Origin of the sequence: Subtercola boreus, from assembly GCF_003399625.1 — a bacterium.
Taxonomy (GTDB): Bacteria; Actinomycetota; Actinomycetes; order Actinomycetales; family Microbacteriaceae; genus Subtercola; species Subtercola boreus_C.
Genome location: NZ_NBXA01000053.1, coordinates 1 through 57,671, shown reverse-complemented (window position 1 = coordinate 57,671; position 57,671 = coordinate 1). Strand labels below are relative to the sequence as shown.

The 57,671-nt window shown below is 62.3% G+C and carries 52 protein-coding genes and 1 pseudogene (1 of these 53 running past the window's edge); 28 read left to right on the top strand and 25 right to left on the bottom strand.

What is annotated here, in order from left to right:
- The 7 genes from B7R21_RS18965 to B7R21_RS18935 all read left to right on the top strand — a co-directional run.
- Positions 1–902: the 3' portion of a polysaccharide deacetylase family protein gene (locus B7R21_RS18965; protein ID WP_116284817.1), read on the top strand. It extends 82 nt beyond the left edge of the window; the window shows 902 of its 984 coding nt (coding positions 83–984); its start codon lies beyond the left edge, outside the window; its stop codon occupies positions 900–902.
- Positions 889–2,694 carry an oligopeptide/dipeptide ABC transporter ATP-binding protein gene (locus B7R21_RS18960; protein ID WP_116284816.1) on the top strand — a complete coding sequence of 602 codons (1,806 nt, stop codon included), beginning with the start codon at positions 889–891 and terminating at the stop codon, positions 2,692–2,694. The genes B7R21_RS18965 and B7R21_RS18960 overlap by 14 nt, the downstream gene beginning before the upstream one ends.
- Complete coding sequence (locus B7R21_RS18955; protein WP_116284815.1) at positions 2,691–3,557, top strand: ABC transporter permease; 867 nt, start codon at positions 2,691–2,693, stop codon at positions 3,555–3,557. The genes B7R21_RS18960 and B7R21_RS18955 overlap by 4 nt, the downstream gene beginning before the upstream one ends.
- Before the next feature lie 10 nt (positions 3,558–3,567).
- Positions 3,568–4,554, top strand: coding sequence for an ABC transporter permease (locus tag B7R21_RS18950; RefSeq protein ID WP_116284814.1), 987 nt, complete (start codon positions 3,568–3,570; stop codon positions 4,552–4,554).
- 107 nt (positions 4,555–4,661) lie between these two features.
- The gene (locus B7R21_RS18945; RefSeq protein ID WP_172592288.1) at positions 4,662–6,188 is read left to right on the top strand and encodes an ABC transporter substrate-binding protein; all 1,527 of its coding nucleotides are present in this window, start codon (positions 4,662–4,664) and stop codon (positions 6,186–6,188) included.
- A gap of 40 nt (positions 6,189–6,228) precedes the next feature.
- A complete protein-coding gene (locus B7R21_RS18940) occupies positions 6,229–6,948 on the top strand; it encodes a GntR family transcriptional regulator (RefSeq protein ID WP_216364320.1) in 720 nt (239 codons plus the stop codon).
- A complete protein-coding gene (locus tag B7R21_RS18935; RefSeq protein ID WP_367379421.1) occupies positions 6,945–8,363 on the top strand; it encodes an MFS transporter in 1,419 nt (472 codons plus the stop codon). The genes B7R21_RS18940 and B7R21_RS18935 overlap by 4 nt, the downstream gene beginning before the upstream one ends.
- A gap of 12 nt (positions 8,364–8,375) precedes the next feature.
- On the opposite strand, the pseudogene B7R21_RS18930 reads toward B7R21_RS18935, so the two are convergent.
- Positions 8,376–8,747 (bottom strand): annotated as a pseudogene (locus B7R21_RS18930) (DUF1622 domain-containing protein).
- 359 nt (positions 8,748–9,106) lie between these two features.
- On the opposite strand from B7R21_RS18930, the gene B7R21_RS18925 reads away from it, so the two are divergent.
- Together B7R21_RS18925 and B7R21_RS20910 are read left to right on the top strand one after the other, a co-directional pair.
- On the top strand, positions 9,107–9,769 hold the full coding sequence (locus B7R21_RS18925) for a recombinase family protein (protein ID WP_116284810.1): 663 nt from the start codon (positions 9,107–9,109) through the stop codon (positions 9,767–9,769).
- The gene (locus B7R21_RS20910) at positions 9,766–9,888 is read left to right on the top strand and encodes a hypothetical protein (protein ID WP_301182569.1); all 123 of its coding nucleotides are present in this window, start codon (positions 9,766–9,768) and stop codon (positions 9,886–9,888) included. The genes B7R21_RS18925 and B7R21_RS20910 overlap by 4 nt, the downstream gene beginning before the upstream one ends.
- A 255-nt stretch (positions 9,889–10,143) precedes the next feature.
- Here B7R21_RS20910 and B7R21_RS18920 read toward each other — a convergent pair whose 3' ends face one another.
- Entirely contained in the window at positions 10,144–11,334 is a 1,191-nt protein-coding gene (locus B7R21_RS18920) for a permease (protein WP_116284809.1), read from the bottom strand.
- A gap of 311 nt (positions 11,335–11,645) precedes the next feature.
- On the bottom strand, positions 11,646–12,698 hold the full coding sequence (locus B7R21_RS18915) for an acetate/propionate family kinase (protein ID WP_172592287.1): 1,053 nt from the start codon (positions 12,696–12,698) through the stop codon (positions 11,646–11,648).
- 343 nt (positions 12,699–13,041) lie between these two features.
- Here B7R21_RS18915 and B7R21_RS18910 point away from each other — a divergent pair, with 343 nt between their 5' ends.
- Entirely contained in the window at positions 13,042–16,266 is a 3,225-nt protein-coding gene (locus B7R21_RS18910; RefSeq protein WP_216364319.1) for a beta-phosphoglucomutase family hydrolase, read from the top strand.
- 6 nt (positions 16,267–16,272) lie between these two features.
- On the opposite strand, the gene B7R21_RS18905 is transcribed toward B7R21_RS18910, so the two are convergent.
- The 5 genes from B7R21_RS18905 to B7R21_RS18885 all read right to left on the bottom strand — a co-directional run bounded on the left by B7R21_RS18905 (position 16,273) and on the right by B7R21_RS18885 (position 23,274).
- A complete protein-coding gene (locus tag B7R21_RS18905) occupies positions 16,273–18,798 on the bottom strand; it encodes a plasma-membrane proton-efflux P-type ATPase (RefSeq protein WP_216364318.1) in 2,526 nt (841 codons plus the stop codon).
- Positions 18,753–19,346 (bottom strand): histidine phosphatase family protein, encoded by a 594-nt coding sequence (locus B7R21_RS18900; RefSeq protein ID WP_216364317.1) that lies wholly within the window; start codon positions 19,344–19,346, stop codon positions 18,753–18,755. The genes B7R21_RS18905 and B7R21_RS18900 overlap by 46 nt, the downstream gene beginning before the upstream one ends.
- Positions 19,343–20,425, bottom strand: coding sequence for a class I fructose-bisphosphate aldolase (locus B7R21_RS18895; RefSeq protein ID WP_216364316.1), 1,083 nt, complete (start codon positions 20,423–20,425; stop codon positions 19,343–19,345). The genes B7R21_RS18900 and B7R21_RS18895 overlap by 4 nt, the downstream gene beginning before the upstream one ends.
- Positions 20,422–22,815: a phosphoketolase family protein gene (locus B7R21_RS18890; RefSeq protein ID WP_116284806.1), complete on the bottom strand. Its 2,394-nt coding sequence runs from the start codon at positions 22,813–22,815 to the stop codon at positions 20,422–20,424. Before B7R21_RS18890 ends, B7R21_RS18895 begins: the two co-directional genes overlap by 4 nt.
- 126 nt (positions 22,816–22,941) lie before the next feature.
- A complete protein-coding gene (locus B7R21_RS18885; protein WP_116284805.1) occupies positions 22,942–23,274 on the bottom strand; it encodes a hypothetical protein in 333 nt (110 codons plus the stop codon).
- Between the two features lie 340 nt (positions 23,275–23,614).
- Between B7R21_RS18885 and B7R21_RS18880 the strand changes: the two genes are divergently transcribed.
- Genes B7R21_RS18880 through glsA form a run of 4 tightly spaced genes read left to right on the top strand, consistent with a single transcriptional unit; the run spans position 23,615 to position 28,392 of the window.
- Positions 23,615–24,436: a slipin family protein gene (locus tag B7R21_RS18880; protein ID WP_116284804.1), complete on the top strand. Its 822-nt coding sequence runs from the start codon at positions 23,615–23,617 to the stop codon at positions 24,434–24,436.
- 29 nt (positions 24,437–24,465) lie between these two features.
- Entirely contained in the window at positions 24,466–25,839 is a 1,374-nt protein-coding gene (locus B7R21_RS18875) for a glutamate decarboxylase (RefSeq protein ID WP_116284803.1), read from the top strand.
- Positions 25,840–25,859: 20 nt separating this feature from the next.
- On the top strand, positions 25,860–27,467 hold the full coding sequence (gene gadC, locus B7R21_RS18870; RefSeq protein WP_116284802.1) for a putative glutamine/gamma-aminobutyrate antiporter GadC: 1,608 nt from the start codon (positions 25,860–25,862) through the stop codon (positions 27,465–27,467).
- The gene (gene glsA / locus B7R21_RS18865) at positions 27,457–28,392 is read left to right on the top strand and encodes a glutaminase A (RefSeq protein WP_116284801.1); all 936 of its coding nucleotides are present in this window, start codon (positions 27,457–27,459) and stop codon (positions 28,390–28,392) included. Before gadC ends, glsA begins: the two co-directional genes overlap by 11 nt.
- On the opposite strand, the gene B7R21_RS18860 is transcribed toward glsA, so the two are convergent.
- From B7R21_RS18860 to B7R21_RS18845, 4 genes are all read right to left on the bottom strand, one after another.
- The gene (locus tag B7R21_RS18860; RefSeq protein WP_116284800.1) at positions 28,343–29,116 is read right to left on the bottom strand and encodes a GAF and ANTAR domain-containing protein; all 774 of its coding nucleotides are present in this window, start codon (positions 29,114–29,116) and stop codon (positions 28,343–28,345) included. The two genes, glsA and B7R21_RS18860, sit on opposite strands and share 50 nt — an antisense overlap.
- Before the next feature lie 37 nt (positions 29,117–29,153).
- Positions 29,154–29,783 carry a GAF and ANTAR domain-containing protein gene (locus B7R21_RS18855; RefSeq protein ID WP_116284799.1) on the bottom strand — a complete coding sequence of 210 codons (630 nt, stop codon included), beginning with the start codon at positions 29,781–29,783 and terminating at the stop codon, positions 29,154–29,156.
- Between the two features lie 255 nt (positions 29,784–30,038).
- Positions 30,039–30,752 (bottom strand): BON domain-containing protein, encoded by a 714-nt coding sequence (locus B7R21_RS18850; protein WP_216364315.1) that lies wholly within the window; start codon positions 30,750–30,752, stop codon positions 30,039–30,041.
- 154 nt (positions 30,753–30,906) lie between these two features.
- Positions 30,907–31,803, bottom strand: a complete 897-nt coding sequence (locus tag B7R21_RS18845; protein WP_172592285.1) for a universal stress protein — start codon at positions 31,801–31,803, stop codon at positions 30,907–30,909.
- 222 nt (positions 31,804–32,025) lie between these two features.
- Between B7R21_RS18845 and B7R21_RS18840 the strand changes: the two genes are divergently transcribed.
- Both B7R21_RS18840 and B7R21_RS18835 read left to right on the top strand, forming a co-directional pair.
- Positions 32,026–33,729, top strand: a complete 1,704-nt coding sequence (locus tag B7R21_RS18840) for a sensor histidine kinase (RefSeq protein ID WP_116284797.1) — start codon at positions 32,026–32,028, stop codon at positions 33,727–33,729.
- Positions 33,729–34,373, top strand: coding sequence for a response regulator (locus B7R21_RS18835; RefSeq protein ID WP_116284796.1), 645 nt, complete (start codon positions 33,729–33,731; stop codon positions 34,371–34,373). Before B7R21_RS18840 ends, B7R21_RS18835 begins: the two co-directional genes overlap by 1 nt.
- A gap of 41 nt (positions 34,374–34,414) precedes the next feature.
- Here the strand turns inward: B7R21_RS18835 and B7R21_RS18830 are convergent, their stop codons facing one another.
- The 4 genes from B7R21_RS18830 to B7R21_RS18815 all read right to left on the bottom strand — a co-directional run bounded on the left by B7R21_RS18830 (position 34,415) and on the right by B7R21_RS18815 (position 38,358).
- Entirely contained in the window at positions 34,415–34,936 is a 522-nt protein-coding gene (locus B7R21_RS18830) for a hypothetical protein (protein ID WP_116284795.1), read from the bottom strand.
- A gap of 154 nt (positions 34,937–35,090) precedes the next feature.
- Positions 35,091–35,825, bottom strand: a complete 735-nt coding sequence (locus B7R21_RS18825; RefSeq protein ID WP_116284794.1) for a glucose 1-dehydrogenase — start codon at positions 35,823–35,825, stop codon at positions 35,091–35,093.
- A 119-nt stretch (positions 35,826–35,944) separates the two neighbouring features.
- Positions 35,945–36,943, bottom strand: a complete 999-nt coding sequence (locus B7R21_RS18820) for a zinc-dependent alcohol dehydrogenase family protein (RefSeq protein ID WP_116284793.1) — start codon at positions 36,941–36,943, stop codon at positions 35,945–35,947.
- Between the two features lie 23 nt (positions 36,944–36,966).
- On the bottom strand, positions 36,967–38,358 hold the full coding sequence (locus tag B7R21_RS18815) for an NAD-dependent succinate-semialdehyde dehydrogenase (protein ID WP_116284792.1): 1,392 nt from the start codon (positions 38,356–38,358) through the stop codon (positions 36,967–36,969).
- A gap of 249 nt (positions 38,359–38,607) precedes the next feature.
- Between B7R21_RS18815 and B7R21_RS18810 the strand changes: the two genes are divergently transcribed.
- The 9 genes from B7R21_RS18810 to B7R21_RS18770 all read left to right on the top strand — a co-directional run bounded on the left by B7R21_RS18810 (position 38,608) and on the right by B7R21_RS18770 (position 48,206).
- Positions 38,608–39,873, top strand: coding sequence for an NAD(P) transhydrogenase subunit alpha (locus B7R21_RS18810; protein ID WP_116284791.1), 1,266 nt, complete (start codon positions 38,608–38,610; stop codon positions 39,871–39,873).
- The gene (locus tag B7R21_RS18805) at positions 39,870–40,190 is read left to right on the top strand and encodes an NAD(P) transhydrogenase subunit alpha (RefSeq protein ID WP_116284790.1); all 321 of its coding nucleotides are present in this window, start codon (positions 39,870–39,872) and stop codon (positions 40,188–40,190) included. The genes B7R21_RS18810 and B7R21_RS18805 overlap by 4 nt, the downstream gene beginning before the upstream one ends.
- On the top strand, positions 40,187–41,611 hold the full coding sequence (locus tag B7R21_RS18800) for an NAD(P)(+) transhydrogenase (Re/Si-specific) subunit beta (protein ID WP_116284789.1): 1,425 nt from the start codon (positions 40,187–40,189) through the stop codon (positions 41,609–41,611). Before B7R21_RS18805 ends, B7R21_RS18800 begins: the two co-directional genes overlap by 4 nt.
- Positions 41,612–41,672: 61 nt before the next feature.
- Positions 41,673–42,707, top strand: coding sequence for an alcohol dehydrogenase AdhP (gene adhP, locus B7R21_RS18795; RefSeq protein ID WP_116284788.1), 1,035 nt, complete (start codon positions 41,673–41,675; stop codon positions 42,705–42,707).
- Positions 42,708–42,775: 68 nt separating this feature from the next.
- Positions 42,776–43,855 carry a 2,3-butanediol dehydrogenase gene (locus B7R21_RS18790; RefSeq protein WP_116284787.1) on the top strand — a complete coding sequence of 360 codons (1,080 nt, stop codon included), beginning with the start codon at positions 42,776–42,778 and terminating at the stop codon, positions 43,853–43,855.
- Complete coding sequence (locus tag B7R21_RS20330; RefSeq protein WP_172592284.1) at positions 43,852–44,307, top strand: pyridoxamine 5'-phosphate oxidase family protein; 456 nt, start codon at positions 43,852–43,854, stop codon at positions 44,305–44,307. Before B7R21_RS18790 ends, B7R21_RS20330 begins: the two co-directional genes overlap by 4 nt.
- Positions 44,308–44,548: 241 nt before the next feature.
- Entirely contained in the window at positions 44,549–45,133 is a 585-nt protein-coding gene (locus B7R21_RS18780; protein ID WP_116284786.1) for a universal stress protein, read from the top strand.
- 12 nt (positions 45,134–45,145) lie between these two features.
- Positions 45,146–45,550 (top strand): VOC family protein, encoded by a 405-nt coding sequence (locus tag B7R21_RS18775; protein WP_116284785.1) that lies wholly within the window; start codon positions 45,146–45,148, stop codon positions 45,548–45,550.
- Between the two features lie 484 nt (positions 45,551–46,034).
- Positions 46,035–48,206: a beta-glucosidase family protein gene (locus B7R21_RS18770; protein ID WP_116284784.1), complete on the top strand. Its 2,172-nt coding sequence runs from the start codon at positions 46,035–46,037 to the stop codon at positions 48,204–48,206.
- Here the strand turns inward: B7R21_RS18770 and B7R21_RS18765 are convergent.
- Positions 48,180–49,616, bottom strand: coding sequence for an MGDG synthase family glycosyltransferase (locus B7R21_RS18765; RefSeq protein WP_116284783.1), 1,437 nt, complete (start codon positions 49,614–49,616; stop codon positions 48,180–48,182). The genes B7R21_RS18770 and B7R21_RS18765 overlap by 27 nt on opposite strands.
- Positions 49,617–49,700: 84 nt before the next feature.
- Positions 49,701–51,224 carry an MFS transporter gene (locus B7R21_RS18760; protein ID WP_253259914.1) on the bottom strand — a complete coding sequence of 508 codons (1,524 nt, stop codon included), beginning with the start codon at positions 51,222–51,224 and terminating at the stop codon, positions 49,701–49,703.
- On the opposite strand from B7R21_RS18760, the gene B7R21_RS20815 reads away from it, so the two are divergent.
- The gene (locus tag B7R21_RS20815; RefSeq protein WP_253259915.1) at positions 51,153–51,419 is read left to right on the top strand and encodes a hypothetical protein; all 267 of its coding nucleotides are present in this window, start codon (positions 51,153–51,155) and stop codon (positions 51,417–51,419) included. The two genes, B7R21_RS18760 and B7R21_RS20815, sit on opposite strands and share 72 nt — an antisense overlap.
- A 12-nt stretch (positions 51,420–51,431) precedes the next feature.
- Here the strand turns inward: B7R21_RS20815 and B7R21_RS18755 are convergent, their stop codons facing one another.
- The 3 genes from B7R21_RS18755 to B7R21_RS18745 all read right to left on the bottom strand — a co-directional run bounded on the left by B7R21_RS18755 (position 51,432) and on the right by B7R21_RS18745 (position 53,511).
- Positions 51,432–52,538, bottom strand: a complete 1,107-nt coding sequence (locus B7R21_RS18755; protein WP_147305977.1) for a baeRF2 domain-containing protein — start codon at positions 52,536–52,538, stop codon at positions 51,432–51,434.
- A 58-nt stretch (positions 52,539–52,596) separates the two neighbouring features.
- Positions 52,597–53,073: a universal stress protein gene (locus B7R21_RS18750; protein WP_301182570.1), complete on the bottom strand. Its 477-nt coding sequence runs from the start codon at positions 53,071–53,073 to the stop codon at positions 52,597–52,599.
- 117 nt (positions 53,074–53,190) lie between these two features.
- Positions 53,191–53,511: a hypothetical protein gene (locus B7R21_RS18745; protein WP_116284779.1), complete on the bottom strand. Its 321-nt coding sequence runs from the start codon at positions 53,509–53,511 to the stop codon at positions 53,191–53,193.
- Between the two features lie 304 nt (positions 53,512–53,815).
- Between B7R21_RS18745 and B7R21_RS18740 the strand changes: the two genes are divergently transcribed.
- Entirely contained in the window at positions 53,816–54,649 is an 834-nt protein-coding gene (locus B7R21_RS18740; protein ID WP_116284778.1) for a class II glutamine amidotransferase, read from the top strand.
- A 256-nt stretch (positions 54,650–54,905) separates the two neighbouring features.
- Here the strand turns inward: B7R21_RS18740 and B7R21_RS21045 are convergent, their stop codons facing one another.
- The 3 genes from B7R21_RS21045 to B7R21_RS20320 form a co-directional block, all read right to left on the bottom strand.
- Positions 54,906–55,127, bottom strand: a complete 222-nt coding sequence (locus tag B7R21_RS21045; protein ID WP_172592282.1) for a cold-shock protein — start codon at positions 55,125–55,127, stop codon at positions 54,906–54,908.
- Between the two features lie 126 nt (positions 55,128–55,253).
- Complete coding sequence (locus B7R21_RS18730) at positions 55,254–55,541, bottom strand: hypothetical protein (RefSeq protein WP_116284776.1); 288 nt, start codon at positions 55,539–55,541, stop codon at positions 55,254–55,256.
- A 161-nt stretch (positions 55,542–55,702) separates the two neighbouring features.
- The gene (locus B7R21_RS20320; protein ID WP_172592281.1) at positions 55,703–55,876 is read right to left on the bottom strand and encodes a hypothetical protein; all 174 of its coding nucleotides are present in this window, start codon (positions 55,874–55,876) and stop codon (positions 55,703–55,705) included.
- Positions 55,877–55,914: 38 nt separating this feature from the next.
- On the opposite strand from B7R21_RS20320, the gene B7R21_RS18725 reads away from it, so the two are divergent.
- The gene (locus B7R21_RS18725) at positions 55,915–56,664 is read left to right on the top strand and encodes a plasmid pRiA4b ORF-3 family protein (RefSeq protein ID WP_172592280.1); all 750 of its coding nucleotides are present in this window, start codon (positions 55,915–55,917) and stop codon (positions 56,662–56,664) included.
- 201 nt (positions 56,665–56,865) lie between these two features.
- On the opposite strand, the gene B7R21_RS18720 is transcribed toward B7R21_RS18725, so the two are convergent.
- Entirely contained in the window at positions 56,866–57,444 is a 579-nt protein-coding gene (locus tag B7R21_RS18720; protein WP_116284774.1) for a recombinase family protein, read from the bottom strand.
- Between the last annotated feature and the right edge of the window lie 227 nt (positions 57,445–57,671).

Here is a 57,671-nt window from a genome sequence, read left to right as displayed (position 1 = left end):
CGCATCATGGTCTGTGGCCCGGTGGAAAGAAACTCGCCGTCTATGTCGCCGTGGGAATCGAGGACTACCACTTCGGATCGGGGCACGCCGAGAACCTGCTCGACGGAGTACCGGCGCCCGACCTTGTCAATGCCAGCTGGCGCGACTACGGCAACCGGGTGGGCGCCTTCCGTCTGCTGAAGCGGCTGGACAGCTTCGGGATTGCTCCCACGGTGCTCCTGAACACTGCCGTCTACGATTCGGCACCCGAGCTCGTCAGCGAAGCACGCCGGCTCGGTGCCGAGATCGTCGGGCACGGAATTTCGAACTCCGACTCGCTGAGCGGTCTCGACGAAGCGAAGGAACGTGCGTACCTGAAGACCGTCGCTGCACGCATCTGCGAGGAAGAGGGTACCGCGCCCCTCGGCTGGTCGAGTCCATGGCTCTCGCATACGGAGAATTCGCTCGATCTGCTCGTGGAGAACGGTTACCGCTACCTGATGGATCTGAGGCTGGACGACCAGCCGGTCTGGTTGAAGACGCGCGGTATGCCCCTGCTCGCCATGCCCTACGCGCTCGAGCTCAACGACAGCACCTCGATGATCGGGCGCCATGTCAGCGCAGCAGATTTCGCCGACATGATCATCGACGAGTTCGATGAACTGCTTCTGGCGGCCGACGAGCAACCTCTCGTGATGAGCATCGTCGTACACTCCTTCATCTCGGGTGCGCCGTTCCGGCTAAGACAGCTGACGCGCGCACTCGAGCACATGACGACGCGCGGCAGTGATGTCTGGTTCACCCAGCCGCGCGCGATCTACGACGTGGTGCGAAAGCGTGCAGCCGCACCCGTGAGCAGAACCAGCGATATCGACGACATCGACTCGACGAAGAGAGAGGCGGCGCACCATGACATCAGCTAGCCAGACGGCCCCACAGCGCGGTGGTGTCGGCGAAGCCGCGTCGATCGAGGGCCTGCATATCAGCCTGCAACGCGACGGTGTGCGATCAAATGTGCTCCGTGGCGTGAATCTGACCATCGGCCGAGGTGAGATCGTGGGGCTTGTCGGCGAGTCGGGCTCGGGGAAGAGCGTTCTCGCCTTGGCTCTGCTCGGCCTGCTTCCGTCAGCGGCGGCTCCAGAGATAACCGGCGCGATTCGTGTCGCCGGCGTCGATATCGTGCATGGTAGCGCCGAGGAGCTCCGGACAGTGCGCCGCGACGAGCTCGGGGTCATCTTCCAGGACCCGATGACCTCGCTCAACCCCACCATGCGGGTCGGGCGGCAGGTGACGGAGTCCACCCATGACCACGCCGAGGCGATTCGTCTGATGTCGGCGGTGGGTATCGCCGACCCCGAGTTGCGCTTCCGGGTCTTTCCGCATGAGCTCTCAGGGGGGCTCCGACAGAGGATCATGGCGGCCATCGCTGTCGCCGGGCGGCCATCGCTGATCATCGCCGATGAACCGACCACCGCTCTCGACGTCACCGTCCAGGCCCAGGTTCTCGACCTGCTGCGTGAGTTGCGGGACGAATTCGACTGCAGCGTGGTGTTGATCACCCACGATCTCGCCGTCGCCGGCCAGATCGCCGACCGGATCGCCGTGCTCTATGCCGGACGGATCGCAGAACTGGGGTCGGTCTCCGACATTCTGCACCGCCCGAACCACCCCTACACCGTTGGCCTGCTGCGATCACGGCTGTCGCTCGAGACTCCGAGGGACCGCGAGTTGTTGACGCTCCGGCCCGAGACAGGGTCGCCGGGCGAACGGATGACCGGATGCGCCTACCACACCAGATGTCCGCTCGCCATCGATCGATGCGCCGTGGAGCAGCCACCTCTCGAGCAAGGCGGGATCCCTGCCGCTGACGCCCATCTCCGGGCGTGCTGGCGTTCCATCAACGACGTGCAGAACCTAGCCCACCACAGTCAAGGCGACAGCGTTGTCACCCCGCGGACGCGGAACGAAGCCGCCGCACCCGCCGTTCGCGTCGAGGGCCTGCACACCCGATTCGTCTTGAAGTCAGGCGGTCGCAAGCGCCGCGAGGTGCATGCGCTCCGCGGTGTCGATCTCACCGTGCAAGCCGGAGAAGCCGTCTCGATCGTCGGTGAGAGCGGATCGGGAAAGTCGACCCTGCTGCGGGTCATCGCCGGACTGACGCCCGCCACATCAGGGAGCGTCGCCCTCGCGGAGGGAGGTGCTCAGATGGTGTTCCAGGATGCTGGCTCCTCGCTGACCCCGTGGCTCTCCATCGGTGAACTCTTGAGAGAGCGGTTGCTTCCCCTCCGCCTGGGCGACGCTGAGAACCGCAAGCGCATCGACAAGGCACTCGTATCGATCGGCCTGCCCCTGTCGGTGGCCGGAGTGAGACCGGCTGACCTCTCGGGAGGGCAGCGCCAGCGCGTCGCGCTTGCGCGAGCGACGATGATCCCTCCGGCCGTTCTGCTCTGCGACGAACCGACCAGTGCGCTGGACGCGTCGCTGGCCGCAAGCGTTCTGAATCTCATCCGTGAGATGCGGCAGGAATTGACCATGACCGTCCTCTTCGTCACGCACGACCTCTCCGTGGCCCGGTTGATGGGCGACCGGATCGTCGTGATGACCCAGGGCGAAATCGTCGAAGCCGGCCCGGTGAATGAGGTGATCGAGCATCCATCACACCCGTACACCCAGTCGCTGCTCGCGTCGGTACCCGACATCGGGGTTCTGGCATGACCGCCTCGACGAACATTGCCGCTCGCCGGCTGGGACTGCCGACCTCTGCGCTCCGCCTCCACGCCGGCAACCGCCTGAGCTTCGCAATCGTTCTTCTTCTCGGACTGGTCACTGTTGTCGCGCTGCTCGCGCGGGTCATTGCACCGTACGACCCCATTCAGTCCGTCGGCGGGCTGAACCTGCCACCAGGGTCCCCCGATCACCTGCTCGGAACGGATGCGATCGGTCGCGACCTGCTGAGCCGGACCCTCTGGGGAATCCAGGTCAGCTGGTTCGCCTCCCTGCTCATCGTGGCGACCGGGCTCGTCATCGGTGGGGTCATCGGAACTCTCGCAGGGGTGTTCGGAGGATGGCTCGACAACCTCCTGATGCGATTCACCGACCTCTTCCTCGCGCTGCCCGGAACGCTGGTGGCGATCGCAATCGTCGCCGCCCTGGGTTACAGCCTGCAGAACACCCTGATCGGGATCGCCGTGGTGTGGTGGCCGTTCTACGCCCGCATCATCCGCGGTGAAGTACGATCGATCGCGGCGCGGCCCCATGTCGAAGCAGCCCGACTGGCTGGGATCTCCCGCCCGAGGATCGTGCTCCGGCACATCCTCCCGGGGGTGGTACCCACTGCCATCGTCACCGCGAGCCTCGACATCGGCAACGTGGTGCTGCTGTTGGCAGGGCTCTCGTTCCTGGGGCTCGGCCAGTCGGCTCCTGCTCCCGAGCTGGGGGCCGACACCGCCCGGAGCCTCCAGCAGCTGCTCAGTCAGTGGTGGGTTCCGTTGACGCCGGGAATCGCTGTGCTTCTGCTCAGCCTCATCGCGAACCTCGGCGGCGACGCCATCCGCACTCTGATGAATTCGAAACGGTGAGGAACCCCCAATGACCAGATTCGTCGTGCGCCGCCTGGCGTCGGCCGTCGTGCTCCTCCTCGTGCTCACGGCCATCATCTTCCTGCTTCAAGCCGTCTCTCCCGGCGACCCGGTGAAAGCATTCCTCGGCAATAACGCCTCGCCGGCGGCAGTGGCTGCCGAACGTCAGGCGCTCGGTCTGAACGACCCTCTCCCCGTGCAGTACCTCCAATTTCTGACGAACCTGCTGCACGGCGATCTCGGCATGTCCTTCCGCAGCCATCGTTCGGTCACGAGTGACCTGGCTGCCTTTCTGCCGGCAACGATCGAGCTGGTCACAGTATCGTTCGTGTTCGCACTGATCCTCGGTACGATCTTCGCCGTCTCTGGTGCGCTCCGCTGGCGCGGAAGCGCCTTCTACCGGGGGCCCCTATTGGTACTGGCGACCGCTCCCCCGTTCCTGCTCGCGCTCGGCGGCATCGTGATCTTCTACGCCCAGCTGAGCTGGCTTCCGGCGTCTGGCCAGGGAGCAGACACCACCGGACCGACCGGGTTCCTGCTGATCGACAGCATCGTCACGGGAGACCCCGGAACCTGGGGAGTCGCTTGGCAACACTTGATTCTGCCGGGCGTGGTTCTAGCCATCGCCCCTGCAATCGCGATTGGACGAATCCTTCGTTCGAGCCTCGAATCCACCCTGCAAGCCGACTTCGTTCGCACTGCCGAGTCGAAGGGGTTGAAGGGTCACGTCGTCATCGCTCGACACGTCATCCGAAACTCGATCGGCCCCGCACTCTCGATGGCCGGCCTGCAACTGGGCTTCATGTTCGCTGGCGTTGTTGTCGTCGAACAGATCTTCAGCTGGCCGGGTATCGGCAACTACCTGGCCAACAGCATCCCCGTCTCGGATTTTCCAGCCATCGCCGGCGTCACTCTCGTTCTCGGCACGATCTACATCATCGTAAACGCGATCGTCGACGTTCTGCAGACTCTCGCCGACCCGCGTCTCAGCGCGTGACCCGGCGATCTTCACCCCTCACCACTGCAAAGGAGCAAGAAGTGTCACTCTCACCGAACCGAAATAGAGCATTGCGGGGAGTACTGGTCGCACTGGCCGTCTCATCGATGATCACCCTCACCGCCTGCGCGGCGAACGGTCCACAGAAACCCAACCCGGCACCGACCGATGGGGTTCTCACTGTCGGTCTTCTGAACGATATCGGCCAGCCGCCGGACCCGGACGTGTACTACGCGAACAACGGACTTGCGATCGTGCTCAACACCTACGAGGGTCTCGTGCAGTACCAAAACAACGTCGACACCCGGCAGATCGCCCCGAGGTTGGCGGATTCCTGGACGGTCTCGGCTGACAACACGGTCTACACCTTTTCACTGCATCCCGGCGTCACCTTCCACGACGGCACGCCATTCACGTCAGACGCCGTCAGGCAGTCGTTCGAGCGACGGCTCGCCGTCAACGGCGGAGCTGCCTACATGGTCGCCGACGTGAGCTCCGTGGACACCCCGGACGACCTCACTGCAGTCGTCACGCTCAAGAACCCGAATGCGGCCTTCCTCGACTATCTCGCCTCACCGTTCGGGCCGAAAATGGAGTCTCCGACCGCCCTCCAGGCAAATGCCGGTGCAGACAATGCACAGACATACCTGCAGACCCACGACGTCGGCACGGGGCCGTATGAACTGACCGGCGCCATCGTGGGCAGCAAATACACCCTCACCCAGTACCCGGGGTACTGGGGGACGATCTCGCCGTTCACCTCCGTCGAGCTCCCTGTCTTCAGCGATGTCTCAGCGCTCCAACTGGCCATCGACCACGGCGATGTCTCTGTCAGCGTGGCGAACCTTCCGTCTTCGAGCCTGCCCAAGTACCAGAACAATCCTGCCTTCAATAGTGATCTGCTGCCGACCTTTCAGGCGGCTCTCGTGCTCACAAACCCGAGTAAAGAGTTCTTCTCGACAAAGGAGAGCAGAACGGCGTTCTTGCAGTCCATCGATCAGCAGAAGCTAGTGGACCAGGTATTGGGAGCCCGATCTGAGCCTGCGACGACGCTTTACGCCAAGGGAATGATGCCCGATGGCTTAGACAAGCAGAACCTTTCGTTCGACCCGACGGTGATGGCCGCATATGCCAAGACCCTGCCGACCGGAACACCGATGGTGATCGGCTACGCCTCGGACAACACCAACGCCCAGCAGATGGCCAACATCGTAGCCGCCGACATGCAGGCCGATGGCGTGCAGGCCAGCGCCCAGAGTTTCCCCACATCGCAGATCTTCGGCTGGGCGAACGATCCCACCCAAGGGCCGGACGCATTCATCGACGGCAACAACGGCGCCGACGGCGGCAACCCGTATATGTGGGGCCATGTCTTCTGGGATAAGACCGGCGGCATCAACTATTTCCAGTGCGATGACCCCTCAACCGACGCTGATCTCAATGCTGCGGTGCTGACAGGAGACAATGCCCTCTTCGCACGAGCTGCTCAGACGTATTCAGCGACAGGGTGCTACATGACATTGTCGAACAATAAGGACTGGGTTGTGTCTCAGAAGTGGCTTCAGGGTGTCCCGCAGTCCCAGAACATCGGGGCGAATGAGCTTGACTTCAGTAAGCTCTCGATCTCGAAGTAGCCACATCATGCTCGAAACAATTCAGAGAAACGGAGGCCAGGTGACCATCGACATTGATGTGCTGTCCGAGACCGGTCGAAAGAGTTCATTATCGCAGCAGACGTACTTCGAGCTGAGGCGACGCATCATCCTTGGGCGCTATCCACAAGGTTCGCGTTTGGCGGAGCAACGACTTGCCGAAGAGCTCGAGGTATCACGTGTTCCTCTCCGTGAGGCCGTACCGCAGTTAGAGATGGACGGGTTTGTGCAGACTTTTCCGCGACGCGGAGCTGTCGTCACTAGCTGGGACGAGAAGCGGGTCAACGACCTCTTCGATCTGAGGCTGTGCATCGAGGTCGGAGCCGCCCGCTACGCTGCAAGGCAAGTGGCCGCCGGGGCATCGATGAAGCCGCTCACTGATGCCCTGAGTCATTCGCAGAATGTCGTGCACTCGGGCGATCTGTTCGAGGTCGCCCAGGCAAGCACCTGGTATCACGAAGCCGTCGTCGACCTCGCCGGCAATCGGTTGATGAAGACGATGATGCGTTCGGTCACAGGACAGATGCTGTGGTTGTTCTATCTCACCTCTCGACTGGACGCCGATGATGCATTCGACGATCACGTCAATCTGCGAGACGCCATTGCCTCCGGGAATGAACGTGTTGCAGAGGCGGTGGCCTACACCCACATCGAGCGCGACCGGATTCCTTCCTTCTCAGCACTGGAAGTGCCGTACACGTCAGCACCCGCCCCTGACGATTCCGACGGAGTCGAACACTGAAACCGCGACACTTCCCTCCGTCTCACAGGGGGAAAGTCGTCGCGCTGATCTTCGGGGTACTGAGCTACCAGCTCGGCATTTCGATGGTCGCGCCAGTGCTTCCCGCAATCGCTGCAGAACTCGGAGCCCCAAGCGGCGCTACCGCCGGTTCGCAGGCGCTGTTCTTTCTCGCCAGCGGCGTTTCCAGCCTGGTGGCTGTGCGGCTGAGTGACTATCGGAGCAGGCGCTCGGTCTTCCTCGCGGTCGTGCTCGTGTCAGCGGTGGGGAGCCTGGTAGTTGCCGTGGCGCCCTCAGTAACGCTTCTCCTCCTTGGCCGGACGCTGGAGGGGGTCTCCGGCGCTGTCTTTCCGCTGACCTATCTCGTTCTGAGGGAGACCCTCACACCCTTGGTCTTCGGATCGACGGTCGGACTCATCAGTGCCTTCGGGGGAGGTCTGTTCGGGCTGGACGGACTTGCTGGTGGCGCGATTCGAGACCGATTCGGCTATCGACCAGTCTTTGCCGTCGTCGCAGGAGTGGGAATCATCGCTCTCATTCTTCTGTGGCGGGTTTTACCTCACGCAACAATCCCGCGCTCTCTGCGCGTAGAAAGATTCGATAGTCTCGGTGCCGTGATCGTCAGCGCCGCGATCATCCTCCTGAACAGCGGTTTATTCGTTCTCACGACAGCGACCTGGCCTCCCCTGTTCGGCGTGATTCTCCTGCTGTGCACACCGTTGCTCCTAGTCCTGTACGCCCAGCATGCGCAGTCCGCATCCACCCCATTGGTGGTTGTGCGCCTCCTTACCTCTCGATCGATCTGGCCGTTCCTCATCACCACACTTGCCGGCATCGCCGGTGCGTTTGCGACCACCAGCTATCTTGTTGTCCTTCTCGCACAGGATCTTCGTGGTGGATATGGCCTCAACTCCTTCGATACCGCCCTGTTCTTCCTCATTCCGCCTGCGGTTCTCGCGCTCGCTCTTGCCCCTGTCTCGGGCCGACTGGCCCCCCGTCTCGGTTGGATCTTGTTGCTCAGAGTCGGCCTCATGGGCTCGGCGATCGCGCTGGCCGCCGCAGCCCTCGCCCCCAACATGACGCTGAGAATTCTCGCCATCTGCGGTCTCGGTGTGTGTTTCAGTGGGGTGGTACTCCCGATGATCAACGGGCTTTCGGTTCTGCTGAGTCCGGTGAGTGCTCCAGGCCTTCTTCCCGCTCTGAACGGGGTTTCCGTCGGCGTTGGCGGCTCGCTCGGCGTAGCCCTCGTTGCTCCGTTGACAGCTCAGGGCAGCACCGAGGGCTATTCGGAGGCATTCTGGGTCTGCGCAGGACTTCTGGTAGCGGCTTTTGTCGCTTCGGCTGCCCTGAGCATGAATCCCCCCGCACTGGTTCCAGCCCGTGGTGTCTACGACAGCCAGCGGGGATCCGTCAAGTGACAGACCGGTAAGTCAGCCCGCAGTACCCATCGAACCCAGCGCGGAGTCCGACTCTGCGGAGGGAGTTTTCCAGGTCTGCCACGGCCACCGGCCGGTGATCTCAAGTTCGAGCGAGAAACTCAGAAAGGTGCGGATTAGGATGATCGCCGCAATTACAGCGACGCTGTTGCGTGTCGGGGGTGACAGCGACCGTGCGAATGATGCCGGCCGCGACCAGGAACTCGAGAGCGAGCAGGATCGACCGGCCGAAATACTGGCGGTATAGGCGATAGCCGGCCCTTGGCCCCGGACTGTCCTGACGAGATCGCCGCACCGCCCACGATGATCAGAACACCGGAGCCGTCAATGCGCATCGACGAACTCTACGATGTTTTGAAACGTCATCCCCCTACACAGACAGAACCCCGATCATCCCGCCACACCCTCGTGCTTCAATTTAGGATCACGCAGCGAAGCGTGTGCCGGATCACCTGGCACTGAGCGTTGTTCTGCCCCCCAGACCCCTGACGAAGCAAACGAACATCTTTGCGTCGCACGGTTTGACATCGCGGTGCGCTCCCGGACTTGAGCACTCCAGCCAGGTGATGTCTCGACAAGCTAAAGGTTTCTGAGGCACCCACTCCCCCGCGGAACGCCCTGCAAGATCCGCGAGATTCCGCGGTTGCCAGTTGTCTTGGAAACTCATCTCGCAGTCGTGCGTGTCTCGCGCCGGTTTCTAGGACTTCCTAAGGCATGATGGCGGCATGAGACTACTCGGGTACACGCGGATCAGCACCGCGGCGCAGGATGCGCAGCTACAGGTTGACGCACTCGTGAAAATTGGGGTTCAGCAGCGGGACATCTTTTCCGACGTCACCTCGGGAACAAAGGTCGCGGCGAGCAGGCCCGCGATGAGACAGCTCCTTCAGCACGCCGTCGAGGGTGACACCGTCGTGGTCTGGAGGATCGACCGGCTCGGCCGGTCGCTGATCGATGTGCTCAACACGGTGAAGTCGCTACAGCAAGCCGGTATCAACGTGCGGTCCGTGTCTGACGGGATCGACCCGTCGACGAAAACCGGCAGGATGATGCTCGGCATGCTCGCCACCCTGGCCGAGTACGAGCGCGAGCTCATCGTCGAACGCGTCAACGCCGGCATCGCCGTCGCCCAAGCGGCCGGCACCCGGTTCGGTCGGCCCGCCAGCGACCCGAAGGTAATTGCAGAGAAACTCGAGATCGTACGCGGCGCCCGGAAAGGTGGGAAGACGGCCGCCGATGCTGCCCGGCTCGTCGGCTGGTCCAGAGCGACCTTATATAGGTACGAACAAGCCGCAGCCGACCTGGTGGACAGCGACGCGCCGGCCTTCGATGCGGGCACTCTCTCGGAGATTGTGCATGGTGCGGTCGCGTCGAGCGTGACAGCATGACGGAGCCGGTGAGCGCAGATGACATTCGCGAGGAGATCCGCGCATCACTCCGCCGCCTTCGCCGGCTCGGCGATGAAGGCCGAATCGTGATGGCCGAAGACAGCTGGAACACCGACTGACATGATTCCCGGGTCGCGATCGAGATAGCGGCAGCAGCTTTAGAGCGGGCCGACGCGGCCATGCTCTGGATGCACACACTCCCCCACCCTGACGGCGGATACCCGCCCATCCCCGACTAGACCCACGTGCCAACGAGTCCATAAGGCCTGGCCGGCGAGTGGTGTTCCCTGAGTCGTCAGGATTTGCGAATACTTCCGCGTTTCCCTGCCCACAGAATCGGCATACACCACGCGATGAACGCGGGGAATGCTGGGCTATCTCTGTCGCGCTTCGGTCGATGTGTCTTCGCCATGACCAGCCTCCGGCTCGGGTGCGCCGCCCATCATCGTCAGCATCGGGCCGCTCCCGGAACGGAAGAACACCACCAGCAGCACGCCGGCGAGGGTGATCGCGATGATGTTCAGCCAGGTCGTGTAGTTCCAGGAAATCCCCGCCTCGACGATGCTGAGATTACGGTTGGTGGGCACGAGACCCAGGGGGGTGAAGATCAGCTCGACGGCGTACCCGGCGAGCACCATTGCTGCGTAGAAGATGCCGGTGATGCGCAGTGCCACCGCCCAGCCGTAGTACTTCTTGTAGATCAGGATGATCGGGATGATGATCAGGTCGGCGAAGATAAAGCTCACAACCCCGCCGAAGCTGATACCGCCGTTCCAGAGCACCGCTGCAAGGGGTACGTTGCCGACCGAGCATACGAAGCTGACCATCGCCAGCAGTGGTCCGATGAGCGGGCCGAGAATGAAGGAAAGAGTCGGGTTGTTTTCGAAGAAGATCGCCTGCAACCACTCGGTGGGTACCCATGCTGCGAACGCACCGGCAATCAGCACGCCGATGACGATATCGCGAAGCACTGCGGCCCAGTCCATCACGAAGTATTTTGACACGCTCGTGATGCCCTCATGAGAGAACAGCCTGCCGAAGAAACTGGCATCGCTCCGCACCGACATGTCCATCGCCGCATGACCTTCCATGGACCCGGCGACACCCTTGTTGGCTTGGGTTCGAGCTCGGTCGATGAGGCGGCCGTGCATCCAGATTCTCATGCCGACGGCGACAAGGATGATCATGATCGGGCCGCCGACGAATTCGGCGAGCGTGAACTGCCACCCCATGACGAACGCGAGGATGAGGCCGAGCTCGAGCACAAGGTTCGTGGAAGCGATCTCGAAAGCCATCGCCGCGGAGAAGCTTGACCCTTTACGGAACAACGCCCGCGCCAAGGCTACTGCGGCGTATGAGCAGGACGACGATGCTGCGCCGAGCAGCGATGCGACTGTGAGAGCGCGAGGCGAATCGTTGGCCATCAGCGCGGTAATGCGGTCTTTTCGAACGACGGCCTGAATCACGCCCGAGATCGTGAAACCGAACACCAGAGGCCAGAGAATCTGCCACGCCATCGACGCAGCCGTAGCGAGGGCGTCACCAAGGGCTGCGAATATGTTCATTAGGTCTCCTTGTTTCCGGGTGTGCTCATCCGAGCCGGTCGATCACGCGACCCATGTTGACGCGCTAGCTGCAATGTGGTGTATCCGACATCCGGACTCGGCGGAAGCTCTGCCCCCCTGAGTACTGACGAAGCTCCGTGGCGATTTCCTTTAGGGAGCAGGTGCAGGGCCAGCCGATGGTGCGGCGTCTGGTAGCGGAAGGAGCCCGGACTCGAGAAGCAAATCGTCGGCGATCTTTTCTTCCACCGTGTCTTCTGCGGTTTCGATGCGATCGATGTGCTCGGCTGTTCTGTTGGGTGGTTCGGTTGTCATCATTGTTCCTTCGACTGTGACTCCTGGAGAGCTCCGGCGGCCCCCGCGCTTCGGAGCATCGCGATATCTTCACGCGCTTCCAGGACGACTGTTGCGACAGCAGAATCGTGTGTGCTGATCAGCATGTCCTCGTGGGCGGTGCGATTAGTGTCGGGATCGATGCGTGCATTCAGGAACCCAAGAGCCGCGACGGCATCCGACCGCGCCTGCCAGGCATGGTTACCTATGCCGCCACCGAATACGATCAGGTCGACTCCACCCATCACGGCGATCATGCGGCCCATCTCCCCCACCAGCCGGTGCAGCCACACTTCGTAAGCGAGCACCGCCTCCGGGTCACCTTTTCCGGCAGCTGTCATGATCAGCTTCATGTCACCGTGTCCGGCGATACCGGTGAGGCCTGAAGAGTGCTCGAGCAGGTGAGCCATCTCGCTCGGTCGCAGCGACGTGTTGACCAACAGCCACGCGAGAGCACCGGGGTCAACGGAACCGGGACGGGTAGCCATGACCAGCCCATCGACGGGCGTGAAACCCATCGTGGTATCGAAGCTCACACCGTCGATGATGGCCGCCAGCGACGCCCCTGACCCGAGATGGCAACTGAGAACTTTCGACACCGGGGACTGACCGAGGATTTCTCGTGCACGCGTGTCGGCATAGTCGTGGGCGAATCCGTGAAACCCGTATTTGCGGATACCGTGTCCCTCTCTCCACGCGGACGGTATTGCGTAGGTGAACGCTGCTTGCGGCAGCGTCTCGTGGAAAGTGGTATCGAAACAGGCGATTCCGGTCGACAGCGGGAACGCGGCTGCCACGGTGTCGACAATTTTGAGTGCGTTCTTCGTGTGCAGCGGAGCCAGCGAGGTAAGGCCTTCAAGATTGGCCCGGACAGCGGCGTCTATCCTGGTCGGGCCGGCGAAGACGCCTCCCGAGTGCACGAACCGGTGCAACACGAACTCGGGTGTGAAGCCGCCCTGCGTCTTGGTGAAGTCCTGCCAGCGGGGAGCGGTCCACTCGAGTGCCGAATCTGCGCCAGTGTCGATCTGCTGCACGTCTCGGCCGCGCGCTAGAGAGATCTTGCAGGAAGACGACCCGACATTCACAACCAGGACAGCGTGCGCTGCCTCATTCACGGTCCGTCCGTCACGAGATGACGCATCAACAACTCCTCCAGCACGTCGGTGAAACACCGCTGCCAGGGACCGGAGCAACAAAACCGAGACTACGTTGCAGCTGTTTGAGCCACAAGGACTTAGTACCCACGGCTCCGCGTTGTGCTTCTGAGATCTCAATGGCGCCTTGATCGTTTGGCATCCGCCCACGATAGAGTGGCGCTGAAATCAGTCACTCTGGCCCTTGGTGCCTGCCCCCGAAGTGGACGAACCGAGGATGCCCGTGACTGCTGCAGATGCCGATGCCGCGTACCCGATATTGCATTCGGGGCGTTGCGCGTACGCGGCGATCGTCTTCGACATGGATGGAGTGGTTACCGAAACCGCGCTCGTGCACGCGGCCGCATGGAAGAAGTTGTTTGACGAGGTGCTCCCGAAACTCGGGCCGAACGGCGGGTCACCCTTCGACCAGACAGACGACTATCGCCGTTACGTTGACGGGCGCTCCCGAGAAGACGGCATCCGAACCTTCCTCGCCTCACGCAACATCACGCTGCCGGAAGGCACGGTGGGTGATCCCGACGATCAGTTGACAGTGCGTGCGTTGGCTGCGCGTAAGCAACACTTCTTCGACCTCGTCATCGCCAAGGACGGTGTGACGGCATTTCCTGACGCGGTGCGCCTGCTGCGCCACCTGCAGCGGCGTGGAGTGCCGACGGCCGTGGTCACGTCGAGCCGGAACTGCGTTGCGGTACTCGCGGCTGCGGGGGTGATGGATCTGTTCTCTGTTCGTGTAGATGGTAACGATGCGATCCGTCTGCACCTTCCAGGTAAGCCCGATCCGGCTGTGTTCCTTGAGGCGGCAGGGCAGTTGGGTGTAACACCGGCTTCTGCGGCCATGGTGGAGGACGCAACGGCTGGTGTCCAGGCGGGCGCCGCGGGAGGTTTCGGTTTGGTCGTGGGGATGGACCGCGATGGTGCGGGCGAGCGATTGCGGGCCGCGGGCGCCGACGTTGTCGTCTCTGATTTGGGGGAACTCGACCTCAGCCGGGAGCGTCAGCTCACCGCCGCAGGCGCCTCACCAGGTTCGTTGGTGGACCCGTGGGTGCTGAAGTACGACAGCTTTGATCCGGCAACAGAGGGCGACCGCGAGACTCTGTGCACGCTGAGTAACGCCTACTGGGGAACACGTGGCGCTGCTGCCGAAGCTTCCGCAGATGACGTTCACTATCCCGGCACCTATTTCGCCGGTGTTTTCAACCGGGTGACAACGGATTTCGGTACCCGCACGGATGATGACGAACATTTGGTCAACGCTCCGAACTGGTTGCCGCTTCGCCTGCGAGTCCCGGGCGGGGCCTGGCTCAAACCCGGTACGGCGGAGATCTTGTCCTACTCGCAGGAGCTTGATTTGAAAGCGGCCGTGCTTACCCGTGAGGTGCGTTACCGGCATGACGGCGACAAAGTCACTGTGGTGACGTCTCGCAGGTTCATTTCTCTCGCATCACCCCACATTGCCGTGTTGCAGACGACTATCGAGGCCGAAAACTGGTCGGGCGCGTTTGTTGTCCAGAGCGCACTCGACGGTGCGGTCTCGAACATGAACGTCGATGAAGACCAGTTGCTCGCTCATGTGCATTTGGTGTCGTCGCGTGCGGAGGCCACCGGGCCCGACACTGTGCTGATGCAAGTGATGACGACGCAGTCTGAGATCCGGATTGCGCTTGTGCAACGAACGAGAGTGCTCGGCGGCGAGGAGCAACTCGAGTCGGGCCGGCGACTGATCACTAACGGTGACACGTGGATCGGGCATGAGTTCGACGTGCAGGTTTCACCGGGCCATCCGATTCGGGTGGACAAGTCCGTCGTCGCGGTGACCTCACACGATCGCGCTGTCGAGGCCCCGGCAGAGGCCGCGCAACGCTGGATGGATCGAACGCCGAACCCGGCAGAACTCGAAGACGAGCACCGTAAGAAATGGCAAACCCTCTGGGATGACTTCGCCGTTGAGATCGAGAGCAATAGTCCCGCTCGCTCCCTCGCTCTCAACGTGAACACCTTCCATGTCTTGCAGACTGTCGCTGCTGGCCGAGCCGATGCGGATGCAGGTATACCCGCACGCGGGTTGAGTGGTGAGGGTTACCGCGGTCACATCTTCTGGGATGAGATCTTTGTGTACCCAATAGTCACGCTCCGCCGGCCCGACATCAGCCGATCAGTGACCGGGTACCGGTATCGGCGCCTCGAAGAGGCCCGGGCAGCCGCTCGAGCTAACGGGCATTCGGGTGCGATGTTCCCGTGGCAAAGCGGAATGGATGGCCGTGAACTGACCCCAACCGAGCTGTTTAACCCTCGTAATCAGTCGTGGATGCCCGATAACTCCCACCTCGAACACCATGCCGGTCTCGCTGTCGCCTACAGTGCGTGGCAGCTGTACGAGGCAACCGGTGACACGGATTTCTTGGTCCGGGAGGGTGCCGAGTTGATCGTCGAGGTCGCCCGGTTCTTTGTCAGCATCGCTGTCTACAACCCGGCCGATGACCGTTACGACATTGACGGGGTGATGGGGCCGGATGAGTTCCATGACGGCAACCCGGGGTCTCCGGGTAGCGGAATTCGAAACAACGCCTACACGAACGTGATGACCGCGTGGCTGCTGAAACGCGCGCTGCAGACCATCACTATTCTGAGAGGACGAGATTGCGGGCCGCTGTGGGATCAGCTGAATCTGGTCGCGGGTGAGACACGATTATGGGCTCGGATCAGCCGGAAACTGCGGGTGGTTTTCCATGCCGATGGGGTGATCAGCCAGTTCGAAGGGTACGAGGCGCTCTCCGAGTTCGATTGGGACACGTATCGCGCCCGTTACGGTAATCTGGGCCGGCTCGACCTCATCCTGAACGCGGAAGGCCTTAACACGAACGACTACCGGCTCTCCAAACAGGCTGACGTTCTCATGCTGCTGTATCTCTTTTCCGCGGAGGAGCTTCGCGGTATTTTCGCCGATCTGGGGTACACGCTGCCTGCGCGCACCATCGTTCGTACGGTCGATTTCTACATCGCGCGGTCGACCCGCGGCTCGACGCTCAGCAACGTTGTCGAGTCGTGGGTGGAGGCGCGGCGGGACCGCACCCGGTCATGGGAGCTTTTGGGCAGCGCCCTTACCAGCGACCTGACCGGCGGCCATCAAGGTACGACACACGAAGGCATTCATCTGGGGGCGATGGCCGGGTCGGTGGACATGGCGATCCGCTGCTATGCCGGTCTAGAAATCCGGGGCGACACGCTGTGGCTGCACCCGGCACTTCCGGTGGAGCTGCACAGGGTCGCGTTCGTGCTCGTGTATCGGGAGCAGCGTATTCGCGTTGAACTGACCCAGGACCGGCTCAGCGTTCAGGTTGACGCAGGACGGCGGCGTCGCATTCAGCTGGATATCGACGGGCAACACAAAACATTGTCGTCCGGTCAACGCTTCGTTGTGGCTTTGAGCGGAGAGTCGGATATGTAGGGGATGTCAGCGGGCGTTCTGGGTGAGGGCGCGCGTGCGGCCCACTGTCGTCAAAGGGGTCTTCAGGTGATCGAGAACCCAGTAGGTGGCAAGCTTCACTCGGTCGTTCAGCAGCGCCCAGACGATCGCGTATCCCCAGACGAACGCGACCCACCACCAGGGAAGGGCTGCCATGAAGAGTCCGAACAGGGCGAAGCAGGTGGCAATGGCCTGGGTGCCGAAGACTGCGATGACAAGGATGCGGGCGGGGCGCTGAGACCAGAACGGTCCACGGGTTCGCGTAAGGAAGATCGTGAGATGGCCGGCGACTGACAGTTTCAGGTACATCATGGTCTGCACTTCCGGGCCGCTGAGATGGAAAACGTTCTGCGCGAGAAACAGCAGCCCAAAAACGGCAATCGTGCCCATGATTCCGAGAACACTGGCGATGCTGAGAACCGGACGCATCTTCCATTTCTCTGGTTTGTTGCGGTAGAGCACGTGATCGTAGGCGATCGCTAGGATCGCGCCGTCGTTCATCAGAGCCAGCAGCACGATCATGATCGCGGTCACCGGGTAGAAATTGAAAACGAGAATCGCGAGAGTCATGAACAGCAGTACCCGCAGAGTCTCCGCGATGCGGTAGATCGCGTAGCTGTTCATCCGCTGGAAGATGCGGCGGCTTTCCCTGATCGCGTCGATGATCACGGAAAGACCGGGTGTCGTGAGCACGATTGCTGCGGCCGCGCGGGCCGCGTCCGTGGCACCTGCGACAGCGATTCCGCAGTCGGCTTCTTTCAGCGCCGGCGCATCGTTCACGCCGTCGCCGGTCATACCGACGATGTGGCCGTTCTTCTGAAGGATGTCGACGATGTGGAACTTATGTTCAGGGAACACTTGGGCGAAACCGTCGGACGTTTCGATTGAGGCGGTGACGTCAGCTGTTTCGTTGTGTTTGGCGTCACCGAGGCCGGAGGCATCGAGGATGTTGGTGCCCATGCCCAGCTTTTTGGCGGTTTCTTTGGCGATAGCGAGCTGGTCGCCGGTCACCATCTTGACGGCGACGCCCATCTGCCCTGCTGTTGCGATGGTGTGTGCTGCGTCTTTTCGGGGTGGGTCGAAGAGGGGCAGTACGCCGAGGAATTCCCAAGACCCTGTTGTGCTTGCGCGGGCCACGCCGAGGGAGCGGAAGCCGCGTGCAGCAAAGTCGTGAACAGCCTTGTCGACGCTGGTTTTGATAGCGGTGTGATCCGCGACCATCGCGAGGATCACCTGAGGTGCTCCCTTTGTGACCTTGAAGGTGGTTCCGTCTTTTCCGGTGACGGTGGCTTCGGTGCGTTTGTGTACCGGATCGAAGGGGGTGAATTCGGTGACGATGTAGTCAGAGAGCTGCACTGATTGTGGCAGGCCGCCGATGACGGCGAGGTCGATGGGGTCTTTGTCCTCGGCCCGTGACGCCAGGGCACCGCACAGTACGATCTCCTCTGTGGTTGCCGTGCCAGACAGAAAAGGACCACCGAGGGTCAGGGAGTTCTGGGTGAGCGTTCCGGTCTTGTCGGAGCAGAGGATGTCCACACCCGCGAGCTCCTCGATCGCGGAGAGCCGGGTGACGATTGCTTTCTTTTTCGACAGCAGGCGCGCTCCGACGGCCATGGTGACAGATAGAACCGTCGGCATCGCGACGGGGATCGCCGCCACGAGTAGGACGAGAGCGAATTGCAGGGTCGTGAGGGGCGAATCACCGCGAACAATGGCGACAACGACGATCAGTGCGACCAAGACCACGGCCAGGATGATGAGGAAGTTGCCGATCTTCAACACGGCGCGTTGGAAGTGGCTGACCGTGTGCGCCTCCTGAACCAGGTGTGCTGTCGCACCGAAGTAGGTATCGGATCCTGTCGCGTAGACCAGCGCGTCCGTTTCGCCGTGTCGGAGGATCGAGCCCGAGTAGGCTGCGTCGCCTGGTTTCGCGGTGACGGGAAGGGATTCTCCGGTCAGCGCGGACTGGTCGATTTCGACGGGGTCCCCGGCAAGGAGCCGGGCATCGGCTGGCACAATGTCCCCCAGGCGTAGCCGGATGACGTCACCCGGCACGAGGTCCCGGGCCGGGCATCCAGCCCAGGTGCCGTCACGGAGTACGGTTGCGGTGCTGGCGAGTTGTGCTTTCAGAGCGGCCACTGCATTGCCGGCTTGGCGTTCCTCAACGAATCCGACGACCGCGTTGGCGAGCAGGAGCACGAGAATGATGATGAAGTCGGGCCAGTGCTGCAGAACTCCGGAGAGGATCACGGCGGCTTCGATCATCCACGGGATCGGGCCCCAGAAGTAGCCGAGAAACTTCAGGAGCTGGTTGTCGTTCTTCTCAGCGATCTCGTTCGGACCGTACTGCAGGAGCCGGTGTGCCGCTTCATGACCGCTGATGCCTTTCGCGGATGAGACGAGTTTTTTTTCGATCTGAGCCAACGACATGTCTTTGAGCGCGGTGGGTGCTGTGGCCGATGGGGTCGTCATAGTGCGTCCTTTTTCCCGGGAAGCGTGCCGGAGCTGTTCCATAGTGAGATGACCGGCACCGCCGGATGTGCGGGGTCGATCTGGAAGATGCTGACCGTCGCCGGGTCGAGGTGAAAGTGTTGCGCCTCTAGCACCGGGCGCCCGATCCATCGGGCCGCCAACGCTTCACCGAACTGGCCGTGCGAGAAAACCGCAACATTACCGGGGTACCTGCGTAGCCGGCTGAGGACTCGGTCGGCTCGCTGCTGAACCTGGTCGACAGACTCTCCGCCGGGGCATCCGTCACGGAACACGCCCCACCCGGGCCGGGTGTCCCTGATCGTGTCAGACGTCAGCCCCTCGTACTGGCCGTAGTTCCATTCATCGACGTCTGGCACGGTTTCGGTTAGTAAAAGGCCGGACAGCTGGCATGTTTCGACAGCTCGTTGCAGGGGGCTTGAGATGACGGCGGCGAACGGGATATCGCGCAGCCGTGGCGTGAGTGCGCGTGCCTGACTCTTTCCGTGGGTTGTCAGGGGGATGTCTGTTTGACCGGTGTGCTTTCCGGTGAGTGACCATTCTGTTTCGCCGTGGCGGATGAAGTAGATCACGCCAGTAACGCTGTACGTTCCGCCGCTGAATATGGGTGTATCGCTGGGGTTTGGTGGTTCTCCATTGCCGGTTCGTAGAGTCCCTGGCGTGCGGCTGTGTTGCAGCGTGCACGGTGCAGTACCGATAGTTGGGCGTCGCCCCTCTCGGACGAAGCTCCGCCCCAAATTGCCAGTGCCGGCTGTTGGATGGCACGACCGAAAGAGAATCCCAGCGCCCACGGTTGCGGGCCGGGCCTGTCTGGGCCGGTCGAATTCATTGCGTTCAGCCGGGCGGTGGCGATGGGCCCGGGTTGGCCGCCAGAGAGGAAGAGCACACCGGGAACGGCGGCGGGCACGACGCGGCGCAGACATCGCACTGTCGCCTGCGCCACGAGCTCGGCCGCTACTTGGTTCGGGCTGTCGGCGCCGGGGACGACCATGTTGGGTTTGAGAATCATCCCCTCGAGCTGCACACCGTGAAGCTGGAGGGCGACGAAAACCGATCGAAGCACAGTCTCGGTGGCTTCTTCGCATTCCTGGATGGAGTGCGTGCCTCGCATGAGTACTTCGGGTTCGACGACGGGAACCATTCCCGCTTCCTGACACAGCGCCGCATACCGTGCCAGGGCGTTCGAGTTGGCGGCTACCGACGCCGCACTGGGAGTTCCGTGATCGATTGCGAAAACCGCCCGCCACTTCGCGAACGAGGCCCCCAACATCGAGTACCGCTCCAGTCGCTGCCGGAGACCATCCAAACCCTCGGTGATCTTCTCGTCGGGATGGCCGGCGAGCGGCACCGTACCGGTGTCTACCTTGATTCCGGCGGCAATACCAACGCCAGCGAGGATCTCCAGAAAACGGGTCCCGTTGCTCGCCTTCTGCTCGATCGTTTCGTCGAAGAGGATGGCGCCGCTGATGAACTCGGAAAGTCCCGGGGTCGTGATCAGCGTCTCCCGCCAGGAACGGCGCATCTCCGATGTTTGAGGGATTCCGAATCGTCCGAACCGGCGGTTGCAGGTACCGATGCTTTCATCGATTGCGAGGAGGCCTTTGGCGCCGGCCACCAAGTTCTGTGCCATGGCTTCTAGATCGCCGCTCACGGGGTGCTCTGCCACTTCCAGTTGAGGATCTCGGGCATGTCCTGGCCGTGGGTGTCGATGTATTTGTTGTGTTCGACGAGTTTGTCGGTCACGATCTGCTTGAGATGAGCGCCCTCTGAGCCGGTTTGTGGAAGGCGGTCGATGACATCTTGGACAAGGTGGTACCGGTCCAGACCGTTTTGGACGCGCATGTCGAAGGGTGTGGTGATGGTGCCTTCCTCGTTGTAGCCGCGGACATGCATGTTGCGGTTGGTGCGGCGGTAGGTGAGGCGGTGAATGAGCCCAGGGTATCCGTGGAACGCGAAAACGATTGGTGTGTTGGTGGTGAAGAGCGAGTCGTAGTCGGTGTCGGTGAGGCCGTGGGGATGCTCGGTGCTGGGCTGCAGGCGCATCAGGTCTACCACGTTGATGACCCGGATTTTCAGCTCGGGCAGATGCTCGCGGAGGATGCTCACGGCGGCGAGAACTTCGAGGGTTGGGGTGTCCCCGCAGCAGGCCATCACCACGTCCGGTTCATCGTGTTGGTCGTTGCTGGCCCAGTCCCAGATTCCGATGCCTTCGGTGCAGTGCACGACGGCCTGGTCCATCGTCAGCCATTGCGGCATGGTGTGTTTGCCGGCGACGACGACGTTGACGTAGTCGCGGCTTCGTAGACAGTGATCAAACACGGACAGGAGAGTGTTCGCGTCCGGCGGCAGGTACACGCGCACGATGTCGGCTTTTTTGTTCACGACATGGTCGAGGAAGCCAGGATCCTGATGGGTGAAGCCGTTGTGGTCCTGTTGCCACACGTGCGAGGTGAGCAGGTAGTTCAGGGACGCGATTCCGCGCCGCCAGGGCAGCTCTTTCGTGACTTTCAACCATTTCGCGTGCTGGTTGAACATGGAATCGACGATGTGGATGAACGCTTCGTAGCAGTTGAAGAGACCATGGCGGCCGGTGAGGAGGTAGCCTTCGAGCCACCCTTCCGACTGGTGTTCGCTGAGCATTGAGTCCAGCACCCGCCCGGTGGGGGCGAGGTATTCGTCGTCCGGTGAGGTTTGTGCGTTCCACTGCCGGTTGGTGGCGTCGAAAACGGCCCCGAGGATGTTCGAGAGTGTTTCGTCGGGTCCGAAGATGCGAAAATTTCTTCCCTGCTCGTTCAACGAGACGACGTCACGGAGAAACTGACCCAGCACGCCGGTGTCTTCGGCTCCCACGGAGCCCGGTTCCGGGACACTCACGGCGTGAGTGTGGAAGTCCGGCATCCGCAGGGTGTGCAGGAGCAGCCCGCCGTTCGCGTGCGGGTTGGCGCCCATCCGGCGATCCCCGACCGGTGAGAGGGAAGCAAGTTCCGGGATGAGTCGGCCGTCGTGGTCGAAGAGTTCCTCGGGCTTGTAACTGCGCATCCATTCTTCGAGTTGCGCGACGTGCTCGGGATGCTCCGGATCCACCAGGAGCGGCACCTGGTGTGAGCGGAAGGTTCCCTCGATCTTGAGACCGTCGACCTCTTTCGGGCCGGTCCATCCTTTCGGCGATCGCAGGACGATCATCGGCCACCGGGGCCTTGAGCTGGCATTCGCGCTGCGTGCGGCCGCTTGCGTGTCGCGGATGTCTTCGACGGCCTGATCCAGCGCAGCTGCCATCAGCTGATGCATCACTGCAGGGTCGTCACCTTCGACGAAGATGGGGTCCCAGCCGCAACCGCGGAGGAATTGTTCGAGTTCTTCTCCCTCGATACGGGCAAGTACCGTGGGGTTGCTGATCTTCCAGCCGTTCAGATGCAGAATCGGTAGCACCGCACCGTCGGTGATCGGGTCGAGGAATTTGTTGGAATGCCAGGAGGTCGCCAACGGCCCGGTTTCGGCCTCACCGTCCCCGATGATGCACGCCACGATCAGATCGGGGTTGTCGAAAGCGGCGCCGAAGGCGTGACTCAGGGAGTAGCCGAGCTCACCGCCCTCATGGATGGAGCCCGGCGTTGTCGGCGCGACGTGGCTGGAGATCCCGCCGGGGAAAGAAAACTGTGTGAACAGCCGGGTGAGACCGGTTTCATCTTGACTGACGTCAGGATAGACCTCGCTGTACGTGCCTTCCAGATACGTGTTCCCCACCAGTGCGGCGCCGCCGTGACCTGGGCCCGCGATGTAGAACATGTCCAGGTCGTACTTGGTGATCACCCGGTTCAGATGCACGTAGATGAAATTCTGTCCCGGCGTCGTGCCCCAATGCCCGACGACAAGTGGCTTCACATGGGCAAGTTTCAAGGGCTCACGGAGCAGCGGATTCGCGTACAGGTACAACTGTCCGACCGAAACATAATTCGCCGCTCGCCAATACGCATTCATCCTCTCGGCAAGGTCTAGGGAAAGGGTGGCCGTGTTCTGCGTCGCGATGGTCGTTGACGTCATCAGTGGATGCTCCGAACCGACCGCGGCAGCCCGCGGTCCTAGTAGTTGTGCGACCGGCTCCTGACGAAACCGCGTGTCAAGCGAAGAGGACGCGCTGCCTGCCCGTGGCTGACACGGCGACATCAGTCAGCCAATCGTGGTCGGGGCGCCCTCCACAGAGGCGAAGGTCCTCAACTCGGCGGTGGCAACGAGGTGATCGAGCGCAGCCCGCATCGAACCGAGTGTGGTCCAGATGAATGTCTCAGTGACCTGCATCACTTCGTAGAGACCGTCGCGTTCTTCGACAAAGCCAACACATCTGTCCTGAGACCCGACGGGTACCCGCGAGTCACATACCCGCCACGCCCGACCCGATGCGTGTTCCAGGATCAGGGCTTCGTCAAGCTGTGCACGCAGCTTGGCGGTTTCAGGTGCGTCATCGACCCACTCGGCAGTCGTGGTGGTGAGCGCGTCAGTCATGGCAGTCCTCGGTTCATTCGCGTGTTCGAACGACACCAAGGGCCAGAGTGACTTCCCACAGGCTCTCCCCGGAACGCTCCGATGTCAAGGCCGCCGACCAAATACGAGCGGCCGCAACGTCCGACAAGCGAACGCGCGGCTCCGTTGGCACCCTGCAAATGGGTACAAAGTCCCTACCAGCAGGAACCACCGCCGGCGTAGTGTCGGCCGTGTTGCTCCGGTCCTTGGCAGCGGTTCTCACCGATGCCCTAAGGAGCAGTTTCATGATCGATTCACCGACCGAGTACACCATCACGACCGGGCCTTGCCCCATCCCGGTGAGATCTTCAGGCGGTGTCTCATGACCGCCCTCCTGATGGTCTTGGTGGTTGTGGGCATTCTGGTGATCATCGCGCTGGGGCTCGCGATCCACGTCGTCACGCAGTACGAGATGGGGGTGCAGTTCCGTTTCGGCCGGGTCATCGGGACGAAGAAGCCGGGCCTTGCCATCATCATCCCGATCGCCGACCGGCTCACGAAGGTGACGCTGCGGATCATCACTATGCCGATCCAGTCCCAGGGCATCATCACCAAAGACAACGTCAGCGTCGACATCTCAGCCGTCGCCTACTTCCGGGTCGTCGACGCAGTCAAGTCGGTCGTCGCCATCGAGAACGTCAACGCCGCGATAGACCAGATTGCCCAAACCACGCTGCGGAAGGTTGTCGGCAAACACACTCTCGATGAGATGCTCGCCGAAACAGACATCATCAACGCGGACATCAGGAAGATCCTTGATCTGACAACCCTCGACTGGGGCGTGGAAGTCACACTGGTGGAGCTCAAAGACATCCAACTGCCTGAGACGATGAAACGGGCAATGGCGAAACAGGCCGAAGCCGAGCGTGAGAAGCGGGCAAAGATCATCGCCGCCGAGGGCGAAGCGCTTGCCGCCGCAGCGCTCGGTGAAGCCTCCGACACGATGATGGCTCACCCGCTCGCCCTGCAGCTCCGAAACCTGCAGACCCTCATCGAGCTCGGCGTCGACAAGAACACCACCGTCGTCTTCCCCGCGCCGCTGATGAGCACTATCAGCGAACTCGGGTCCTTCCTTGCCAAAGAAACCGCGACCGCGGCAGCAGTGACCGAGACCGCGACACTTGCCCGACTCGCCACGACCTGACGTCACCCACGAAGAAGAAGAGGTTTTCCATGGAACACGACCGCAAATTCGTCACAGTGAACCCGTTGTTCGCCCGGCCTGGCGAGAATACCGTCGCCTCGAAGTACGAACTTTCCGACGATCAGATGCTGCCCGAAACCGCCTACCAGATCGTGCACGACGAGACGATGCTTGATGGCAACGCCCGATTGAATCTGGCCACGTTCGTCGGTACCTGGATGGATGATCACGCGAAACGGTTGTACGCAGAGTCGTTCGACAAGAACATGATCGACAAAGACGAGTATCCGCAAACCGCGGCGATCGAAGAGAACTGCTGGCGCATCCTCGCGAAGTTGTGGAACTGTCCAGACCCGGCCGGCACGATCGGCACGTCGACGGTCGGGTCATCGGAGGCCTGCATGCTGGGCGGCCTAGCCCTGAAACGACGCTGGCAGCAAAGCCGAAGGGCTGCAGGCAAGTCAACCGAAAGACCCAACATGGTCATGAGTTCCGCCGTTCAGGTCTGCTGGGAGAAGTTCTGCAACTACTGGGACATCGAGGCCCGCTACGTACCGATCAGCGAAGAACACAAGACGTTCGACGGCGTCGGGCTCGACGCCTTCGTCGATGAGAACACCATCGGAGTCGTCGCGATTCTCGGAGTCACCTACACCGGAATGTACGAACCGGTGAAACGTATTGCTGAGGCCCTCGATGCTATCCAGGCGAAAACGGGGCTCGATGTCGCCATCCACGTCGATGCGGCGTCGGGTGGCATGATCGCTCCGTTCCTTCAGCCTGACCTCGAGTGGGATTTCCGCCTCGAACGGGTCCACTCGATCAGCACGTCCGGCCACAAGTATGGACTCGTCTACCCCGGGCTCGGCTGGGTCATCTGGCGCTCCGTCGATTTGTTGCCGGAAGACCTCATCTTCAAGGTCAGCTACCTCGGTGGAGATATGCCGACGTTCGCGTTGAACTTCTCCCGGCCGGCAGCCCAGGTGCTGCTGCAGTACTACCTGTTCCTCCGGCTCGGCCGAGACGGCTACACCCAGGTTCAGCAGGCATCGCACGATGTCGCCACATATCTGGCCGCCGGCATTGCGAAACTCGGCCCCTTCGAACTCTGGAACGATGGCACCGATATTCCTGTCTTCGCCTGGCGCCTGAAAGACGACCACTCGAAGAACTGGACGCTGTACCACCTCTCGGATCGACTGCGAACGGAGGGTTGGCTGGTACCGGCGTATCCGATGCCGGCAGACCTTCAAGACATCACCGTTCAGCGCATCGTGGTGCGAAACGGCATGAGCATGGACCTCGCCGACAAGTTCCTCGTCGACATGGCCAAGCAGACGGACTACCTCAACCGACTGGACTCCCCCATGCCCATCGAAACCCAACCCGCATTCCACCACTGAGACAAACCCCGGAGCACACCATGGCCACCACAACTGCACAGACCAACCCAGCTCCACAATCGGGTCACCTGACGAGCAAAAAGCCGAAACGCACGGTAAAGCAGGTCGCAACCATCAGTATCTTCGGTCTCGCGATGCTCAACATCGTCGCTGTGCTGAGCCTTCGCGGCCTCCCTGCGGTGGCCGAATATGGGCTCGGATCGATCTTCTACTACCTGCTGGCGGCGGTTCTGTTCCTCGTGCCAACGGCGCTCGTGGCGGCCGAGCTCGCAACGGCCTGGCCGGAGAAGGGCGGCGTCTTCCGCTGGGTCGGTGAGGCGTTCGGCTACCGGTGGGCCCTCGTTGCAATGTTTATGCTGGTGCTCGAAGTGACGATCTGGTTTCCCACCGCCTTGACGTTCGGTGCTGTCGCGTTGGCGTACACCGGGCCAGATCTGAACGCCGACGCCGCTGTCGCGAGTAATCGCCTCTTCATCCTGGCTGTCGTTCTCGTGGTCTACTGGCTCGCCACGTTCATCGCTCTGAAAGGAGCGAAGGCGTTCTCGCGCGTCGCAAAATGGGGCGGAGTCATCGGCACTCTGGTTCCTGGTGGCATCCTCATCGTTCTCGGCTTCGCATACGTCATCGCCGGTAACAAGCCGCAGATCGAGATTTCGTGGAGTGCGGTGGTTCCTGACTTCTCGAACTTCTCGAACATCGTCCTCGCAGCCAGCATTTTTCTGTTCTATGCGGGCATGGAGATGAACGCGATCCACGTCAAAGACGTCACCAATCCCACCCGGAGTTACCCGATTGCCGTGCTCATCGCGGCCGTCGGTACCGTAGTGGTCTTCGTGCTCGGCGCCCTCGCCGTCGCATTCATCGTGCCGAAGAACGACATCAACCTCACCCAGAGCCTTCTGACCGCGTACAACGACCTCTTCGTCTGGGCACACATCGCGTGGGCAGGGCCGATCATCGCCGTCGCGTTGGCGATCGGTGTATTCGCCGGCATCGTGACCTGGATCAGTGGGCCCTCCTCAGGCCTTCTGGTGGTAGCCAAAGCGGGCAACCTGCCCAAGTTCTTCCAGCGCACCAACAAGCACGGCATGGGCAGAAACATCATGCTGCTGCAGGCAGCGATCGTTACGGTACTGGCGGTTCTGTTCATCGTGCTACCGTCCGTGCAGTCGGTGTACCAGATCCTCAGCCAGCTCACGGTGATCCTCTACCTCGTCATGTACCTTCTCATGTTCGCCGCTGTCATCCGGCTGCGCCTGAAACAACCCAATCGCCCTCGTCCGTACCGCATCCCCGGCGGCAAAGTGGGAGTCTGGGTCGTTGCAGGCGTCGGCTTCCTCGGCTCCCTCGTCGCCATGTTCTTCAGCTTCATTCCGCCAGGCCAGATCGCCGTCGGCAGCCCGGTTCTGTACGTCGGCCTCCTCGTCGTACTCTCGGTCATCTTCGTCGCCGTGCCATTCGTCGTCTTCCGGATGCGTAAGCAGAGCTGGCGAGACGCCCACAGCGACTTCGCCGAATTCACGTGGGAAACCGAGAACCGCACCCCCGGAACCGTCACCCTGTCTGCCAAGGCACCCGAGGAAGCACGCGACGACAGCGTGCTAAAGCCGCCGGCTCATGCTGGCTGATGATCCGATCCAGACGGCTGTAGCGCGCGCGCTGGCGGACAACATGAATGACGGCGGTGGCAAAAACGCAGACTACATCGCGGCACTCGCCTCTGTCGATCCGACTCTTTTCGGTATCAGCGTTGCGACGACCGGAGGTGACGTCTTCAACGCTGGCGACGCTGATGTCGAGTTCGCGCTCGAGTCGATTTCAAAAGTCTTCACCATGGCACTGGCCATGGAAGAGGTCGGCGCGAAAGCGTTCCGCGCGAAAGTCGGCACAGATCCGACAGGGATGCCCTTCAACTCCGTTCTAGCGCTGGCGTTGCACGCAGACAAACCCATGTCGGCACTCGTGAATGCTGGAGCCATCGCCTCGGCGAGTCTGATTTCGGCCACGAACGCTGAGGATCGGTGGCACAAAATTCTTGCAGGGCAGAGCGCGTTCGCCGGGAGAAGCCTTTCATTGAGCGACGCTGTCAATGCGTCCGAACAGTCCACAAATTTCCACAACCGCGGCATCGCCTGGCTGTTGTACAGTGCAGGGTTCGTGTACTCCGACCCGATGGAAGCCTGCGACGTTTACACCCGGCAGTGCTCGACGATGGTCACCACCGCCGATCTCGCAGTGATGGGCGCGACACTCGCGTCAGGGGGAATCAATCCTCTGACAAAAACGCGTGTGATCCGGGCTGAGAACGTGCCTCACATCCTCGCCGAAATGACGATGGAAGGTCTCTACGAAGCATCCGGGGACTGGGCCTACACGGTCGGTCTTCCCGGGAAGAGCGGTGTGGGTGGCGGTATCGTGTGCGTCGTACCGGGGCGGCTCGCGATCGCCGCGTTCTCCCCCAGGCTCGACCAGTTCGGCAACAGCGTGCGGGCCCAGGCCGCAATCACTCAGATCGCGGCCGAGCAGGAGCTGAATCTTTACTTAGCGGGTTGAGGGTCAGCTCGTCTACTGTCAGGGTCTGGTTGCTGATCTGTTCCGCGACCGAGCGGATCGTGAAATTGTGGTTTCTCGCGTAAGAGCGAAGCGCGAAGAACGCATCCGGCATTTCGATGGACAGTGAGTGGGCGACGAAGCCTTTGGCCTGTTCGATGATGATCCGGGTGTCGAGGGCGCTGTGCAATTGTTCAGCGATCATCTGCCCCTCACGGATGAGGCGCTCCTGCAGGATCCCGATGGTTGCGACGTCGGTGAGTGCCTGCGCCAAGTCGGCGTCCCTCGCGCTTACTTCGGCCGATTTTTTGCCGAAGAGATTCATGGTTCCGATGATGTGGCCGCGGAGCTTCATCGGTGTGGCGTGCACCGAGTTAAAACCTTGCTGGATGGCGGCTTTCTGGAAGGCCGGCCATTGACCACCATCGTGCTGGATGTCGGGAACGTTCACCGCTACTCCTGTTGCGAAGCAGTCGATGCATGGACCTGCATCGGCTGCGAGTTGCATGATCTCGACAAGGTCCGCGGACTCGCTGGTCGACGTCATGAGCTGCAGCTGCCCGTTGGCGTCGGCGAGCATCAACCCGCCCGCGTCGATGCCGAGTATCTCGACGCATTCTTCGACGAGAGTGTGTAAGAGATCCACGACGTCGAAGTCCTTCGTGAGGGTGTCGGCTACCTTGACGAAGGCTGCGCTGATGCGTGCTTCACGTGTTGTCCCATCCATGATGATTGCTCCTTGATTGATGCCGGGTTGAGGTGGGTTAGTCGGGAAGGGCACTGAGATCCAGGCTCCGATCAACGATCTGGCGGGCCAGCTCGTTGATCGCGATCCCGGTCGAGAAGGCATGAGCACGCAACCGGGCGAGAGCGTCGGTGGTGCTGATATCCAGTTGCGCTTGGATCATGCCGGTGGCTTGGTGTACCTCTCGGCGCATCGAAGGGGACCGTTCGTGCTCGGTAGAGCCAGAATTCAGGGCGCCGAGCATGGCCTTGTTCACTGCGGCTACCGCGGTTCGGCCGGCCATCGACGTCGCGACAACAATCTCTGTGGTGTCCAGCCATCGCGGTGTAGTGCTGTAAAGATCGACGACACCGATCGTCGCGGCACCGATCCTCATCGGAAAGGCGAAGACTGCGGCGATACCGATCTCCTGTGCGGCACCCGAAAAGACAGGCCAGACCCGGTTTTCCTGGCCGGAGAGATCGGGCACGAGGACCGGTCGACCGGTGTTCAGCGCCTCCCAGTGGGGCCCTGCTGCAATTCGAATTGCAATGTCTCTGCTCGGGCCGCGATCGAATTCGATGCACAAATCGTGGACTGCTGACCATCGCGACCGAATACCGAGATCGAAGCCCCCGAGACCGAGAGCGCTGCAACGAACGCGCCGCACAAACCTCCCGCACCGTTATCTGCGGATGTAATCGGTACCTCGAATGGACGATCGTCCATGGTGAACTTTCAACGAACGATTGTTGTTGAGAGAACCCGGGCAGAATCGGAAGAGTCCAAGCGCGGAAGCGCGTAGAAAGGAGTCTACTCAGGTTGCCACTCGGTACTGCTGACGATGGCGACTTCCGAACGATTGAAAGCGTGCCGCTGGGAGGGGAGACCCGCCCATCCCATCGGATTCGGAGCTAAAGCCAACTCACCAGGATCTCGTTGTCGAGGTGCGTGATGTGGGGCGAAGACCAAGCGACCTTCTCAGCGGTCCGGAATTGCGCCCAGGTGCGAACGGACCGCTCGTGCCGATGACCAGCACTTCAATCTTGGTGCCGGCAAGCGATGCGTTCCGGTCGAGGGCGGCCTTGATACGGGTCCCGGCTTGGGTATCCGCGGGCCGTGGCCGAAGGACTATCTCGCTGTCGATCGAGTCGATGCCGGCAAGCCCCTGGACGGCGTGGCGTGCGCTTTGCCGCTCGAAATCCCACTGCACCTCGCCCGTCAGCGTCACGGCTCGGCCGGTTAGTTCTGCCTTCACCGTTGATGGAACGTTGGTGCCGCTTTCGAGCGCGTTCTGCACCGAGCGGGCAAGATCAGTTTCGGACTGACGGTAGTTGCTCTTCGAGTTCACGACGATGTCGTCAACAACAGCACGCGCACCCCTCACCCGAAGGGCGGCGTGGATCGCGGATAGACGCTGCAGATACGTCGTCACCTCGCCCGAGAGCGAAACCGCGCCATCGTTCACGGCGACACCGATGCCCCCAGCATCAACATCCGGAGTCCATTCGAGCTCCTCATGCACGGATGACTGAATATTAGGATCGTTTTGCGCTTGTGCGGAATTCGTCAAAAGAGTCTGCTTTCTCTCGGGACCACGCACGCGGCGGAGGTCGAAGCGCGGTGCTGGATCGATCACGGGTTTCCATGGCGGGTGCAGAGATCATCGGTTCCATGAAATCGATCAGGTTAGGCGAACGTAACACGCTCACGCTCCGCCGCTTAGGGCCGAAGGTCCTTTATCGAACCGGCCCCTGGGGATCACCGTCGAGGCAAGCCGCCCGTTAGCGAATTCAAGCTATGGCAACGTGTTCGGTGTCGGCCAGCTGAAATTCGGGGGTGCCGGGGCGATCGTTTTCAGGGGGGACAATCATGGTGGCGGTGGTGAGGTTCACCAGCACGTCATGCACGGTTGCACCGAGAACACCGCCACCCGCCGGACCGGGCGCGGTTCTACCGAGAACGAGAAGGAGAGCTGTTCCGGCTGCGTCTAGTAGTCCCTCGGCCGGTGGCCGGCGAAGACTGCGGGTGCGAACGGGGACGTCAGGGGCAACAGTGTGTATGTGCGTTTTCGCATGGTCCAGAAGTTTCTCGGCGATAAGCGAGTACTCAAACTCCCGTCGACCGCCGTCTCTGAAGACTTCACCCGGCATGTTCGGCAGGGTCCAGGAATGCACGAGCGTGATGCTGCTGAGCGTACGTCGAGCTTCCTTGATTGCGAAGTCGAGGGTGACCGCGGTGCTTCGGCTGTCGCTCAGGCCAACCACAACGCCTGCGCGGCCGCCCCGGTTCGCGGGCATGGGTATCACAGCCAGCGGGATAGGGGTCGTGGCGGCGAGTTGAATGTATTTGGAGCCGAAGACACGGCCCTGAACAAATCCTGTCTTGTGCGTACCGATGACCAGAAGCGTAGCCGCTGAGGCCGCGGTGGTGAGTTCTTCGAGCGGATTACCGATCAAGAGCTCGGTAGTGACCTGAGTTTCGGGTGCTGAGATGCGCAGTGAGATCGCTTGCTTGGCGAGGAACGCGAGTGCGTGATCCCGAGCGACAGAATTTGCTGCGTCAACATCGTTCAGGACGTGAACAATGACGATTCGATCCAGCGTCGAGCGTGCACGTTCCAACGCCCAATTTGCTGCGGCGATACTAGGCGCGGTGTCGTTGATGCCGACGAGGATAATGCCGCTCACGGGGTTCTCTCCGAAGACTCTGCCTGTTTCATCTTTCCGGGGTCCTGAGAAAGAAGGTCGTGCAGGGCTTCTACGCCAAGATCTTGCCAGATTTCGAAGGAGCACGGCAGGGCCTTTGGTCCCAGTGCCGGCGCGAGTGAACTGTGATAGGCCTAGACTGCGGCTACGGGGTCCGTCGTGCGCAGCGCATCGCGAGGTTCAGCGATCCGAGGTGGTACCGAGATGACCGACCACGACTTCCTTTCGTTCCCTGACCAGGGGCGTGGAGAGCTTGATGTTGCGATCAGCGACCTGGTTGAGAAGGCGCGCGGCGTGCTCTTGACGCAGGGCAGACTTCGTGCTCTGCTCCGGGCGAACCAGGCTGTGGTTGAACAGCTCGAGCTGCCGGTTGTTCTGGAGCGCATCGTCGCCGCAGCGGTCGAGCTGGTCGATGCGCAGTACGGGGCGTTGGGTGTGTTGTCGCCGAACGGTGGGCTCGAGCAGTTCATCAACGTCGGAATGACCGCGGAGGATATCCGGGCTATCGGTCACCTGCCCGAGGGTCACGGGTTGCTTGGCGCCCTTATCGAGAATCCGCACCCCATCCGCCTCGCCATGATTTCTGACGATCTTCGCTCTTCGGGGTTCCCTGCTGGACATCCGCCGATGGGTAGTTTTCTTGGCGTCCCCGTTCGGGTGCGATCCGAGGTGTACGGCAATCTGTATCTCTCGAACCAGTCATCCGGTGAGTTCAGTGCTGAAGACGAGCAGCTCGTCACTGCCCTCGCTGCTACCGCGGGTGTCGCGATCGAGAACGCACGACTGTTCGCCGAAACCCGCCGTCGGCAGGCATGGTCGGCGGCATCCGCAGAGATCACCGCGGCCCTGTTGTCCTCGGATGAGACTGATCTGATCGCTTTGGTCGCCGATCGGGTCGCAGCGTTGGCGGAAGCAGATCTTGTCTGCATCGTCGGTGAAGCTGACGGCACGGACCGGTTCGTTATCAATACGGCGATCGGTGATGGTGCCGAATCTGTGTTGGGGCTGAGGATCTCGAACGCGGAACCGTCGCTTGCGAGCGTTCTGGAGGCACGCCAGCCGCGTCTGTTCGCTGACCGTGAGTTCGGGCCTCTGACACCTGACGGTGACGCTATCGGCCCGGCCATGGCCATACCGCTCATGTCAGGAGGCGCTGCAAAGGGGGTGCTGCTCGTGGTAAGAGACAGGTTGGGGTTGCCGTTCATTTCCTCAGATCTGGAGATGGCGGCAGACTTCGCCGGCCAGGCGAGTATTGCCATGGAACTCGCGCGCGCCCGAGCTGACCGGCAGACGCTGGCGCTGTTCGAGGACCGCGCCCGCATCGCACGCGACCTTCACGATCATGTGATTCAACAGATCTTCGCCACGGGCCTTGAGATGCAGAGCATCGCAGGAAGCGCAGCACCCTCGCTCGTCACCGATCGGATTCTGGTATCGGTGGCGAATCTTGATACCAGCATCTCCCAGATCCGAACCATCATCTTCGCTCTCTCAGCGCGCCCGATCGCCCAGCCCACCATCCGGCATCGCATCCTCGACCTCGTCCAAGAACTCTCGGCCGGTTTCAGTACGACGCCGGTTGTGCGATTCGCCGGGCCTGTGGATTTCCTTGTCACTGACGATCTCGCCGATGACGTCGCCGCCGTCTGCCGGGAGGCGATCACCAACGTCGCAAAACACGCGGCAGCATCAACCATCAGCATCACCTTGGAGATCATCGAAGCTGACGTTGTGTTCGAAGTGCGCGACAACGGAGTCGGCATACGTCCCGGCGCTCGACGGAGCGGCCTTCGAAACCTCGCTCAGCGAGCAAAGTCACGCTCAGGCACACTAACAGTCCATTCCTTACACCCCGGCACCTCCGTGCGGTGGAGCATCCCGATCAGTGAAAGCGCACGGGAAGCCTGATGATTCGTGTCTTCCTGCTGGATGATCATGAACTGGTCCGCCGCGGACTAGCTTCGCTGCTCGACGCTGAGTCCGACATCGAGGTGATCGGTGAGGCGGCGACCACCGCACAGGCACGCACCCGGATCGCCGCGACGAGACCCGATATCGCTCTGCTTGATGTGCAACTGCCAGATGGAAACGGCATCGACCTCTGCCGAGACCTGAGGTCTGAGTACCCGGATCTGCAGTGCTTGATGCTGACGGCGTTCGACGATGATGAAGCGATCACCGCAGCCGCTGTGGCCGGAGCGTCAGGCTATGTTCTGAAAGACATCCTCGGCAGCGGCCTGATCGATTCGATTCGCGCGGTCGCTGCTGGCAGAGCCCTGTTGAACCCTGTCGTCGCGAAACGTGTGGTCCAGCGGCTCGCCTCGACAGTCGAAGCTGATCCGCGGCTCAGCTCATTGAACCCCAGGGAACGGCAGGTCTTGGCGCTCATCTCCGATGGGCTGACTAACCGCGAAATCGGGGTGCGACTCTCGCTGGCAGAGAAGACCGTCAAAAACTACGTCTCCGGGCTGCTCGGAAAGCTCGGGCTACAGCGCCGCACCCAGGCGGCGATCTTCGACCTCGAAACACGCAGCACACCGCCCCCCCGATGAAAGCGAGGGGGCGGGTCAACATTTCCGATGTCGATATGCCGTCATCGGCTATAGAACGAAACCATCGCCTGCTGAGAACTTTTCGGTCTCGAACTGACCCAGGGCCTGTCGTTGAGTAACGCACGGTCTGGGGTGAGAATGATGATGGCGGTATCGGGCCCGCGACCGCCCCACCCGGTTCGTTCACTGAGAACGGTGAAGACACCTTCTGGCAGTACATGTTGCAGGGCTCTGATCAGCGCAGCCACGTCGGGTGCGGGGTGTTCAAACAGAGCGAGCTCCACACAATTGCGTGCAGCCAATGCGGCCGCGACGTTCTCGGCGATCGTGAAGGAATCGCAGGAAGGCGCACTGACGATGAGCGCCGTACCGATCGGTTGGGGCGCCGCATTCACGGGCTGACCCAGAATGGTCGACGATTCATCGGGTTTCGCAGGTGTGATGTGGCGGAGGAAGAGCGTGAATTGGAGAGCGGCCAGGTGGCCGTCTTCTGAGTCGCTGAGGATACGGATGACGCGGCGGAACACCTCTCGAACGTGACTGTCAGAACTCTGCTGCCACATCGATGCGGAATCCTGACCGAGTCCTCTTAGCCCGTAGGGGGCTCCGGCGGGTCTCGGGAGCGTGACTACTTTTCGCATCCGCGTGTCATGATCAGGCCGGGCCGTGGTTGTGGTTGTGAGGGACATCGTGGGTGCTCTTTCGGTAGCGTCAGGGTCAGGCGTGCGGGATGCCGGCGGTCAGACCGCCGTCGATGACGAATTCCGAGCCGGTGGAGTAGCTGGATTCGTCGCTGGCGAGAAAGAGCACGAGAGCAGAGACTTCGGTGGGTTCCGCGGCCCGGCCCAGCGGGATCTGCAACTGTGCGGCCGTGATCCCCTCGGTCATCGGTGTGGTGATGAAACCGGGATGGATCGAGTTCACCCGTACACCTGACGCGCCGACCTCAACGGCAACTGATTTTGTGAGTCCGCGCAGGGCGAATTTCGTCGCGACGTAGGCGTGCAGACCGGCGCTACCGCGGAGCCCTTCGACCGAGGAGATATTGATCACGGAACCGCTCTTCTGGCCGACGAGAAGAGGTATCACTGCTCGGATCCCGAGGAACGCCCCGGTCAGGTTGATGTCAAGCGTTTTCTGCCAGAGCGCGAGCGGGAAGTCAGCGATCGGGGCGCTGTTGGCGATCCCGGCATTGTTGACCAGAACGTCGATATGACCGAAGGCGTCGAGGGTGTGGGCTACGGCCGCATTCCAGTCGCTTTCGTCGGTGACGTCGAGGTGCACATACGACGCCGCGTCACCCAGACGCGCAGCCAACGCGCGGCCGTCATCGTCGAGGAGATCACCGATGACCACTCGTGCACCCTCAGCGACCAGCATGGCCGCGTGAGCGGCACCCATTCCTCGGGCACCGCCGCTGATCAGGGCAACTTTTTCTGACAGGCGATTCATCTCAAACCTCTTCACTTCTGCGGTCGTGTGCCGCAGAACCCCAGCATGATCGAGGTCCTTCCAGCCAGACAGTGCCGTTGGTCCCGAACCTTCCCCAGACGAACATCGGCGGTACGATTTCACGGCATTCTGATGACGAGCGAACCGGCCGCCCGGCCGGCACGGAGGTCGTTCAGAGCGATGTCGACCTGGCTGAATGGGTACACGGTTACGTCGGGAGCGAGCGCGAGGGTGTGCGCGATGCGGAGGAATGCTGCCCCGTCGGCCCTGGTGTTCGCGGTGACCGATCGGAGGTCGCGTTCGTTGAACAGGTCGTCGGTGTAGTTCATGGCCGGAATATCGGTCATGTGGATGCCCGCCATCACCACGGTGCCCCCGCGCTTTGTAGCGGCCAGGGCCTGCGGGACGATCTCTCCGGCGGGGGCGAAGATGATCGCCGAGTCGAGTGGCTCGTCGGGTACGGCATTTTCATCGCCGACGAAGACGGCGCCGAGGTTCCGGGCGAGTTCTTGGTTGGCCGTCCCCCGGGTGACGGCGAAGATGCGCGCCCCGGCTGCTCGCGCGATCTGGGCGGTCAGGCTGGCGCTGGAGCCGAATCCGTAGAGTCCGAGGTTGCCGCCGGGAGGAAGAGCGGCGCGCTCGAGGGCCCGGTACCCGATGATGCCTGCACAGAGGAGAGGCGCGGTGCTCACGGGGTCTGTGCCGGCAGGAAGCGGGTAGGCGAACGCGGCGGGAACCGTCATGTACTCGGCATATCCGCCGTCGGCATCCCAGCCCGTGTAGGCCGAGAACGGGCAGAGGTTCTCCCGACCCGAACGACACCACTCGCAGGCCCCGCAGCTACTGCGAAGCCAGGCTGCGCCGACGAGGTCGCCGACCACCATCGTTTTCACGCTGGCGTCGACGGCCTCGATCCGGCCCACTACCTGATGCCCGGGGATGACGTGCGTGCGGTGAACGGGCAGGTCGCCGTCGATGACGTGCAGGTCGGTGCGGCACACGCCGCAGGCCAGCACCTTCACGAGCACTTCGCCCTGGCCTGGCTGCGGCACGGCGACGGTTCTGAGTTCGACCGCGTGATTCCGCGCATCCGACACCCACGCCCGCATCGGCGTCATCTGTGGCTCCTGCAGTTCGTCCGCTAGAACGCCGCGTTGATGTCGACGACGTCGATGACCTTCTTGTTAATGAATTCCTGGATACCGAGGTTGGTGAGTTCGTGACCGTACCCGGAGTGCTTGACTCCGCCGAACGGGATGTCGGCTTTCACCATGGTCGGATGGTTCACATAGACCATTCCGGTGTCGATCTGACGGGCGACCTTCTCACCGCGCACCGTGTCGGCGGTGAACACTGAGCCGCCCAACCCAAAGGGTGAGTCGTTGGCGACCGCGATCGCTTCGGCTTCATCTTTTACGCGGATGATGATCGAGACGGGGCCGAAGAACTCTTCGTAGTACGACGGGTTCGTGGGATTCATTCCGGTGAGGATCGTGGGTTGGAAGAACGCTCCCGATGTCGGCGCCTTCTCGCCAAGCGTCTCGGCCGTGGCCCCGCCGGCGACGGCCTCTTCGACCTGGCCGGCGAGAGTGTCTGCGGCTCCCTGTGACGACATCGGGGCCAGCGTGGTCGCGGCATCCATCGGATCGCCCATCGTGAGTGCAGCGACGCCGTGGCGGTATTTCGCCAGGAACTCGTCGAACACTTCGTCGACGACGATCATCCGCTTGGCGGAGACGCACACCTGGCCCGCGTTCCAATGGCGACCGAATACCGCCCATTCGACCGTCTTGTCCATGTCTGCATCGGCCAGTACGACGAACGCGTCAGATCCGCCGAGCTCGAGGGTGCTCTTCTTGACTGCTTTCGCCGCATAGCCGGCGATGATCGCGCCGGCCTCTTCGCTGCCGGTGAGCGCGACACCTCGAACCCTCGGGTCGTTGATCACGTATTCGGTGAGGTCATGGGGCAGGTACAGGTTCTTGAACGCCCCCGCGGGTAGCCCTGCACGCTCGAACAGGTCATCGAACGCTGCTGCGGCCTGGGGGACGTTGCTGGCGTGTTTGAGCAGGATGGTGTTACCGGCGAGCAGTTGCGGGGCTGCGACACGCACCACCTGGTAGTACGGGAAGTTCCACGGTTCGACAGAGAGAAGCACGCCGAGCGGTTCGCTCACGATCTCTACCTCGCCTTCCGCTGCAAGAGCGACAGGCACCTTGATCGTTTCGAGTAGGGATGCGCCGTGGTCGGCGTAGTACTGCAGAATGTCGGCAGACAGGTCGACTTCTGCTTCGGCCTCGGCGATCACCTTGCCCATCTCCAAGGTCAGCAGCTCTGCGTAACGGCGCTTCTCGGCGCGCAGCAACTCAGCCGCTTTGCCCAGCACAGCGGTTCTGGTTGTGTACGGGGTGTCCCGCCAGGCGAGGAACGCCTCATGCGCCGCAGAGATCGCGTTGTCGACCTCGTCCTTCGTCGCATTCGGGAACGTGGACACCACTTCATTCGTAAACGGGTTGATCGTCTGGTACGTCATCCTGCAAGCCTTCTTCCGCAGCGTCGCTGCCTCAGACTTGAGCCTTGCACCGCTGCCCGACGGCGAATAGGGACCTTCGACCTTCATTCCCCCACCGGAGCGAACCTGCAAAGTGAGGACCAAGGTCCCTCGACGGTGGCCTCGTTCGCTGATGGACTGCAGAGTATTCGCCGCACCGGTTCCGGTGTCGCCCGCAGCGTACCGCTCGGGGGCCGACCGGTAACGTATCCGCGATCAGGATGGACCCCCATGACATCGTCACCCACCATCGCACCAAACTCTCCTCCTGCCGACTCTGCGTCCGCGCCGATCCCCCGGATCGACAAATCGCTGGCCCTGACGGTCGGCGTGCTGGCCGAGACAGCTGAAGGCGAGCAGCGGGTGGCACTGGATCCGACGTCCGTCAAACGGCTCGTCGCAGCCGGCCGCACCGTCATGGTCGAGGCAGGCGCCGGCGCGAAGGCGACATTCGACGACTCGGCCTACACCGATGCGGGCGCCACAGTGGCATCCCGCCCGCAGATCATTACCACCTGCACCGTGATTCCGGTCATCCGGTACCCCGACACGGAGCTCACGCAGTCGCTCCGATCCGGGCAGATGATCGTCGGCCTCCTCGACCCGTACAACAACCTGGACGGTATCGCAAAGTTGGCCGAGCGAGGCGTGACGGAAGTGGCGCTCGAACTTCTGCCTCGAACGCTGAGTCGTGCGCAGTCGATGGATGCGCTCAGCTCCCAATCGAGCGCCGCAGGGTACCGTGCAGCAATCGTTGCTGCCGCGGCCTATCGTCGTTACCTGCCGATGATGATCACCGCGGCCGGTACGGCGATACCGGCCAAGGGTATCGTCATCGGAACAGGAGTCGCGGGTCTGCAGGCGATCGCGACGCTCAAACGATTGGGCGCCGTCGTGACGGGATACGACGTGCGTGCGGCTTCCCGCGGTGAAGTGGAGTCGCTCGGTGCAACATTCCTGACCTCCTCAGTCGCGCAGGGAGCAGCTGCGGGAGGGTATGCCCGCGAGATGACCGGCGCGGAACAGAAAACCCAGCAAGATGAATTGGCCAACGCCCTCGTCGACTTCGACATCATCATCACCACGGCGAAGGTTCCCGGCAGAATTCCCCCGGAGCTCGTCTCCGCAGCAACGCTGAAGGCACTACGAGATGGCTCGGTGTGTGTTGATCTCGGCTCGAGCGACAAAGGAGGAAACGTTGCCGGCTCGGTCGACGGCAAGACCATCGTCACCGACGGCGGGGTGACCGTCATCGGGGCGGGTGAGCTTGCCGCCGATCTGCCCGCGTCAGCTTCCCAGATGTACGCCCGGAACATCCTCTCGGTCCTCGCTGCTCTTGCGCCAGCAAACGACATCGTGATCGATCAGACCGACGAGATCCACCACAGCATCGTGGTCAGCCACGGCGGCACCGTCACCAACGCCGCCGTGCGCACAGCACTGAAACTCGACCCCATTCCCGCCGACGAGGCGCCAGCGAAAGTGAACGCATCATGATCGAGCAGCTCTTCAGCAACCTGGCGATCTTCGTGCTCAGCCTGCTCGTGGGTGTCGAGGTGATCAGCAAGATCCCCTCAACCCTGCACACCCCCATGATGTCAGGGGCCAACGCCATCCACGGTGTCGTCATCGCAGGTGCAATCGTGACCGCGGCACTTGCCGACAGCCCGACCGGGTACGTGCTCACCTTCATCGCCGGCGTTCTCGCCGCCGCGAACGTGTTCGGCGGGTACGTCGTCACCGACCGGATGCTCCAGATGTTCAGCAAGCCCAACGCCACCCCCGTGAACACCGACACGAAGGACCCCTCATGAGCACGTTCGAATTCGTCGTCGGTGTTGTCTACCTCGCCGCCGCCACCCTCTTCGTCGTCGGGCTCCACCTCATGCGGGCGCCCTCCACAGCACGACGAGGCAACCTGATCTCCGCCGGCGGCATGGCCGTCGCCGTGATCACCACGATCGTCTTCGCGGCCATCAGCTCCGGGGGCACCTGGATCGGCTGGGGCGTTCTCCTCGTCGGGGTCTCGGTCGGTGCGGTCTTCGGCATCGTGCAGGCGCGCACGGTGAAAATGACAGCCATCCCGCAACTGGTGAGCATCTTCAACGCAGTCGGCGGCGGTGCTGCGGCCGCCGTGGCATTCGCAAGCTTCGTCGCCGACACCGACTCGAGCGCGCTCAGTCTCACAGTATCGATCCCGATCGTGCTCGACGTTCTGATCGGCTCCGTCACCTTCGCCGGATCCCTCATCGCCGCCGGCAAACTCCAAGGCATCATCTCCGGCAAACCGCTCACCTTCCCCGGCGCCCGCATCCTCAACGTGCTCGCCGCCCTCGTCGCGGTCGGCGCCGGCATATGGGCGCTCTTCGGGCCTCCGAACCTGACACTCCTCCTCGTCGTCCTGATCGCCTCGCTCGTGTTCGGGCTGCTGATGGTGCTGCCGATCGGCGGGGCGGATGCGCCGGTGATCGTGTCGCTGCTGAACGCTTTCACCGGCCTTGCGGTGGCGATGGCGGGCTTCGCGATCAACAACCAGGCCCTCATCATCGCCGGCGCGCTGGTCGGTGCGGCAGGAACGATCCTGACCTTGCAGATGGCGAAGGCCATGAACCGATCCGTCGGCGCCATCGTGCTCGGCGGCTTCGGAACAGCCGACAGCTCCGGGACTGCCGCAGGCTCACCTGCGGAAGATCTCACGAACATCCGTCAGCTCACCGCCGATGACGTTGCGATTCAACTCGCCTACGCGCAGCACGTGCTCATCGTGCCGGGCTACGGCCTCGCCGCGGCGCAGGCGCAACACGAAGTCGCTGAACTCGCCAAGCTGCTCATCAGTCACGGTGTCGACGTGAAGTACGCCATTCACCCCGTTGCCGGCCGGATGCCCGGGCACATGAATGTGCTCCTCGCCGAGGCGAACGTGCCCTACGAGCAGATGCTCCAGCTCGACGACGCGAACGCAGCGTTCGACAACTGTGACGTAGCCCTCGTCGTCGGCGCGAACGACGTCTGCAACCCGGATGCCCGAACGCCGGGGAATGCCGTGTCGGGGATGCCGATCCTGAACGCCGACCACGCGAAATCGGTTGTGGTGATCAAACGGTCGATGAGGCCCGGCTACGCGGGCATCAGCAATCCCCTGTTCACCGACCCGAAGACCGGGATGTTCTTCGCCGACGCGAAGAAGGGCCTGGCCGACATCACCACGGCCGTCAAAGAGTACGTCACCGCCTGACAGCTGATGCGGACATCCCTCACCAGAACAATCGACCACCGACTCACACAGAAGGAACATCATGAAGGCAGCAGTAGTCACCTCGTTCGGCGCACCGCTTGAGATTCAGGAGCGGGACATTCCCGAACCTGCCACAGACCAGGTGCTCATTCGCATGGAGACGTGCGGCCTCTGCCACACCGACATTCACGCCGCCCACGGTGACTGGCCCGTGAAGCCGAGCCTCCCCCTCGTGCCCGGCCACGAAGGCATCGGTATCATCGAGAAACTCGGGTCACAGGTCACCGACCGCACCGTCGGTGAGCGTGTCGCCATCGCCTGGCTCGGATCCGCGTGCGGGGAATGCCGGTACTGCATCGATGGCCGCGAAACACTCTGCGAGAAGCAGCAGAACAGCGGGTACTCCATCGACGGAGCGTTCGCGGAATACGCGGTCGCCAGCGCGAAGTACGTCGTTCCGGTACCCGACGGCATCAGTTCGATCGACGCTTCCCCCCTCAGCTGCGCCGGCCTGACCACCTACAAAGCGCTGAAAGTCGCCCACATCAACCCGAGCGAGCTCGTCGGCGTTTTCGGCATCGGTGGCCTCGGCCACCTGGCGGTGCAGTACGGCCAGATCATGGGCGGAACTGTCGTCGCTATCGACATCGAGAAGCCCAAGCTCGACCTCGCAACCGAACTCGGAGCCACCCATGTCGTCAACGCAGCCATCTCAGACCCTGTCGCGGAGCTCACAAAACTCGGTGGTCTCGACGTCGCACTCGTGCTCGCCCCCTCGCAGAAGGTCTTCGAGCAGGCCTTCGCCTCTCTTCGACGCGGCGGACGCCTGATCTGCGTGAGCATGCCCGCAGCCGGCGTGATGCAGATCCCGATCTTCGAAACGGTGCTGCAGGGCATCTCGATCATCGGATCCATCGTCGGTACCCGCCAAGACCTCGCAGAAGTCTTCGCCCTGCACCTCGACGGACGAACAAGGGTCGTGGCCGAACCCCGACAGCTCGACGACGTCAACGCCGCTATGGCTGAAGTTCTCACCGGAGGCGTGACGGCCCGGCTCGTGTTCGACCTCGTTCACGCACCGGTACCGGTGGCGTAAACACCAGCCACTACACAAGCTCAGACTCCGCACGCAATCGACAGAACAACAGAACGGCGAACACTCTCATGAAGGCAGCACGATTTCACGGGCGAGGCGACATCCGCATCGACGACATCTCTGAACCCGAGCTGCGGCCCGGCGCGGTCGCAATCGACATCGCCTGGTGCGGCATCTGCGGCACCGACCTGCACGAATACCTCGAAGGGCCGATCTTCATCCCTCCGACCGGACACCCGCACCCGCTGACACACGAGACCGAACCCGTGACCATGGGCCACGAATTCTCGGGAACGATCACCGCACTCGGTGACGGAGTGACCGACCTGACCGTCGGCGAGAACGTCGTCGTCGAGCCCTACTTCGTGTGTGGAGAGTGCGCACCGTGCAAGGCAGGCAACTACAACCTCTGCACGAAGATGGGCTTCATCGGCCTGGCCGGCGGCGGCGGCGGACTCAGCGAAAAGATCGTGGTCGAACGACGCTGGGTTCATCCCATCGGCGAGATTCCCCTCGACCAGGCGGCCCTTATCGAGCCGCTGTCTGTCGGCCACCATGCCTTCGTGCGCAGCGGCGCGAAATCAGGCGACATCGCTCTCGTCGGGGGCGCTGGACCCATTGGATTGCTGCTGGCCGCGGTACTCAAAGCCGAGGGCCTGACGGTCATCATCTCCGAGCCGAGCGCAGCACGAAAGGCGAAAGCGGTATCGACCGGCGTCGCAGATCACGTACTCGACCCCACCACAGACGACATCGTGGCACGCGTGCTCGAACTCACTGACGGAGTCGGGGCCGATGTGGCTTTCGAATGCTCGAGCATCAACGCCGTCCTCACCCAGCTCTTCGACGCGGTACGCCCGGCCGGCGTCATTGTGAACGTCTCGATCTGGTCGCAACCGGCCACCATCGACATGCAGAAACTCGTGCTCAAGGAGATCGACCTCCGGGGCACAATCGCGTACTGCAACGATCACCCGGCCACCATCACACTCGTGCAAGAGGGCAAGGTGAACCTGGCCCCCTTCATCACGGCGAAGATCCCCCTGGACCGGTTGATCGACGAAGGATTCGACACCCTCATCAACCACAAAGAAACCGCCGTGAAGATCATCGTGCACCCCGATTCGACGGAAGAAGAGAACAGTTGAGCGCGTCAACAGAGGACATTGAAGAGTGGTCGCCGCAAGGCCCCGTCACCGAACTTTCAGCCGAACATTGCTGGAAACTCCTCAACACAACCACGCTCGGCCGACTCGGGGTGAGTATCGACAACCAACCCGAGATCTTTCCCGTCAACTACACCGCCGACGGCGCCTCGATCATCTTCCGAACCGCACACGGAACGAAGCTCCGTGACTTGCTCATCAACAACACGGTGGTGCTCGAAGTCGACGCTCAAATCGAGAACGGCGCCTGGAGCGTCACCGTCAAAGGCGCCGCCGCGATCATCGGACCCGACGCCCCGCCCGGATCAGACGCAGACGAGTTTCTTCCGCGCTGGATTCCTACAGAAGAATTCGTCTACGTACGCATCACCCCCACTGAAATCCGAGGACGAAAATTCGAACACGAGCTCCGCCTCATCATCCACCCCGCCTGACAGAACAGCACGATACAACTCGTGATTTGCTGGCGTTCTCCCCACGAGCGCATGCTCGCCAGGCTCTCCGGTGAGGTCGGCTGCACACCCGGTTCAAAACCGTCGCCAATGGTGACGGATACTCCTCCCGCCTCCAGCAGGTGCACACTTTGCGGAACCCCCGCCACGATCTCCCCCGATGATGAAAGGTAGTGACCTTCGGCCCTGTCCGGGCGGTACGTTCGCCTGCGAACCTGACGTCATGACCACCCCAACCACGCACGACACGCATAACGAAACCGGCCTTCCGGCCGATGAGATATCCGACAGCAGGGTCTCCCGATTCGGCGTCGACGGCACCGGTGTCGCAACCGACGACTACGACCGGGCGCCCTCAACAGAATTCGGTACCCCGGCAGCGCATCCGCGAACCACCCGCGTTGTCGTCGGGCTCGACGGTTCCGCAGAATCCCTCGATGCGCTGCGACGCGGGATACTCGTTGCGACCGGAGCGAACGCGAGCGTGCAGGGCGTAGTCGTCTGGCACAACCCCAGCGCATTCGGCAGCTACGGGTTCTCCGACTGGTCTCCCCGGGCCGACGCCGAGCAGATCATGGCCGACGCCGTGGACCAGGTCTTCGACGGGTCAGCCCCGGCGTGGTTTACCCAGACGATTCGGCAGGGGTACCCGGCGGAGATCCTCATCGATGAGAGCCGCGGAGCGGAGATGCTCGTCGTCGGCAGCCGCGGCCACGGCGGGTTCGCCGGCCTGCTCCTCGGCTCTGTCAGCACAGCCTGCGCCGAGCACGCGCACTGCCCCGTACTCATCATGCACGACGACCGCTAGACAGCGCCGTCGATGCGTCTGTCCTCGGCGGTGATGTTCGTCACGAACCTCGACCGATCCATAGACTTCTATACCAAGCTGCTTCAAGCATCCGTCACCACCCGCGACACCTCAGCTGCGCTTCTTGTCGGTCCGGGCGACTACCAGCTCTACCTGCGGGACCGCGGGAACCGCACCGAGCACGCACTCGGCTCGATCGGCATTCAGTACCTCATCTGGAGCTCAGACACCCTCGAAGACCTCCGCAGATGTGAAGGGATCCTTCGAGAGCTTTCGGACCACGTCACCGCGCAGACCATCGACGGTTTCGACATCGTCGAAGGACCAGGACCTGACGGGGTACCCATCGTGATCGTCTTCCCCGGACCTGACGAATTACGCCGCGACCAGATCATCCCCCGCATCTATAGCTGGTAACGCGCGTCCCGATCCGGGACTGTTCGGGACCAACGGCACTGCAGCACGAACGATTCTTCGGTCAGAGTTGCGACGTAATCAACAGAAAAGTTCTGCACAGCTTTCCCGAACGAAACGAGATGTGCACTGACAATCTCCCTCGAACCGACCGGTTCGGCTACCGAAGCCAAAGCGATCCCACAGCTGGCGTCAGCCGAAGCATCCCTCGTTACGGCCTCTGCAGGTCACCACCGCGAAACACATAAGACAGGATCTCCACAATGAAACCTCCTACCCGAGACGACGGATCCGAAAGCGATCGCATCGAAACTGCTGAAGACATTCTCGAGGAACAGATCGTCAACACTTCCCTCGAAGAACAGGGTCTGCTACCCATTCCCGACGCCTCCCCCTCCGACGGGCCAGCGCCCGCCCCGTGACAGCACACTTCTCTGCCGCGATCGCCAGCCCACCACCGACACCATTTTCGTAGAGGGGTACGTGGATGTGCGAGAGCGGCGCCTACGGTGACGCCGTGCGGGCGGTGCGGGTGGGCGAGCTCAACGCGGATGAGGCAGCAGCCCGGCTGATCGACCGGATGACGGTCGCTGAGATACTCGGGCTGCTCGACGGTGATTCTCCCCGGCGCCTGCTGGCGCTCATCCCCCTGTTGCACGGCCGGCGGCCGTTCGTGGCCGGGGCGGTGTCCCGGCTCGGCATTCCCGGCATACGGTTCAGTGACGGTGCTCGCGGTGTCGTCATCGGCTCCTGCACCGCCTTCCCTGTGACGATGGCGCGAGCTGCGACGTGGGATCCTCTCCTTGAGGAGCGGGTCGGTCTCGCGATCGGCCTGGAGACGAGGGCGAGGGGCGCGAACTATTCCGCTTCGGTCTGCGTGAACCTCCTCAGGCACCCCGCGTGGGGCCGGGCGCAGGAGTGTTACGGGGAAGACCCGGTTCTCACCGGCCGGATGGGGTCGGCTTTGACGCGAGGCGTTCGTGTGAACGTGATGGCGTGCGTGAAGCATTTCGCGCTCAATTCGATGGAGAACGAACGCTTCGAGGTCGATGTTGCAGTTGACGAGGCTGCCCTGCATGAGGTGTACCTGCCGCATTTCAAGGCCGTCATCGACGCGGGTGCCGACTCTGTGATGAGTGCCTACAACCGGGTGCGGGGCGAGTACATGGATATCAACCGGGCGTTGCTCACCGATGTGCTGCGCGATGAGTGGGGCTTCCGGGGATTTGTGACGAGCGATTGGGTGTTCGGTACCCATGATCCGGTGACGAGTCTGCAGGCGGGGATGGATGTGGAGATGCCGTTGCGGCTGCTTCGTGCCCGTGCTCTGCCGCTGGCACTCCGGGACGGTGTCCTGGGCCGCGCGACGGTGCTGCAGTCCGCGGCCCAGATCCTCCGCACCACCGTGTTGCATGCGGCGACCCGCGAATCGGCCGAGCCGGGTGCCGCCGTGATCGCCTCCGGCTCTCACCGGGCGCTCGCCCGGAAGGTCGCCCAGGAATCGATCGTGATGCTGAAGAACGACACCATCGGGGCCGCGCCACTGCTGCCGTTGCCAGCTGAGACCAGACACATTGCGATGATCGGTCGGCTCGCTGACAGGGCGAATCTCGGCGATAACGGTTCGTCCCGCGTTCGCCCGCCGTCGACGGTCTCGCCGCTGAAGGGGCTGCGTGAGGCGCTTCCCGGAGTGCGGATCACTCTCACCTCCGGTGACAACGAGCGCGCGGCCATCAAGGCGGCCGCTACTGCAGAGACGGTCATCGTCGTCGTGGGACTCGACCAGCACGATGAGGGCGAGTCGATCGTAACAGGTGGCGTCGATGTCGGTGTGCTCGGCGGAGTCTTCGCGGCGGGCGCCCTCCGCGCGTTGGTGACAGGTGTGGCGCACCTTGTGTCGCGGTTCGTCCGTGGCGGCGATCGTGCCTCACTCGAGCTGCGACCGTCGGATGTGCGCCTCATCACCGTGGTCGCCGCAGCGAACCCTCGCATCATCGTCGTGATGGTCGGCGGTAGCGCGATCCTCACAGAATCGTGGCGAAACCGCGTTCCTGCGCTCCTCGTCGCGTGGTACGGCGGAATGGAAGGTGGCCGCGCCCTCGCGGACGTGCTGTGCGGAAGCGCGGAGCCTGGCGGGCGGCTGCCCTTCCTCCTCCCCACGGATGCCTCTCATCTGCCACCCTTCGACCGATCGGCGAAGTCGGTCGTGTACGACGACTCATGGGGTCAGCGGAGGCTCGACTCTGAAGGGCACCCGCCCGCGTTCCCGTTCGGTTTCGGACTCGGGTACACCACCTTCGAACACCGTCTGCTCAGCCACAGCATCAGCAGCTCGGGAGGCAGCGCAGCTGTGCGTGTGACGAACACAGGTTCTCGTGAGGGCTCGACCGTCATTCAGGTCTATGCCGCAGACCTCTCTCTTCGCAGGCCGACGTCCCAGCTTCTGGGCTTCCAGAAGGTACGACTGCAGGCTGGCGAGGAGACCTCGGTACGGGTGACGCTGGATGCGGGGCCCACGATGCAACGCGATCCGGTCACCCGCCGTTGGACACCCCGCGCCGGACACTGGGCCGTGCTCGCCGCCCAGCAGAGCCCAGCCAGCTGGGAGGGCGCGCGCCCGCTGCGACCAGACTCAGATGCCTTCGACTCGCACGTGTAGAGCATCATCGTTTCGGAGAACGGCCCGGATCACCCGCCGTGCATCCCAGCGGAACGACAGAGGCGAACCTTCGCGGCGCAGCGTCAGACCAGCACCCGAGGCACCGTACTGTGTCTCGAGATCGCCGAGCTCGTCGGCTCGCAGAACGGCGACCGTACTGCCCTCTGAGGCGTCGACCAGCCGCGCGAGTCTGCCGCTCCCTGTCAGATCGCTCGCAACGAGGTGTTTCTCGCTCGCGTCGAAGATGGTCTTCTGTGCTGCACGGGTCACGACCAGCGGCCGCGACGGGCCATCGATGAGACTGCTCAGCACGACAGCCGCGGCGTGCGGCCGGCCGGTTCTTCGAGCTGCGGCCTGCATTCGCAGCAGGCGCTCCGGATTCTGCAGCACCTCGTCGATCTTCCACCCGACCGTGGCAGCCGTATTGCAGCGCACCGCTGCGCCCTGTTCCATCAGGTAGTCGCCGTTTCGAACTTCCTGGCCCGGGATGGGGTTCACCAACACCATGGGCAGACCAGCAGCCATGCACTCCGATGCCGACAGCCCACCCGGTTTGCCGACGAACAGATCCGACTCGCGCAGCAACCGCGGCATCTCCGCGGTGAGGCCGAGCACGCGGTAACGGTCACCGACCGGAGCAACCAATTCCTCGATCCGCCCCCTCAGGGCGTCGTTTCGCCCGCACACGACCGTGGCCGTGAACGGGGAGCGCATGTGCAGCGTCTGCCGCACGACCGCGACGGCGTAGTCGCCACCGGTCGCCCCCGCGGATATCAGCAGCTTCGGAAGCTCTGAGGTTTCGCTCGTTCGCTCGAAGGCAGGCTGTTCGGCAATGGGTATCCCGGAGGCCACGACACGGTCCTGCGGTAAGCCGAGCGCTGTCACCTCCACCCTTCCCTCTTCGCGCGCCACGAAAAGAGCATGGAACGCACCGGTCAGCCAGAGTCCCTGGAAGTCGTAGTCCGTCGTCACGACGGCGGTCTTGGCATGGATCACACCACGGATCACCAGCGTGGCCACCAGCTGGGCCGGCAGGAAGTGCGTGCAGATGATCGCCGTCGGCCGGAACCTCTTGATCGCATCAACTACAGGATGGGCGTTCGCGCGTGTCCAGGGGTCGATCGGTCCGCGTCGCCGAAAAGGAGGGTCGCTGGCGTCGTAGCCCCACTCGACCAGCCATGGCACCTCCTCGACGAGAACGAAGTACCCCTTGCCCAGCACATCCCGGTAGAGCGCGCTGCTCAGGTGCAGAACATCGATGACCTGCACCTCGACGATGTCGGTACGGCCGATGCACGCCTGCTGCAACGCCGCGGCAGCGCTATTGTGCCCAGCACCCACTCCGGCCGAAAGAATCAGCACGCGCTCCCCCGTGTCGGCGTTCGTGCCTCGAACTGACGGTCTGCTCATGAGGCGATGCTAGCGGCCCGCCTCGGTTCGTCGACTGACCTCACAATCCTGAGGTCCACGTTTCGCCAGGATCGCTGATGCATGTCAGCGATCGGTGGAGATGAGTTGGGTGAGTTCGGGTGGACCGGACGCCAACTCAGCGGCGGCGGAGAGGAGTTGGTGGTCGTATTCAGTGAGCCGGCTGCGGTCTTGCTCGAGATGTTCTCTCCATGATCCGATATCGAAGATTTCGACGAAGCTGTCCCTGTGATCTTTGTCGACGTACAGTTCCCAATGACGCGCCCCGGTGCGTCGCCTGCTGGCCTCGACGGCCCGCATGTGATCGATGAACAAGGCGTGCTGCTCGGGCGCGACGTCCCACCTCGAAATGACCAGCGTGGTGGCATCGTCGGTGAAATCGAGTTCGGAGTCGACGATGACCTGATCGATGGTTGGGATGATCGCGGTCGACTGGTCGATGTTTTCGAACCTCGGAAGCGGGCGAAGGAACTGGATAGAAGCAAGGACCAGGAGCAGTATTCCGGCGACCACATTCACCAGGGTGATTCCGAGTGCCTCGGCAACGACGCCGGCTAATGCGGAACCGAGCGCAGCCCCGCCGAAGAAGATGATCTGGTAAACCGATAGCCCGCGGGAACGCACCCAGGTTGGTAAGAAAATCTGAACCGCTGCGCTGAAAGAGGCCACCACGTCGATCCAGGCCACACCGGTTACGAACAACACCACCAGTGTGAGGGGAAGCGAAGCGGAGAGGGTCGCGGCAATTGTCCCGGCTCCGAAAAGTGCGGCCCCTGCAGCGGTGGTGCTGTTGAGACTGAATCGGGTGCGGGTGAGTGGCAGAAGAAGAGCACCCGAAACCGAGCCGAGCCCGAGTGCGGCGAGCAGGAAGCCGTACCCGTCAGAGCCGAGGTGGAGCCGTGAGCTCGCGATGAAGGGAAGGAGGGCCCAGAGCGCGTTCGCCGGAATGATGAACAACGAAAGCCTGAGAAAGAGATTGCGCACGACACCGGAGTAGAGAACATAGCGGAGGCCGGCTCGCGCGGCATCGATGAACGGTTCGACATGAGGGGTGGGCGGTGCGTATCCGCGCCACCGCAGGACAGTGATCAGGAAGAACATGCTCGTCGCGACGTTCAGCGCGAAGACGAAGCCTATTCCCACCGTACTGATCGCAAGCCCTGCGAGGGCTGGTCCTACGGCCCTCGATATGTTTATCCCGATTGCGCTCAGCGATGTTGAACGTGTCAGCTGGGTACGGGGAACGATCTCCTGAACGAGAGCCTGATATGCGGGCAGCTGAAGGACATCGCCGGCGCCGAGCAGGAACGTGAGCGTGAGCAGCAAAGCGGGCGACATCTCCCCGATTACGGTCAGGACGGCCAGAGCAGATCCGACGACCACTTGGAAGCCTTGGACAGCGATCAAGATCCGGCGTCGGTTGAGGAACTCACCGAGCACCCCGGCGGGTATTCCTAGGATGAGGAACGGAACTGCGGCTGCAGTGGAGACCAACGCGACGAGTACGGTCGCGTTGGGTTGACCTACGAGCAACCACTGGGCGCCGACTGTCTGCATCCAGCCGCCGATATCTGCGACGACGACGGCAATCCAGAGAGCCCGGAAGAGCGGGATCCGAAGGGGCGCAAAGGGCGACCCGCCCTCCTTGTGAGCGGCCGGTTGCCCGACAAGAGCGTTAGTCACTGTGAACTCACCCTCCTGGTGATCGGTATATCGATGATCGGCGACGCCTCTGGCTTGTTAGCCGCACTCAACTTCGTGCCGAGTGATGTGCGATTCAGATGAGCCGCGCTGTTCTCATCCGCGGATCAGTGCTGCCGCGGCGTGATCCGGGAGTGTGCCGTGTTCAACGACAGTGACCTCGGCGCCGGTCGCGATCGCGGCGCGAGTGAGCGCCTCCGCCGCCGGAGCAGACTCTACAATCGCCGTTCCGAACGTCTCTGAAGGCACGGCGGCGATCCAGGGTGGGCCGTCCAGAGCCAGGAGTGTGTGAGTCCCAAGCGCCTCAAGGTCAAGGAGAAGCGTGTCGACGGTGGCCTGCTGCAGAGCATGCACGAGGGGCTGCAGGCGATGATCCGTTCCTGAATTGTCGACGCCTTCCTGCATTGCGGCCCGGCTGATCACGTCCTCCTGGTGCGTGCGACGGAGACGGGCCAGGCTTGTCGAAACGAGTTCGTCGAGTTGTTCATCCGATGCCCCAGCGGCGAGGGTATCGGAGCCGAGGGTTACGAGTATCGCCTTGGCCGGCGCTGTGAGCGCGGCCGCGACGAGGTCGACGACGTGTGGGTCGCCTGTCACGACCAGGAGGTGCACGCGGTTCCGTACAATGAGCTCGTTGACCGCCTGGGCGAGCTCTGACGCGTTGCGTTTCCAGATCTCTTCGGTGTGGTGTGCGTGAGGTCGGTGTGAGAGCCCCCCGCCTTTTGCCTCGTGCAGATGCTCCGCTTCACCGATCATGCGCTCATCACTGTCGGAGTGCTCTCGTCCGGAGAGGAAGGTGCGGATGCGGCCACCCCCAGCAGAGGCCTCGAGCACAACGTACGGCACCATCGACTGGCGTTGCACGATCAGCGGAATCAGGTTGGGTAGACGGTCGTAACCCGCCTCGTCTGAGTGCATATCATTGCCGAAAAGGAATTCATCGATGACCAGCTTCCCGTCGCGCACGAGGAGGAAACGGGGGACCTGCTCGCGGTCCTCCGCGTGTTCGGCCAGGATGCCTTCGATCAGGGTGACGTCTGATGCTGGTGATCCGGCAGCTTCCAGTGCCCGGGTGATGGACCTGGCCCGAGGCCCGGGGCGGGCCGCTTCGACCAGGTCGACGGGGAACCCGGCCAACACTCTCGAGAACGAGCCGCCGGTGTTCACAAGCTCTGCAAGGTCTTCGTTCGGGTTTCTAGGCATGGTGGGTTCCTGACTGTGCTCGGGCGTGATCGATGATGGCGAAGACACCTGCGGTCGGTTAATGACCAGCAGTCGACGCGGTGGCGGTCGCATCGCTGGTGCTTACATCGAGCAGGTTCTGGGCTGATTCTGCAGCTGACGTCCCGTGCATGACGAGAACGGGACAGTGGGCTTTCTCGGCGCACTCCGCGCTGACCGATCCGAGGATGAGCGAAGCGACTTCTCCTCTGCCGCGGCTTCCCACGATCAGCATTGCGGCGTCACTGCTGATCTCGATGAGCACTTCGGCGGGATACCCTTCGATGGCCGTCTGGATCAGGTCATCGGGAGGGGAGCCTTCGAAGACTGCGGACGTCACGGCCGTCAACTGGTCGACGGCATCCTGTTCCGGTGAATAGTCGGACGGGAAGACTTCCAACACGCCCGTCGGGAAACGCCAGACGATGATTGCTTGCAGAGGTACTTGGAGTGCGCGCGCAATCACAATCCCTCGGCGAAGAGCAGACACTGATGCTGCCGATCCGTCGACTCCCACGACGACACGGCCGGATGGCCATACTGTGGGTGCCGAATCGCCGATCGCTAAGGAGGAAGGGTGTGCGCGTGAGGCGATCGTCGTGTTCATAGCTGCGTCTCCTACGTCGTATAGAACCTAGAGGCGGCGGATGGCAGCGCGAACGAGAACGGCGCCGAGTGCGAGCCCTGCTCCGGCGGCGAACAGGAACCCGGGGTGTGCGGACGCGCGGTCGTTGAACGTCGCAACCGTCGATCTCGCCTGCGATCGGCCGTCAGCAGCTCCTGCCGTTGCCCTCGCCTTGACGTCTTTTGCCGCCCTCACGCCGTCGCGCATGGAAGCCCGGACATCGTTCTCAGCGGTCCTGGTGACTCCGGCGATGCGGTCGATGGAGTGGTGGGCGTGGTCTGCGACGGTGGAGATCGCCGTGTCCGGCGTGGCGTCCTGCGGAGTGCTCATGCGATGTCGTCCTTCGAGTAGTGGGAGGCCCTCGGGCGATCGGCCGACCCTCCCACACCATTCAGCCCCTCCCCGTACGCGCCGCCCAGTGCCAAAGGTCCCACAATGCCGGGCTGCGCGAAGAACGGGCCGACCCCACGACGCAGAGGACGTTCTCGCCGAGCTTCACTGTTCTATCCGTGCGAGTCGCGCGGCTTATCGCACGGCTCCGCCCTTCCCCCGGGACAGTGGGCGGGCCAGCTCCCTCTGCAGCTGCAGCAACATGTCGCGCGTAGTCTGACGGGAACGTTTGAAAGGCGGTCACATGTGCCGGTTGTTCGGGCTACACACCGGTCGCATGGTCGCGACAGCCGAGTTCTGGCTGGTCGAAGCGGCAGACAGCCTCATCGCACAGAGCACGACGAACACCGACGGCTTCGGCATCGGAACCTTCGGGGAGGACGGTTCACCAAACGTGCAAAAGCGGCCCCTGCCGGCCTGGGACACCCCCTCCTTCACGAAGGAAGCCCACCGGCTGCGCGGCACAACCTTCGTGGCTCACGTCAGGCACTCCACTAAGGGCGGCAAGACAATGGCGAACACGCACCCCTTCCTGCAGCACGATCGGCTTTTTGCACACAACGGAGACATCGGCGGGATGTCCGAACTCGACGCGCAACTGGTGAGCCGCGGCGGTTCAGGGCTCGTCATGGGCGAGACCGACAGTGAGCGTATCTTCGCTCTGATCACCGCCGAGACACGTCAGCACGGCGGAAACGTCCGCGACGGCATCGTCGCGGCCGTCAGCTGGCTTGATGACAACGTTCCGATCACCTCGCTCAACTTCGTGCTCACCACTCCCACCGACCTGTGGGCATTGCGATACCCGGCAACAGATTCTCTCTACCTGCTGGAGCGGCCCGCAGGCGGCGTCGGACCGGAATTGAGAAAGTTCACAGCTCGCGGGTCGCATCTGCATGCCAAGTCCGACGAGCTCCTCGACTACCCGAGCGTTGTCATCGCCAGTGAACGCATGGATGACGAAACGAACTGGCAGCCGATCGAAAGCGGGGACCTCGTGCACGTCGATACGACCCTCACCGTTCGTACCGAATCTGTTTTGGCCGGCTCAGCATCGTCCTGGAAACCCACGGCCTGACCAAGAACTGGAAACCAGGGGCTCGCCCAATGCTCTAGTTGGGAAAGTAGCTCCAAGCGATGCGCCGACAGACCACGCCAGCCGCTCCCCGTGCCCGAAAACCTCACCCTTCGGCCAAGCCAAGTTTCAGGAAAGCTCATGCGAGTCGAAGGACGCCAATTGGCCGTTCTCCCACAGGCTGCCCCTCTCGGTTAGCGTGAGCCCAAAGAGGTTCCGCTGAACGTCCGTCTTGGGCGAAGTTAGACGTGCCCGGCCATCAGGAAGCAGGAACGCGTATTTTCCAAGCACGGTAAACATAGCCATCCACACCAGCTGGAAAGTGCTCGACCTCAAACACGACGTCTTGGCCAGATCGAAGAACCCGATATCCCTCCATCTGAACTTCGGAGAAATGCGCGAACACCTCCGAAGGCACTGCGTCCGAACTCAGGGCACCCCATCCCTCGTCGTCGTTCCACCAAACGACACTTCCGGTCACAGTCTCTACACCGCGAGGATACCTGCAGCGGCATACCCGTCGACGTCCGAGTAAGAGTTCCGGAGGGGGTCCGGTCTTCGGGCCGCTACCCTGTCTGTTTAAAGGGCCTGGTCGGCTTCCCAGGTTTCAGGACGGACGAATGTCTCTCGCTAAGCGCACGAGCTTTTTTGCGTCAACCCTGCCGTGATCCACCGTCTGTACGCGGTCGGCCACCTCGACAAACAGTTCGTAGCTGCGTGTTCCCACGTTCGCGTCTATCCACGCCAGCACCTCTTCAACCGAGTCGGCGCCGTCGATTCTCGTGGGGTCGTGTCGCTCGCTCGAGTTCACAACATGCGTCCAGAAGCAGACCCAGTACACCGCGGCGTCAACCTGAACGCGTTCGAAGAACGACTCATCCCACTCCGCTTTCATGGCAACCTCTCCCAGCAGCTCTCAGACCGAACGGTCTCCTGCGAACCTAGTGGGGCGGACACCCACGCTTCCAGTTCCGCGCCAAGTTTCACTCTCATTGAGGGTCCGACTTGAGGGGCCTGAATCGGTACCCGATTCTGTCTGTTTGCTGGGATCGGGGATTAGTCGCGGAGTGTGTCGATCATGTCCAGCGGCACGTAGAACGTGACCTCACCGGTTTCCGTGTCGATCCGTGCCTTCAGATTGACCTTTTGCATCATCCGATGACCATGGGAAATAGCGACCTTGTACGACGATGCAGCATAGACGTCACAGTCTTCGATGTGCTCAACCATTGACCAAGCCTATCCAACACGGTGCGTACGGACGGGGCGTGAAAAAGCTCGAGGCCGATTCCTCGGCACGGACATCCTGGATACGCACCCACCGCCCTTGGCTGCCGCCGTGGGAGAATCTGGGGATGACGGCAGGAGTGAAACAAACCGGTCCGGCTCTTTTCCGAGTCAGGGTTCATCTCATCGACAGCGATCCGGAGATCTGGCGGCTTTTCGAAATCAATGCGGACCTTCGCCTGCCCCACGTCCACGATGCACTCCAGACCGTGATGGGCTGGGAGAACACTCACCTGCACGAATTCCTCGATTACGACCCGAACGTGAACGGCACCATCACCCCGATGCGGCCAAGACGATGGGCGTCCCCGTTCCTCCGCGAAGACGACGATGACGGCGTCTACCTCGCTGAGGAAGACTTCGCCCTCCGCGATGTGCTCACCGAACAAGCGCCCCTGTTCTATATGTACGACCTCGGCGACAACTGGCTGCACCGCCTGGATTTCATCGAAGCCCTCCCGATGAAACCCGATGACCCCACCGTCACGGTGATCCGGGGTGAGCGGCGTTGCCCTCTTGAAGACAGCGGCGGCATCGATGGTTACGACCACATCCTCGACGTCCTCAGCGACCCCACCGACCATGAACACCACGACCTCACCGAATGGGTCACCAGCGCGCACAACAACCCCCGGCACCCATTCGACCCCGCCACCTACGACACCCGAACCATCAACCACACGCTCCGCCTCGCCCTCCCAGACACCACCACGCACACAAAACGACAATAGGAATCCCGGACGACCTCCGCGGCAGAGTCACCACCAGCGACGAAACGAACGGCACCATCAATCGGGCTGTCAGTCTCCTATCGGGGCCGGCCGTCGAGATCCTGTCCAGCGCTCCTACCACCGGGGGCGCAACATCATCGAAAGGTGCTTAAGCAAGCTTCAACAATCGCGTCGACAACTCCCCGGCACCCTCAGTGTCTACTAAGTCAACGACCCAATCCGCCGGTACAACGTCGCCCGTGACATGCCCAGATCCCTAGCGACCTGAGCTGCCGGCTCCCCCGCATCAATCAGACGGCGTGCGTTCGCGATCTGACTATCTGTGAACTGCTGACGCCTCCCACCGAGGTCCTTCCCTGCTGCGCGGCGTTTTGTCACGCTGTCCGTGATGCGTTCCCGCTTGATGTCGAGCTCCATCTGCGCAAGAGCCGCCATCACCGTGAACACCATCGACCCCATCGGGGTCCCCGTGTCCACATTCCCACCCCCCAAGTTCAGCACCCGAAGACCCGCGCCTCTCCCCCGAAGCATGTCCGGCAACGCCAGCATGTTCTGTGTTGACCGGCCCAACCGGTCAAGCGTCGTCACAACCAGAGTGTCACCGTCATGCAACGCCAACAACGCCCGATCAAACTCCGGCCGGCTCGCCCTGGCCCCACTCACCCCATGATCCACATACAAATCATCCCGGCGCACCCCCGCAGCCAAAAGATCTTGCTCTTGACGGTCGGTGTCCTGGTTCTTCGTCGACACCCGCGCATACCCAATCAACCTGCCCATAACCACTCCCCCACCTGTCCCACAACCGTACTTCGCTACACCAATTCTAGACGGAGGTTGCGACACATAGCTGCGAGAAACAGGCCGTGTCAGCACAACCGGGTCTGTAACGTTTTCGGTGTTTCCGGCATTTTTGGTTAGTAGGTTTCTGCTGCCGGCCAGCGGTCGGCGAAGGTGATCGCGAACGCGTTCAGCGCGGGTTTCCACCGCACTGTCCAGCGTGTCCT

Coding starts and splice junctions, on each gene's coding strand:
- B7R21_RS18810 (WP_116284791.1), top strand. CDS start 38,608: ATGACATCGTCACCCACCATCGCACCAAACTCTCCTCCTGCCGACTCT.
- glsA (WP_116284801.1), top strand. CDS start 27,457: ATGCTGGCTGATGATCCGATCCAGACGGCTGTAGCGCGCGCGCTGGCG.
- B7R21_RS18835 (WP_116284796.1), top strand. CDS start 33,729: ATGATTCGTGTCTTCCTGCTGGATGATCATGAACTGGTCCGCCGCGGA.
- B7R21_RS18905 (WP_216364318.1), bottom strand. CDS start 18,798: ATGGAACAGCTCCGGCACGCTTCCCGGGAAAAAGGACGCACTATGACG.
- B7R21_RS18860 (WP_116284800.1), bottom strand. CDS start 29,116: ATGGATGGGACAACACGTGAAGCACGCATCAGCGCAGCCTTCGTCAAG.
- B7R21_RS18840 (WP_116284797.1), top strand. CDS start 32,026: ATGACCGACCACGACTTCCTTTCGTTCCCTGACCAGGGGCGTGGAGAG.
- B7R21_RS18960 (WP_116284816.1), top strand. CDS start 889: ATGACATCAGCTAGCCAGACGGCCCCACAGCGCGGTGGTGTCGGCGAA.
- B7R21_RS18775 (WP_116284785.1), top strand. CDS start 45,146: ATGCGTCTGTCCTCGGCGGTGATGTTCGTCACGAACCTCGACCGATCC.
- B7R21_RS18770 (WP_116284784.1), top strand. CDS start 46,035: ATGTGCGAGAGCGGCGCCTACGGTGACGCCGTGCGGGCGGTGCGGGTG.
- B7R21_RS18780 (WP_116284786.1), top strand. CDS start 44,549: ATGACCACCCCAACCACGCACGACACGCATAACGAAACCGGCCTTCCG.
- B7R21_RS18830 (WP_116284795.1), bottom strand. CDS start 34,936: ATGTGGCAGCAGAGTTCTGACAGTCACGTTCGAGAGGTGTTCCGCCGC.
- B7R21_RS18755 (WP_147305977.1), bottom strand. CDS start 52,538: ATGCCTAGAAACCCGAACGAAGACCTTGCAGAGCTTGTGAACACCGGC.
- B7R21_RS18745 (WP_116284779.1), bottom strand. CDS start 53,511: ATGAGCACTCCGCAGGACGCCACGCCGGACACGGCGATCTCCACCGTC.
- B7R21_RS18820 (WP_116284793.1), bottom strand. CDS start 36,943: ATGACGCCGATGCGGGCGTGGGTGTCGGATGCGCGGAATCACGCGGTC.
- B7R21_RS18890 (WP_116284806.1), bottom strand. CDS start 22,815: ATGACGTCAACGACCATCGCGACGCAGAACACGGCCACCCTTTCCCTA.
- B7R21_RS18720 (WP_116284774.1), bottom strand. CDS start 57,444: ATGGGCAGGTTGATTGGGTATGCGCGGGTGTCGACGAAGAACCAGGAC.
- B7R21_RS18945 (WP_172592288.1), top strand. CDS start 4,662: ATGATCACCCTCACCGCCTGCGCGGCGAACGGTCCACAGAAACCCAAC.
- B7R21_RS18885 (WP_116284805.1), bottom strand. CDS start 23,274: ATGACTGACGCGCTCACCACCACGACTGCCGAGTGGGTCGATGACGCA.
- B7R21_RS18800 (WP_116284789.1), top strand. CDS start 40,187: ATGAGCACGTTCGAATTCGTCGTCGGTGTTGTCTACCTCGCCGCCGCC.
- B7R21_RS20320 (WP_172592281.1), bottom strand. CDS start 55,876: ATGGTTGAGCACATCGAAGACTGTGACGTCTATGCTGCATCGTCGTAC.
- B7R21_RS18925 (WP_116284810.1), top strand. CDS start 9,107: ATGAGACTACTCGGGTACACGCGGATCAGCACCGCGGCGCAGGATGCG.
- B7R21_RS18730 (WP_116284776.1), bottom strand. CDS start 55,541: ATGAAAGCGGAGTGGGATGAGTCGTTCTTCGAACGCGTTCAGGTTGAC.
- B7R21_RS18790 (WP_116284787.1), top strand. CDS start 42,776: ATGAAGGCAGCACGATTTCACGGGCGAGGCGACATCCGCATCGACGAC.
- adhP (WP_116284788.1), top strand. CDS start 41,673: ATGAAGGCAGCAGTAGTCACCTCGTTCGGCGCACCGCTTGAGATTCAG.
- B7R21_RS18880 (WP_116284804.1), top strand. CDS start 23,615: ATGACCGCCCTCCTGATGGTCTTGGTGGTTGTGGGCATTCTGGTGATC.
- B7R21_RS18825 (WP_116284794.1), bottom strand. CDS start 35,825: ATGAATCGCCTGTCAGAAAAAGTTGCCCTGATCAGCGGCGGTGCCCGA.
- B7R21_RS18740 (WP_116284778.1), top strand. CDS start 53,816: ATGTGCCGGTTGTTCGGGCTACACACCGGTCGCATGGTCGCGACAGCC.
- gadC (WP_116284802.1), top strand. CDS start 25,860: ATGGCCACCACAACTGCACAGACCAACCCAGCTCCACAATCGGGTCAC.
- B7R21_RS18765 (WP_116284783.1), bottom strand. CDS start 49,616: ATGAGCAGACCGTCAGTTCGAGGCACGAACGCCGACACGGGGGAGCGC.
- B7R21_RS18955 (WP_116284815.1), top strand. CDS start 2,691: ATGACCGCCTCGACGAACATTGCCGCTCGCCGGCTGGGACTGCCGACC.
- B7R21_RS18805 (WP_116284790.1), top strand. CDS start 39,870: ATGATCGAGCAGCTCTTCAGCAACCTGGCGATCTTCGTGCTCAGCCTG.
- B7R21_RS18950 (WP_116284814.1), top strand. CDS start 3,568: ATGACCAGATTCGTCGTGCGCCGCCTGGCGTCGGCCGTCGTGCTCCTC.
- B7R21_RS20910 (WP_301182569.1), top strand. CDS start 9,766: ATGACGGAGCCGGTGAGCGCAGATGACATTCGCGAGGAGATCCGCGCA.
- B7R21_RS18875 (WP_116284803.1), top strand. CDS start 24,466: ATGGAACACGACCGCAAATTCGTCACAGTGAACCCGTTGTTCGCCCGG.
- B7R21_RS18815 (WP_116284792.1), bottom strand. CDS start 38,358: ATGACGTACCAGACGATCAACCCGTTTACGAATGAAGTGGTGTCCACG.
- B7R21_RS18920 (WP_116284809.1), bottom strand. CDS start 11,334: ATGAACATATTCGCAGCCCTTGGTGACGCCCTCGCTACGGCTGCGTCG.